This is a genomic window from Bradyrhizobium sp. P3_C3 (assembly GCF_056402655.1).
In genome coordinates, this window is record NZ_JBFUGY010000034.1 from 55,479 (window position 1) to 98,468 (window position 42,990).

General features: G+C 64.9%; 43 protein-coding genes, 1 tRNA gene and 1 riboswitch. Of the genes, 25 read left to right on the top strand and 19 right to left on the bottom strand.

The genetic code is table 11. The features are described from left to right. Positions 1-65: 65 nt before the first annotated feature. Positions 66-1,262 (bottom strand): O-succinylhomoserine sulfhydrylase, encoded by a 1,197-nt coding sequence (locus tag AC1DW2_RS31460; RefSeq protein ID WP_477007894.1) that lies wholly within the window; start codon positions 1,260-1,262, stop codon positions 66-68. 71 nt (positions 1,263-1,333) lie between these two features. After that, a riboswitch (SAM riboswitch) is annotated at positions 1,334-1,413 on the bottom strand. A gap of 80 nt (positions 1,414-1,493) precedes the next feature. On the opposite strand from AC1DW2_RS31460, the gene AC1DW2_RS31465 reads away from it, so the two are divergent. The 4 genes from AC1DW2_RS31465 to AC1DW2_RS31480 all read left to right on the top strand — a co-directional run bounded on the left by AC1DW2_RS31465 (position 1,494) and on the right by AC1DW2_RS31480 (position 5,979). Beyond that, positions 1,494-2,630 carry a 2'-deoxycytidine 5'-triphosphate deaminase gene (locus AC1DW2_RS31465; RefSeq protein WP_477007895.1) on the top strand — a complete coding sequence of 379 codons (1,137 nt, stop codon included), beginning with the start codon at positions 1,494-1,496 and terminating at the stop codon, positions 2,628-2,630. A 170-nt stretch (positions 2,631-2,800) separates the two neighbouring features. Beyond that, positions 2,801-3,214, top strand: coding sequence for a PAS domain S-box protein (locus AC1DW2_RS31470; protein ID WP_477007896.1), 414 nt, complete (start codon positions 2,801-2,803; stop codon positions 3,212-3,214). Between the two features lie 104 nt (positions 3,215-3,318). Next, a complete protein-coding gene (locus AC1DW2_RS31475) occupies positions 3,319-4,371 on the top strand; it encodes a hypothetical protein (protein WP_477007897.1) in 1,053 nt (350 codons plus the stop codon). 162 nt (positions 4,372-4,533) lie between these two features. Next, a complete protein-coding gene (locus AC1DW2_RS31480) occupies positions 4,534-5,979 on the top strand; it encodes an MATE family efflux transporter (protein WP_477007898.1) in 1,446 nt (481 codons plus the stop codon). Here AC1DW2_RS31480 and AC1DW2_RS31485 read toward each other — a convergent pair. From AC1DW2_RS31485 to AC1DW2_RS31505, 5 genes are all read right to left on the bottom strand, one after another. Continuing rightward, the gene (locus AC1DW2_RS31485) at positions 5,976-6,467 is read right to left on the bottom strand and encodes a hypothetical protein (RefSeq protein WP_477007899.1); all 492 of its coding nucleotides are present in this window, start codon (positions 6,465-6,467) and stop codon (positions 5,976-5,978) included. The genes AC1DW2_RS31480 and AC1DW2_RS31485 overlap by 4 nt on opposite strands. Positions 6,468-6,567: 100 nt before the next feature. Beyond that, positions 6,568-6,969, bottom strand: coding sequence for an SRPBCC family protein (locus AC1DW2_RS31490; protein WP_028169971.1), 402 nt, complete (start codon positions 6,967-6,969; stop codon positions 6,568-6,570). 247 nt (positions 6,970-7,216) lie between these two features. Beyond that, a complete protein-coding gene (locus AC1DW2_RS31495; RefSeq protein WP_477007900.1) occupies positions 7,217-7,576 on the bottom strand; it encodes a VOC family protein in 360 nt (119 codons plus the stop codon). A 55-nt stretch (positions 7,577-7,631) separates the two neighbouring features. Then, complete coding sequence (locus tag AC1DW2_RS31500) at positions 7,632-8,471, bottom strand: helix-turn-helix transcriptional regulator (protein WP_477007901.1); 840 nt, start codon at positions 8,469-8,471, stop codon at positions 7,632-7,634. A gap of 95 nt (positions 8,472-8,566) precedes the next feature. Beyond that, positions 8,567-9,142 (bottom strand): methylated-DNA--[protein]-cysteine S-methyltransferase, encoded by a 576-nt coding sequence (locus AC1DW2_RS31505; RefSeq protein ID WP_477007902.1) that lies wholly within the window; start codon positions 9,140-9,142, stop codon positions 8,567-8,569. A 173-nt stretch (positions 9,143-9,315) separates the two neighbouring features. Between AC1DW2_RS31505 and AC1DW2_RS31510 the strand changes: the two genes are divergently transcribed. Further along, positions 9,316-9,389, top strand: a tRNA-Gly gene (locus tag AC1DW2_RS31510). A 26-nt stretch (positions 9,390-9,415) separates the two neighbouring features. On the opposite strand, the gene AC1DW2_RS31515 is transcribed toward AC1DW2_RS31510, so the two are convergent. Then, positions 9,416-11,500, bottom strand: a complete 2,085-nt coding sequence (locus AC1DW2_RS31515) for a DEAD/DEAH box helicase (RefSeq protein WP_477007903.1) — start codon at positions 11,498-11,500, stop codon at positions 9,416-9,418. Next, on the bottom strand, positions 11,497-12,348 hold the full coding sequence (locus AC1DW2_RS31520) for a HamA C-terminal domain-containing protein (protein WP_477007904.1): 852 nt from the start codon (positions 12,346-12,348) through the stop codon (positions 11,497-11,499). The genes AC1DW2_RS31515 and AC1DW2_RS31520 overlap by 4 nt, the downstream gene beginning before the upstream one ends. Positions 12,349-12,750: 402 nt before the next feature. Here AC1DW2_RS31520 and AC1DW2_RS31525 point away from each other — a divergent pair, with 402 nt between their 5' ends. From AC1DW2_RS31525 to AC1DW2_RS31575, 11 genes are all read left to right on the top strand, one after another. Then, positions 12,751-13,332 carry a helix-turn-helix domain-containing protein gene (locus AC1DW2_RS31525; RefSeq protein ID WP_028160282.1) on the top strand — a complete coding sequence of 194 codons (582 nt, stop codon included), beginning with the start codon at positions 12,751-12,753 and terminating at the stop codon, positions 13,330-13,332. After that, positions 13,332-13,844, top strand: a complete 513-nt coding sequence (locus tag AC1DW2_RS31530; RefSeq protein ID WP_166348189.1) for a GNAT family N-acetyltransferase — start codon at positions 13,332-13,334, stop codon at positions 13,842-13,844. The genes AC1DW2_RS31525 and AC1DW2_RS31530 overlap by 1 nt, the downstream gene beginning before the upstream one ends. A 2-nt stretch (positions 13,845-13,846) precedes the next feature. Then, positions 13,847-14,311 (top strand): GNAT family N-acetyltransferase, encoded by a 465-nt coding sequence (locus AC1DW2_RS31535; protein WP_477007923.1) that lies wholly within the window; start codon positions 13,847-13,849, stop codon positions 14,309-14,311. Positions 14,312-14,399: 88 nt separating this feature from the next. Further along, positions 14,400-15,443 (top strand): LacI family DNA-binding transcriptional regulator, encoded by a 1,044-nt coding sequence (locus AC1DW2_RS31540; RefSeq protein WP_477007905.1) that lies wholly within the window; start codon positions 14,400-14,402, stop codon positions 15,441-15,443. A gap of 83 nt (positions 15,444-15,526) precedes the next feature. After that, on the top strand, positions 15,527-16,984 hold the full coding sequence (xylB, locus tag AC1DW2_RS31545; protein WP_166348195.1) for a xylulokinase: 1,458 nt from the start codon (positions 15,527-15,529) through the stop codon (positions 16,982-16,984). Beyond that, a complete protein-coding gene (xylA, locus tag AC1DW2_RS31550; RefSeq protein ID WP_477007906.1) occupies positions 16,981-18,303 on the top strand; it encodes a xylose isomerase in 1,323 nt (440 codons plus the stop codon). The genes xylB and xylA overlap by 4 nt, the downstream gene beginning before the upstream one ends. Positions 18,304-18,315: 12 nt before the next feature. Beyond that, the gene (locus tag AC1DW2_RS31555; RefSeq protein WP_477007907.1) at positions 18,316-19,074 is read left to right on the top strand and encodes an ATP-binding cassette domain-containing protein; all 759 of its coding nucleotides are present in this window, start codon (positions 18,316-18,318) and stop codon (positions 19,072-19,074) included. Beyond that, the gene (locus AC1DW2_RS31560; RefSeq protein ID WP_085399632.1) at positions 19,074-20,156 is read left to right on the top strand and encodes an ABC transporter permease; all 1,083 of its coding nucleotides are present in this window, start codon (positions 19,074-19,076) and stop codon (positions 20,154-20,156) included. The genes AC1DW2_RS31555 and AC1DW2_RS31560 overlap by 1 nt, the downstream gene beginning before the upstream one ends. A 94-nt stretch (positions 20,157-20,250) precedes the next feature. After that, positions 20,251-21,183 carry a sugar-binding protein gene (locus tag AC1DW2_RS31565; RefSeq protein WP_063985925.1) on the top strand — a complete coding sequence of 311 codons (933 nt, stop codon included), beginning with the start codon at positions 20,251-20,253 and terminating at the stop codon, positions 21,181-21,183. Between the two features lie 106 nt (positions 21,184-21,289). Continuing rightward, the gene (locus AC1DW2_RS31570) at positions 21,290-22,267 is read left to right on the top strand and encodes an aldo/keto reductase (RefSeq protein ID WP_477007908.1); all 978 of its coding nucleotides are present in this window, start codon (positions 21,290-21,292) and stop codon (positions 22,265-22,267) included. A gap of 4 nt (positions 22,268-22,271) precedes the next feature. After that, the gene (locus AC1DW2_RS31575; RefSeq protein ID WP_477007909.1) at positions 22,272-23,120 is read left to right on the top strand and encodes an amidohydrolase family protein; all 849 of its coding nucleotides are present in this window, start codon (positions 22,272-22,274) and stop codon (positions 23,118-23,120) included. Between the two features lie 191 nt (positions 23,121-23,311). On the opposite strand, the gene AC1DW2_RS31580 is transcribed toward AC1DW2_RS31575, so the two are convergent. The 4 genes from AC1DW2_RS31580 to AC1DW2_RS31595 all read right to left on the bottom strand — a co-directional run bounded on the left by AC1DW2_RS31580 (position 23,312) and on the right by AC1DW2_RS31595 (position 26,879). After that, entirely contained in the window at positions 23,312-23,677 is a 366-nt protein-coding gene (locus AC1DW2_RS31580; protein ID WP_477007910.1) for a nuclear transport factor 2 family protein, read from the bottom strand. 154 nt (positions 23,678-23,831) lie between these two features. After that, positions 23,832-24,182, bottom strand: coding sequence for a RidA family protein (locus AC1DW2_RS31585; RefSeq protein ID WP_014491332.1), 351 nt, complete (start codon positions 24,180-24,182; stop codon positions 23,832-23,834). Between the two features lie 117 nt (positions 24,183-24,299). After that, positions 24,300-25,217 (bottom strand): CE1 family esterase, encoded by a 918-nt coding sequence (locus tag AC1DW2_RS31590; protein WP_094183948.1) that lies wholly within the window; start codon positions 25,215-25,217, stop codon positions 24,300-24,302. Between the two features lie 3 nt (positions 25,218-25,220). Next, positions 25,221-26,879 (bottom strand): FAD-binding dehydrogenase, encoded by a 1,659-nt coding sequence (locus tag AC1DW2_RS31595; RefSeq protein ID WP_477007911.1) that lies wholly within the window; start codon positions 26,877-26,879, stop codon positions 25,221-25,223. 250 nt (positions 26,880-27,129) lie between these two features. Here AC1DW2_RS31595 and AC1DW2_RS31600 point away from each other — a divergent pair, with 250 nt between their 5' ends. From AC1DW2_RS31600 to AC1DW2_RS31620, 5 genes are all read left to right on the top strand, one after another. Continuing rightward, complete coding sequence (locus AC1DW2_RS31600; protein WP_085399635.1) at positions 27,130-27,651, top strand: Clp protease/crotonase-like domain-containing protein; 522 nt, start codon at positions 27,130-27,132, stop codon at positions 27,649-27,651. 120 nt (positions 27,652-27,771) lie between these two features. After that, positions 27,772-27,966: a hypothetical protein gene (locus AC1DW2_RS31605; RefSeq protein WP_477007912.1), complete on the top strand. Its 195-nt coding sequence runs from the start codon at positions 27,772-27,774 to the stop codon at positions 27,964-27,966. 24 nt (positions 27,967-27,990) lie between these two features. Further along, positions 27,991-28,581: an SCO family protein gene (locus tag AC1DW2_RS31610; protein WP_441497232.1), complete on the top strand. Its 591-nt coding sequence runs from the start codon at positions 27,991-27,993 to the stop codon at positions 28,579-28,581. A 161-nt stretch (positions 28,582-28,742) separates the two neighbouring features. After that, complete coding sequence (locus tag AC1DW2_RS31615) at positions 28,743-29,678, top strand: transporter substrate-binding domain-containing protein (protein ID WP_166105357.1); 936 nt, start codon at positions 28,743-28,745, stop codon at positions 29,676-29,678. Positions 29,679-29,837: 159 nt separating this feature from the next. Continuing rightward, complete coding sequence (locus AC1DW2_RS31620) at positions 29,838-31,481, top strand: lysine--tRNA ligase (RefSeq protein ID WP_477007913.1); 1,644 nt, start codon at positions 29,838-29,840, stop codon at positions 31,479-31,481. A 62-nt stretch (positions 31,482-31,543) separates the two neighbouring features. On the opposite strand, the gene AC1DW2_RS31625 is transcribed toward AC1DW2_RS31620, so the two are convergent. Further along, complete coding sequence (locus tag AC1DW2_RS31625) at positions 31,544-32,296, bottom strand: carbonic anhydrase (RefSeq protein ID WP_477007914.1); 753 nt, start codon at positions 32,294-32,296, stop codon at positions 31,544-31,546. 125 nt (positions 32,297-32,421) lie between these two features. Beyond that, the gene (locus AC1DW2_RS31630) at positions 32,422-33,075 is read right to left on the bottom strand and encodes a S24 family peptidase (RefSeq protein ID WP_071909156.1); all 654 of its coding nucleotides are present in this window, start codon (positions 33,073-33,075) and stop codon (positions 32,422-32,424) included. Between the two features lie 293 nt (positions 33,076-33,368). On the opposite strand from AC1DW2_RS31630, the gene AC1DW2_RS31635 reads away from it, so the two are divergent. Then, on the top strand, positions 33,369-33,713 hold the full coding sequence (locus tag AC1DW2_RS31635) for a DUF952 domain-containing protein (protein WP_477007915.1): 345 nt from the start codon (positions 33,369-33,371) through the stop codon (positions 33,711-33,713). Next, positions 33,710-34,807: a quinone-dependent dihydroorotate dehydrogenase gene (locus AC1DW2_RS31640; RefSeq protein WP_063979852.1), complete on the top strand. Its 1,098-nt coding sequence runs from the start codon at positions 33,710-33,712 to the stop codon at positions 34,805-34,807. Before AC1DW2_RS31635 ends, AC1DW2_RS31640 begins: the two co-directional genes overlap by 4 nt. Before the next feature lie 99 nt (positions 34,808-34,906). On the opposite strand, the gene AC1DW2_RS31645 is transcribed toward AC1DW2_RS31640, so the two are convergent. The 5 genes from AC1DW2_RS31645 to AC1DW2_RS31665 form a co-directional block, all read right to left on the bottom strand. Continuing rightward, positions 34,907-36,232 (bottom strand): MATE family efflux transporter, encoded by a 1,326-nt coding sequence (locus AC1DW2_RS31645; protein ID WP_477007916.1) that lies wholly within the window; start codon positions 36,230-36,232, stop codon positions 34,907-34,909. Position 36,233: 1 nt separating this feature from the next. Then, positions 36,234-36,968 (bottom strand): MBL fold metallo-hydrolase, encoded by a 735-nt coding sequence (locus AC1DW2_RS31650; RefSeq protein ID WP_477007917.1) that lies wholly within the window; start codon positions 36,966-36,968, stop codon positions 36,234-36,236. 21 nt (positions 36,969-36,989) lie between these two features. After that, on the bottom strand, positions 36,990-37,295 hold the full coding sequence (locus tag AC1DW2_RS31655; protein ID WP_014491345.1) for a DUF6460 domain-containing protein: 306 nt from the start codon (positions 37,293-37,295) through the stop codon (positions 36,990-36,992). A 73-nt stretch (positions 37,296-37,368) separates the two neighbouring features. Next, positions 37,369-39,273 carry an ATP-dependent DNA ligase gene (locus AC1DW2_RS31660; RefSeq protein WP_477007918.1) on the bottom strand — a complete coding sequence of 635 codons (1,905 nt, stop codon included), beginning with the start codon at positions 39,271-39,273 and terminating at the stop codon, positions 37,369-37,371. Then, positions 39,270-40,307, bottom strand: coding sequence for a ligase-associated DNA damage response exonuclease (locus AC1DW2_RS31665; RefSeq protein ID WP_477007924.1), 1,038 nt, complete (start codon positions 40,305-40,307; stop codon positions 39,270-39,272). The genes AC1DW2_RS31660 and AC1DW2_RS31665 overlap by 4 nt, the downstream gene beginning before the upstream one ends. A 67-nt stretch (positions 40,308-40,374) precedes the next feature. Here AC1DW2_RS31665 and AC1DW2_RS31670 point away from each other — a divergent pair, with 67 nt between their 5' ends. Together AC1DW2_RS31670 and AC1DW2_RS31675 are read left to right on the top strand one after the other, a co-directional pair. Then, positions 40,375-41,301, top strand: coding sequence for a class I SAM-dependent DNA methyltransferase (locus AC1DW2_RS31670; RefSeq protein ID WP_477007919.1), 927 nt, complete (start codon positions 40,375-40,377; stop codon positions 41,299-41,301). 115 nt (positions 41,302-41,416) lie between these two features. Next, positions 41,417-42,646, top strand: coding sequence for an ABC transporter substrate-binding protein (locus tag AC1DW2_RS31675; RefSeq protein WP_477007920.1), 1,230 nt, complete (start codon positions 41,417-41,419; stop codon positions 42,644-42,646). Positions 42,647-42,990: the final 344 nt, after the last annotated feature.

Consider the following 42,990-nt stretch of genomic DNA (forward strand, 5'->3'; position numbering starts at 1 on the left):
GGTTAGCTCGCGGCTGCGCGAAGCGCAGTCCGCTAGCTAATCCACCCTACGAGAGCCCAATCGCCTCACGCCTTCTCCAGCGCCGCGGTCAGATCCTCGATCAGATCATCCACATGCTCGAGCCCCGCCGAGAAGCGGATGAAGCCCTCGCTGATGCCGAGTGCGGCGCGGTCTTCCGGCTTGAGGCGCTGATGCGTCGTGGTCGCCGGATGCGTGACGAGGCTCTTGGCATCGCCGAGATTGTTCGAGATTTTTGCAAGCTTGAGCTCGTTGAGCGCGCGGAACGCACCCTGCTTGCCGCCCTTGACCTCGAAGCCGACGAGGGTCGAGCCGCCGCGCATCTGCTTCTTCACGAGAGCTGCCTGCGGATGATCGGCGCGGCCGGGATAGACCAGCCGCGAAATCTTCGGATGGCTCGCCAGCACGTCGGCGATGCGTCCCGCCGTCTCGGTCTGCGCGCGCACGCGCACACCGAGCGTTTCCAGGCCCTTGAGCAGGACCCACGCGTTGAACGGCGAGATCGACGGGCCGGTCTGGCGCATGAAATTGTGGATGTGCTCGGCGATGAAGGCTTCCGACGACAGGATGATGCCGCCGAGACAACGGCCCTGGCCGTCGATGTGCTTGGTCGCGGAATAGACCACGACGTCGGCCCCTAGCGCGAGCGGGCTCTGCCAGATCGGCGTCGCGAACACGTTGTCGACGACGAGCCGCGCGCCGCCGCTGTGCGCGATCTCGGCAATCGAGGGAATGTCGAGCACGTCGAGCGTCGGGTTGGTCGGGCTCTCCAGGAAGAACGTCTTGGTGTTCGGCCTCAAGGCGCGCTGCCACTGGTCGAGATCGGCTCCGTCGACCAACGTCGTCTCGATGCCGTAGCGCGGCAACAGATCCTGGATGACGTAGAGACAGGAGCCGAACAGGGCGCGCGAGGCCACCACGTGATCGCCGGCCTTCAGCGGCGCCAGGATCGCGGTCGTCACCGCGGCCATGCCGGTAGCGGCCGAACGCGCGGCTTCGGCGCCTTCGAGCTCGATCATGCGGCGCTCGAACATCGAGATGGTCGGGTTGGAATAGCGCGAATAGATGAAGCCGGGGTCCTCGCCCTTGAACCGCGCCTCGCACTCCTCGGCGCTGTTGTAGACGTAGCCCTGGGTCAGGAACAGCGCCTCCGACGTCTCGCCATATTGCGAGCGCAGGGTGCCGGAATGGACCAGGCGGGTTTCGGGACGGTATTGCGTGGTGGACGCCGGGGACTTCGACATAGGACCTCCTCTGCGTGACCATCGAAAATGGTCACAAAAAAACCGGCCTGGATAACTTCCACGGGCCGGGATCACAGAGGTCCCCGGCCTGTTTAGCGACTTATTTAACGTGGCTGCAAGCCGGCCGGCTCAAATCACCACGGGATAAGTGATGCTCATATTCCGCAATGGCCTTTCCGTCAAGGCGTCCATCGGATAGCCGTAAAAGGCTGTTATTTCCCGCATGTCCGGATGCATTTGACCCCTGACGAGGACCCCCGGTTGAGCTTCACAGTCGCCGCCGACGCCAATGGTATCCTGCCCGACCGCATGATCGCGGCGATGGCGGAAGCGGGGCTGATCCTGCCTGCCTACGATTTCGTCGAGAGCCAGATCCAGCCGGCGAGCCTCGATCTTCGTCTCGGCGACATCGCCTATCGCGTTCGCGCCAGCTTTCTTCCGGGGCCCGGCGCGACCGTCGCCGAGCGCATCGACGAGTTGAAGCTGCACGAGTTCAGCCTTGCCGATGGCGCGGTGCTGGAGACCAACTGCGTCTACATCGTGCCGCTCCTGGAAAGCCTGGCGCTGCCGCCGGAGATCGTCGCGGCCGCCAACCCCAAAAGCTCGACTGGCCGGCTCGATGTCTTCACCCGCGTCATCGCCGACGGCACCCGACGCTTCGACATGATCGGCGCCGGCTATCACGGCCCGCTCTACGCCGAGATCAGCCCGAAGACGTTTCCGGTGCTGGTCAGCGAGGGCTCGCGCCTGAGCCAGGTGCGCTTCCGCACCGGAGATGCCATCCTCAACATCGACGAGCTCGAGGCGCTGCATGCGACCGAGCGTCTCGTCGATCTCGACGATGCCGATCTCACCGGCGGCGTCGCCGTCTCCGTCGACCTCTCCGGCGAGAAGGCCAACGGCTTCGTCGGCTATCGCGCCAAGCGCCACACCGGCGTCGTCGACGTCGACCGCCGCTCCGGCTATGCGGTGGAGGATTTCTGGGAGCCGATCTCGGCGCGTCCCGACGGCAGCCTGATCCTCGACCCCGGCGAGTTCTACATCCTCGCCTCCAAGGAAGCCGTGCAGGTGCCGCCCGATTACGCCGCGGAGATGGTGCCGTTCGATCCCCTGGTCGGCGAGTTCCGCGTGCACTATGCCGGCTTCTTCGATCCCGGCTTCGGCTATGCCGGCGCTGGCGGGCAAGGATCGCGCGCCGTGCTCGAAGTGCGCTCGCGCGAGGTGCCGTTCATCCTCGAGCACGGCCAGATCGTCGGCCGCCTCGTTTACGAGAAGATGCTGTCGCGCCCCGACGCGATGTACGGCCAGCGCATCGGCTCGAACTACCAGGCGCAGGGGCTCAAACTATCGAAGCATTTTCGGGTGTAGCTACACACCCTACTGTCATGCCCCGGCTTGACCGGGGCATCCAGTACGCCGCAACCTCTCGATTTAATCACTGCCGCCTCGGAATCCTGGATCGCCCGATCAAGTCGGGCGATGACACCGAATGTGTGGCAGGATGCTAAACAAGTTCCGGCGGCGTGGGAGGCTTCCCGATGACCAATTCATCCGAACTCGACGCAAGAATCCTCGACGACGTCGCGGACGCGCTGATCTATTCGGATCGAGCCGGCACGATCACACGCTGGAATCGCGCATCAACCACGCTGTTCGGCTTCTCGGCGGACGAAGCGCTCGGCCAGAACCTCGATCTGATCATTCCCGAACATCTGCGTGCCGCGCACTGGAAGGGCTTCGAAGCTGCGCTTGCCACCGGGGCGATGAAGCTTTCGGGCAGGCCGACGCTGACCCGCGCGCTGCACCAGAGCGGACGCAAGCTCTACATCGAGATGACCTTCGCGCTGGTGCGCGATGCCGGTGGTGCCGTGGTCGGATCGGTCGCGATGGCGCGCGACGTCACCGAGCGCGTCGAGCGCGAGCGCGCGGCCAGGCTTGCGCAAAATTCGTGATGCGGAATTGACGGGCTGGCGTGCAGGGCGCTCTGCTCGAGCGTCAGGTTGCCTCGTACCGGGCGCAGTGACACACTCGATCAAAACAACGATCGGGAGCGAACATGACCGCCGCAACAGACGCAGCACAAGAAGCGCAATGGAAGCGCTGGCGCGCGGTCGCCGACCTCCATCACGCCTATTTCACCGGACTCATCCTCACCGTCGTCACACGGCGCGGCACGGCGGATGCTGCCGAATTCGTCTTCCGCGTGTTTCGCCGCCAGCAGCAGGAGCGCTTCCTGCCGGGGCTCGAAAAGCTCGGTCTCAATCATCTGCCGCCGGCGGTGGCCGCCGCGCAATATCATTATCTCTCCAACTGGATCGGCGGCGTGCATGTCGAGTACATGTATGAGAGCGACCGCAAAGCCTGGATCCGCTATCCGCCGCCGCGCTGGATCTGGAAGGGTACCGCGATCTGCGGCGTGCCGGGTGAGGTCAGCCGCGCGATGCTGCGCGGCTGGCACGCCAACAATGGCGTCGCGCTCGGCGATCTCAGGCTCGGCTTCGTCTGCACCAAGCAGAGCGTCGATGGGCAGGACGGTCTCGAAGGCTATTATTATCAGTACGACCACCTGCTCGATCTGGATCAACGCCTGATGTTCGCGCGCCATCTGGAAGCGCCGTTGTTCGACGCAAAGGCCGCGCCTGCGTTGCCCGTTGCGAGTTGGCCGAAGCCGCGGCTGGAAAAGGCCTACCGCAACTACGCGATGGAATATGTGCGCACCGCCGCGCCCGTCATGGTGCAATTGTTCGGCCCGGAAGACGCCGGCTATCTCCTGCACCTCACCGGCAAGCTGATCGGGATGCAGTATTTTGACGAGGTCGCGGCGGCGCTGTCTATGAGCCGCGGTGGCGCCAGCGAATTCGCGGCGTTCCTGAATGCGCTGTTTGCCGCGCAGGATGACTCTGCCGAGACGACCGCGTCAGAAGGCACGTTTGAATTTCGTCAGCAGAGCTGGAAGCTGATGGATGACGTCGCCGACCATCATCGCGCCTGCACCAAGGTGCTGGAAGGGTTGTTCGAGGGGCTCGCTGCCGGATGCGGGCGGCACATCGGCGTGCACCTGCGCCCGACAGCGGGCGGTCGGCCGCCGCTGGTGTGGACCATTGAGTAATTCCACCTGTTGAAATGCGCTGCCGCAGGGCACGCCTGCATCCGGCGCAGGAGGAATCGGCAATTGCCGTGCTAAGCCTGTCGCCGCGCCTTCCGCGCGAAGAAATTTATTGGCACACCTACGCATTGCCGCGCCGCGAATGGCCTGCGCCCGGGAGAGGACATGTCCGACATCGCCGAAATCCCGGTCGATGAACAAGAGCGCCCGTTGCCGCCGCCTCCGCGGCCGGTACGAAGCGCGCTGATGGACGGGCCGATTCTGCGCACGCTGCTCGGCCTCGCCTGGCCGAACGTGGTCGCGCTGTCGGCCGGCACCTGTGTGGTGATCGCGGAGACCTCCTATATCGGCCGGCTCGGCGTCGAAGCGCTGGCGGCAATGGCGCTGGTGTTTCCGACAGTGATCCTGACCATGACGATGTCCGGCGGGGCCATGGGCGGCGCCGTGGCGTCGGCCATCGCGCGGGCGCTCGGCGCAGGCGACCGCGAGCGTGCCGGCACGCTCGCCGCACATGCGCTGCTGATCGGCATCACCTTCGGCCTCGTCTTCATGCTGGGCATGCTGATCTTCGGACCCAAGGTGCTGGAGATGCTCGGCGGACGCGGGGATGTGCTGACGCATGCGGTCGCCTACACACAGGTGTTTTTTGGCGGGGCCGTGCTGCCGTGGCTGCTCAACACCATGGCCGGCGTGTTGCGCGGCACTGGCAACATGAAGCTGCCCTCGCTGTTGATGCTGAATTCCGCGGTCATGCAGGTCGTGCTTGGCGGCACGCTGGGCCTCGGGCTCGGGCCCGTGCCGCAGTTCGGCATGCGCGGCGTCGCGGCCGGCTCGCTGATCGCCTATTCCGTGAATATCTGCGTGATGGGCTGGTACCTGTTCTCCGGCCGCGCCCGAATCGTGCCGAAACTGCGCGGGCTTCGCGTCCAGTGGGCGATGTTCTTCGATATCCTGAAGGTCGGCGCCATCGCCTGCTTCTCGCCGCTGCAATCGGTGCTGACGATCTCGATCTTCACCCACATGCTGGCAAAATTTGGCACCGCGATCCTCGCCGGTTACGGCATTGGCGCGCGGCTCGAATTTTTGCTGACCTCGATCGCGTTCTCGTTCGGCATCGCTTCGGTGCCGATGATCGGCATGGCGATCGGCGCGGTGCGCATCGCGCGCGCCCGGCGCATCGCCTGGATCGCCGGTGCGAGCGCGTTCGTCGCCGTCGGCGCGCCGGCGTGCCTCGTCGCGCTGTTCCCAGATCTCTGGGTCAACATCTTCACCGACAGCGCCACCGTGCGCGCGACCAGCCATGAATATCTGTCGACGGTGGCGCCATTCTACGCCTTCATAGGGCTCGCCTCGACGATGTATTTCTCGTCGCAGGGCGCGGCCAAGGTGATCGGGCCGGTGCTGGCGCAGACCGCGCGGCTGATCTACATCGCGGCCTGCGGCTGGTGGCTGTCGACGCATGACGCCACCGCGCAGAGCTTCTTCTGGCTGGCTGCGAGCTCGATGGTCGTGCTCGGCCTGCTCTCGTGCTCCAGCGTGGTGCTGACACGCTGGGGGCCGCGCGAGAGCAAGCCTGCGATCAGGCCTGCGCTTTCGGGCGTTGCAGACTAGCGGTGTCTGTGGCGGCGATGGCCGCCACCGCCGCCGACATTGGCGAGCCGCATCAATTGCGGGATCATCGCCATCATGTCGCCGCCGCCGGAGCCGCCGAGCATGCCCATGATATCGCCGCCGCCCATGCCGCCCATTCCGGTCGGTATGTAGCCGCCACCGCCCATCGGCGTGTAGCCGCCGTAGTTGGGCGCGCCGAAGCCACCGCCGAAATTGCCGCCGCCGCCCCCCATCATGCCGCCGAGCCCGCCGCCGCCGTTCTCCATCATGCGGCTCATCATCGGACCCATGGTCTGCATCAGCATGGCGAAGCGGCGCTTGCCCATCTTCGCCTTCATCATCTCCAGCATCGGCGCCATCTGGGTCATCATGTCCTCGCCGCCGGCGCCTCCACCGCCGAGGAACTGCGCCTTTGCCGGCGCGCTTGAGATCGAAAACAGCAGCAGCACGGCGGCTGCCTGGCAGATCACCTTATCCGCACCTCTCATGGCCTGCTCCTCGCGTGCGTGGCTCCGCCGGGAGAGCGGAGCCAACCGGACGCACGCGGCCATCGTTAGGGCCGGCGAGGGCAGGGCTCTGTGAGAAGGATCACGCAGCCACGGCTGGGAACGCCCGGTGTATCGCGGCGACGGCGTCCCTGGTCTGCCCCTGGACGTAAGCCGCAAGCTCGTTCGGCAGCATGTCGATGATCCAGACAAGGCGGCAGCTCGCCTCGCCCTCGGCGATCACCTGCACCGAGGCGCTGTAATGCCTGAGCCGCTCGTTGTTGATGGCGTAGACCAGCCGCTGCCGCGCATCGTCGCAATCGACCAGCACCTCGCGCGCCACTGATCCATTGGCGAAGGTGACGATGCGTGCATCGCCGTCGAGCGTGCAGGCGGTGACGAAGCCCGGCGCCAGCCGCTGAGGTAGCGCGCCGAAATCGCGTACGGCGTCCCAGACGTCGCGGGCGGGAACGGGGAGGGAAATGTCGTTGTGGATGGAGGCCATGGTTGATTCCTATAATGTGGAGAGACGAGCGATAGGGCCATCATCTCAGGTGTCATCGCCCGACTTGCCGCCTTCGCTAAGGCTTCGGCGGCCGAGTGAGTTCTTGGCCCGGCGAAGCCTTGGCGGAGACGGGATCGGGCGATCCAGTATTCCAGAGGCCACTGTCAATGAATCGAGAAGCCGCGGCGTACTGGATGCCCCGGTCAAGCCGGGGCATGACAGCTTGTGAGGCGATCGCGGCCGACGCTCACACGCAAACCGCCTCGATGTTGTTGCCATCGGGATCAATCAGGAACGCCGCGTAGTAGGTCGGGCTATAGTCCTTGCGCGGGCCGGCGCCGCCATTGTCGCGGCCGCCGCTCTTCAGGCCCTCGCTGTGGAATGCCTTGACCGCATCATGGTCCTTGGCGCGAAACGCGATATGCGCACCGTCGGCCTTGCGTCCCTTGTTCAGGTGCAGCCAGAGCGCCGGCTCGCCCTTCGGCCCGAGGCCCGCATAGCCGTCGCCGCTGGAGCACAGGGCGTAGCCGAGCGGTGCCAGCACCGCGGTGTAGAAGCGCGTGGCGGCGTCGAGGTCGGCAACACGCAGTCCGATGTGGTCGTACATGATCGTCTCCATTTCAAAGCGCGCCGCAACTGGCACGCGCCGGAGACGACCCTATTCAGTTGAGGGTAGCGCGCTCTTGGAGAATCTTGCGCTCGCCCTTCGACGCTTGCCGGAACTTCGTCGGCGACACGCCGGCAGCGCGATGGAAGGTGCGGACGAAATTGGAGAGATCGCCGAAGCCGACGTCATAGGCGATGTCGGTGACCGCGATGTCATCATCTGTCAGCAGCCGCGCCGCATGGCGTAGCCGCGAGCGCACCAGATATTGATGCGGGGTGACGCCGAGCACGGCTGAGAACAGCCGCAGGAAATGGAACGGGCTGAGGCCCGCCTGCCGCGCCGCCTGTTCGAGATCGACCTCGGCATGCGAGTTGGCGTCGATCCACAGCGCGGCTTCGACTGCGCGGCGGCGGTCGCGTGCGGTGGGCGTGGCCGGCTTGCGCGCCTTGCCCGAGACGACATCGATGAAGCGGCCGGCGAGAATTTGACCGACCTCGTCGAGACCGAGGTCGCTGTTGCCATCTGCCGCCGTCTGGGCGAGCTCGCCCAGCACCATCAGCTCGGGCAGCGGCGGTGTCGCGCCGACCTGCCAGATCTCGCGGCAGCCCCCGAGGGCATCGACCAGGTCCTCGCTGAAGAAGAAGCCCAGGCAGACGTCGCCGCTGACATGCTCATGCGTGCAGGTGTATTCCTCGCGGGGAGCGCCGACCAGCATCGAGCCCGCCACCAGCTCGAAGAAGCCGGCGCGGCACTGGCAGCCGAAGCTGCCGGAGTGGACATAGGCAATGGAATGCCCCGTGCGGCATTCCGCGAACGGCTTGTCGTCCGGTCCCGCATCGCAGCGAAACTCGGAGACCGTGATCGATTGCGTGGTCAGCAGCGTGGTCGCATCCATGCCACCTATCTAGGCATGATCCGGACGAGTGTGTAGCGGTTGTCCGACAAGATCATGCCCAAAAAACAAAGCTAAGGTGCGATTGCGATCGCGCCTTAGCTGGGCCTCGGTGGGGCAACGGGCAGCAACACCTCGAACAGCGTCTTGCTCGCGACCGGATGGGCGCCCTCGAGCGCCAGCAGCCGCCGCTTGGAGATCACCCCGCCGTAAGGCGAGAGCCGGTCGGCGTAATTGCCGGCCTCCAGCACCCGGTGGCAGGGCACGATCAGCATGTAGGGATTTTTGGCGATCGCCTGCGCCACCGAATGCGCGGCGCCGGAGGCGCCCAGCGCCTTGGCGATCTCGTGATAGGTGCGCGTCTCCCCGCGCGGAATGGCGCAGGCGGCTTCATAAACGCGCCGGTGGAAGCCGGGGACGCCGCCTGCGTCCAGGCTGACCTCGGAAAAATCAGGGTCGCCGCCCTGCAGCAAGCCTGCGATGCCCTCGATCGCGAGCTCGGCATTCAGCGGAGGCTGCTGCTCGCGCGCCTCGGGATGGACCGCAAAAATCCGGCGGCGGGTGTCGATCTCCCGCGCCTCCGGCAATTGCACGGCGACCACGCCGGTGCTGCTCCAGATGATGCCGCAGCGCCCTATGGCCGTGTTGAATATCGCGTAGCTACGCCCCACCATGCACACGCCCCACTCAGTGCACGTCTCTCCCCAGACGCGCGATCATAACACCGCCACAATCCGGCGCACCCAAAATCTTGCCAGGACGTTAACAACCGTCCGTCCGGCCGCGCCAAAGCGCTTGGCGGCGGGCGCCGTCTCGGCTAATCAGGGTTGGCGTGAGACGCGCATTCGCGGGCGTAGTTCAATGGTAGAACGGCAGCTTCCCAAGCTGCATACGAGGGTTCGATTCCCTTCGCCCGCTCCAAGCCCTGTTTCACCATGGCGCCCGTGCTAGTTCGCCAAGGCATCCAAAATCCACCGCTTCTCAAACGCCGTCAGCGCCGGTCGTGAACTCTGCGCCTCCAGTATCAGGCGTTTCCGTAGGGTATCGATTGTGTCGCTATTCCGCAGAAAGCGCTCCGAGATTTGAACGGGAACGCCTTGCTCATCTAGGTTCTTGAGCACTTCGGCCCTGAACCATCGTGGCATTTCGGCGATGAACAGGCTGTAGTTGGTTTCCGGTCGGATGCGCTTCGCGAACAGTTCGACAACAGAGAAGAGCTGCGGCAGTCCGTATTCGCAAGCGCGAAGGAATTTGAAAACGTTGTCCTGCCGCTGCGGATCACCCTTATACGACCCGCTGTGCCAGCGGAAGAAGCCTTTCAGTGTGCCGTTGTTGCGCAGGCTGCTCAGGTACATGGCGAGCTGCGCAGCGCTGAAAACGCCAAACTCGCTTGCCTGACGTACCTCACATATCACCCGGCAGACCGCGAGCACATCATTGTACTTGGGTGAACCGCTCCAGTGTATCAACGCGCCCCGCCGAGACGCCGTCTGAGTATATTGCCTCAACGCGGCGGCATCCTCTAGGCCGACTGAGGATGCCAAGCGAAGCTCTTCAGGGCTGAGCTCCATGGTAGCCGCAAGCTCAGCTACGCGGTCGCTGATCGTCGGAGAACTATCTTCATCGGAGATATGCACGACTAGTTCATCAGGCGCTTCATCCAGGTCTCCGAACAAAGGGGGTTCGACTTCGACGGTCTCTTGGTCAGGAGGCGAATGGAACAGGTATACGGCACCGACGTGGTGCTGGCCCAGCCTACCGGCACGACCTCGAATGTTCGAGAACGTGAAGAAGTCGTAGTCACGACGGGCAATTTTCTTGTCGTAGATCAGAACTGACTTGGCAGCCGTATTCACTCCCTCGATGAGGGTTGACGTGCAAATCAGGATCGGAATCTCGCCGCTATTGAACATGCGCACGAACTGCGATGCCAACGAGCGCGGAATACGGCCATGATGTACCGCTACGCCTGAGGCGACCGAGTCGCTTAGTTCCCAGCCCTCTCCAAAGTTTTCATCGATCCAATCGGACATCTCGCCGACCTCAGAAAACGTGACGTCTTCAGTCAGCTTAGTGGCAAGCGTATTGGCGCGATCAGGCGAGGAGATGAAAACGAGCGCAGGCCAGTTACCTTTGCTCTTCAGCTCCTGCGTAAGCCGCTCCTCTTTGTTCTTGATGCGCGTCAGGTCAAACGTGTCGACCGCGACGGTCGAAAAGCGAGTATGCAGGAACTCGAATTTCCAGCGATTGTCCGCGGAGTAGCGAACCGCTTCAATGTTCGGCCCCAGAAAGAAGAACTGATTTGACCGGCGGAGAAGCTGATAGACGGCTGCGTTCAGCGTCGAACTTCGGTCGTCTTGGCGCGTGGGGTCGAGTTTGTAGAACTCATCGACCACGGCCAAATCCATCAGCCCCAGGTCTTTGCGGTTGATCAGGCGCTCCTGTGTGCCGAGGAAGATCACGTTGCCTTCCGTCGGCGCCACCTGCGAGTGGTACATGATCAGCGCAAACCGATCACCGAAGCGACGCTCGATCCGCCGGCGAAATTCATCAAGGAGAGCAATGGTAGGCAGCACGATCGCTACGCGATGGTACTTGCCGGTCGCAAGTAGGGCGTCGATAAGCAGGCTTTTCCCGAAACTCGTCGGCGCACTCAGCACAAGGTTTTTGCCGGCGAGCAGCGTGTTCAGCGCGGCTATTTGCTCTCGATGAAAAGTAATGCCGTTCAGCTCAGCCGAGGTAACCGCATCAGCAACAGCGGCGTCACGGTAATCAGCCGTGTCCTTTTCGATGTAGTTCCACAGCCCCACCGCACGCGCTAAGCTGCTGAACACCTCGCGATATGACTCCAGCTCAGGCCGCGTCTCCAAAAGGCCAGCGAGGCGCGGCACGACGTTGAGCACGCCGGGGTCATCGACGGGTAGCTTCTGTATGTCGCGCGCAGTGTCCTGCAAGATCGAGAAGACGCGATTCTTCAACGCGGGTCCCTGCAGACCTTCGATTTCGTGCCATTGCTGTTGGGTCACTGTCATTGCAGCCCCTTCAATTTTGTATCGAACGCGGTGACAAAGCCTTCTTTGTCCGCGAGCGGCACGTAGATCAGCACCACGCGGATGTCCTTCGTCAGGCCAGAGTTCGCGAGCTTCTTGCTGATTTCGGCGAACTCCTTCTCCAACGCGGCTTTGTAGGCCGCGTCGATCGTCGCCGTCTTTCCGCACGCAGCACTGGTGGACAGGATGCCGATGACGAAGACGCCGGACGAAATGAACTTGTCGAGGCTCGTCTGAGGCTCGAACAGTTGCATCAACTCAGCGTATCGAGGCGTCGTCTTCGGGATCTGCGGTCCAAGAATGAGTTTCTGTTCTTTCAGGAAGCCCTGTTGCAGGTGTTCCGTGACGGATTTGAGTGCCTCGGCAATGGCCTCCTTCGTGTCCATGTAGAGTTTGGACTCGCCAAGCCAAAGTTCAACCCCACCCTTTTCCGGAAAACGAGCGTGGACCATGTCGAACGCCTTGACCACATCGTTCGAGGCACTTTTGTAGAAGACGCGGTTAGAAATTGGCAGTGTGCCGAAGTAATCACGACAAATTGCGTGCAGCGCGATCTCGCCGGCCTCGCCGCGCTTCTTGTACTTCTCGCTCGTGTAGACGCGGATCGCCGCCTGCTTGAGCTTCACGTACATGTTGCCGTGATTGACCGCGAGCTCGTCCTCCGGCAGCGCGTATTCCGGCAACCACTCGATCAGGTGCTCTGCGAATGGGACGCATCGCCACGCCTTGAGCTCGAAGCCGGCACAGCAAATCCCGTCGACAGGATTGCCCACGTCCTGAAAGTAAAGCCTCTCAAGAAACCGCTTTGGTTTGTTGCTGTATGCGGTCAACCCGACTCATTCCCCCGGTCCAGTTTCCTAGCATTGCTTATGGTTGTGCCGAAGGCAATCAAACGTAAGGAGTGCGACACGAGGGGGGCGGGGCCGAAGCTGCTGAAAGCGGAGTAAATGCAGTAAAATTCCCGTAATGCATTGATTAAATTAGCAATATTATCGTTGCGGGGCGGTCCACCCATCCGCAATCGCTGCTGCGCGAAGGTCTGATACGCTTCCCGGCTCCAGGCTCCCCCGATTGCATTTCCATTTGATCTTGCAGCGCAAGCGCGGTGATCGTGCGTCGCGTAGAGATTCTAATATATGAGCCCATCGTTCCCGGCGTTCGCCTCCGTCCGCGCTAAGCTCCTCTCACCTGGCGGGTGCGGTCTGTGGCCGGGCAATGTTTGGATGAAGACCATGGACCAGCAAAAACTCGACCGTGCGATCGGTCGTCGCTTGAAGACGTTGAGGACGCAGGCGGGCATGACGTTGAACGAACTCGCGACGCGCTCCGGTGTCAGCCGGGCCATGATCGGGAGGGTGGAGCGGGCGCAGAGCAGCGCCACCGCTGCGCTGCTCAACAAGCTCTGCGCGGCGCTCGATGTCACCCTCAGCGACGTCGTCGCGCTCGCGGAAAAGCCGCCGGAGCGGCTGATGCGGCTTGCCGACCAGCCGCTTTGGCGCGATCCCGACAGCGGTTACCGTCGGCGGCACGCCTCGCCGCCGGATGCGGCAAGTGGCATCGAGATCATCGTCGTCGACCTGCCGGCCGGTGCGCGCGTCTCCTACAGCCCCTGGGGCCGCAACGCGTTCACCCAGCAGCTGCTGATGCTGGAGGGCGCGGTCTGCGTGCATATCGACGCCAAGACCGTGCGGCTGCGCGACGGCGATTGTCTCGATTTCGACGTGATGCGGGCGGTGACCTTCGAGAACGAAACCAAACAGGATGCGCGCTACGTCATCATCACGCGGCGCGGCACATCGTACGGGAAAATGTGATGTCGCTGATCGTGCGGGACGCCACGCTTGAGGATGCCGAAGATATTTTGGCCATCTACAATTACGCCGCGATCAACACCACGGCGGTGTGGACCGACGGACCGGCTGATCTGGCCTCGCGGCGCGAGTGGATGCGCGCACGGCAAGCGGCCGGCTATCCCGTGCTGGTCGCGATGAAGGGCAGGGACGTCGTCGGCTTCGCATCATTCGGCGATTTCCGCCCCTGGCCCGGCTATCGCCACACCGTGGAGAATTCGGTCTATGTCGGCGTGCAACATCATCGGCTCGGCGTCGGCCGCAGCCTGATGGCCGCGCTGATCGAGCGCGCGACTGCGCTCAACAAGCACACGATGGTCGCCGCGATCGAGGCCTCGAATTCCGCCTCGACCGGGCTGCACGCGTCGTTCGGCTTTGCCGAGGTTGGCCGCATGCCGGAGGTCGGCTGCAAGTTCGGCCGCTGGCTCGATATGGTCCTCATGCAGAAGCGGCTTTCAAGTGAGGTGAGGCCGTGACGATGCAGGTCCGCACCGGCGATACCTTTGATCCGCGCGTCGTTGCGCTGCTCGACCATCACGCAGCGGCTGCGCGGGCGCAGACCGCGCCGGGCAGCGCCCATGCGCTCGATCTCGCTGGGCTGCGCGCGAGCGACGTCGCGTTCTGGACCGGCTGGGACGGCGAGACGCTGGTCGCCACCGGCGCGCTGAAGATGCTCTCGGCCGACCATGGCGAGGTGAAGTCGATGCACACGCTGCAAACGACGCGGAGGCGCGGCTTCGGCGGCCAGATGCTCCGCCACATCATCGCTGAGGCCCGCGCGCGTGGCTCGCAGCGGCTCAGCCTCGAGACCGGCTCCTGGGATTATTTCAAGCCCGCGCATGCGCTCTACCAGGCGCACGGTTTTGTGCTCTGCGGCCCGTTCGAGGGCTATGTCGAGGATCCCAACAGCCTGTTCCTGACGCTCGACCTGACCGGCGGCTGAGGCCGCGCGGTGTAACCCGGGCCCGAAAACATCGCCCTGCGCCTCAAAATGAGTTGCGTACCTCAAAACACCTCGATAACCTTCAGCCATGGCCGATACTCTCACCGCGACCGCGCTGACGCTGAAGGACATCGCCCGCGAGGCGGGCGTCAGCCTTGCGACGGTCGACCGCGTCCTGCACAACCGCCCGGGCGTGCGGCCCGATACGGTCCGGCGCGTCAAGGCGGCGATCGAGCGCAACGCCTTCCAGCCGCACGTCGCCGCCGCCGAGCTCGCCCGCAGCCGTGCCCGCCGCTTTGCCTTCGTGATGCCGGCGGGGCCGAACCCCTTCATGCAGCAGATCGAGGCCTATCTCGGCGAGATGTCGGCCTGGCTCTCGGCCCGCCGTCTCGGCGTCGAGGTGGTCGCCACTGATGTGTTCGACCCGTCCGCGCTCGCGGCCTCGTTGGAGACGCTGTCCGGCGATTACGACGGCGTCGCCGTGGTGGCGCTGGACCATCCCGGGGTCCGCGCCGCGATCAACGATCTCGTCGACGCCGGGACCAGGGTCGTGACGCTGGTCTCGGACGTGCCGTCCTCGCGTCGCCACCATTATGTCGGCATCGACAACATTGCGGCGGGGCGCACCGCCGGCGCGCTGGTCGGTCGGCTGGTCGGCCAACGGTCCGGCAAGGTCGCGATCGTCGCGGGCTCGCAGGGCCTGCGCGACCATTCCGAACGCATCTTCGGCTTCAGCCAGGTGATGGCGTCGGAATTCCCCGATCTCAGCGTGCTGCCGGTGCTGGAAGGGCGCGACGAAGACGGCCGTTCGGAACAGGTTCTGGCGCAGCTGCTCGGCAGGCATGCTGACATTGTCGGCCTTTATAACGTCGGCGCAGGCACGCAAGGCGTCGCCAAAGCGTTGAGCGATGCCGGCCGCGGCAAGCAGGTGGTGTTCGTCGGACACGACGTCACCGCACTGACGCGCCGGCTGCTGTTGCAGGGCGTGATGGATGCCGCGATCTCGCAGAACCCCGGGCATGAAGCGCGCGCCGCCGTGCGCGTGCTGCTCGCGCTTGCGCGCGGCGAGCCGATCTTGCGCGAACAGGAGAAGATCAGGATCGACATCGTGATGCGGGACAATTTGCCCTAGGGGCGGGTGGATTTTCAGAACGGTCCGTTGCGGAAAGGGCGACTCTGAGATCGCGCACCGCAACAGGCGAAAGGGAGGACGGCGTGTATCTCGGTATCGACATCGGCACATCCGGTGTGAAAGCGGTGCTCGTGAGCGAAACCGGCGCGATTGTCGCGACGGCCGCGCGCGAGCTTGCGCTGTCGCATCCCGCGCCGCTGTGGTCCGAGCAGGATCCCGACGCCTGGGTCGATGCGACGGTTGGCGCCGTCGACGATCTCGCCGCCCGCCATCCGCGCGAGGTCGCGCAGGTGCGCGGCATCGGGCTGTCCGGCCAGATGCATGGCGCGACGCTGCTGGACGAGGATGGACGGCCGCTGCGCCCCGCTATTCTGTGGAACGACGGCCGTTCGCACGCCGAATGCGTCGCGCTCGAGCGGCGCTGCCCGTCGCTGCACACGATCGCCGGCAATCTGGCAATGCCCGGCTTCACCGCGCCCAAGCTGCTCTGGGTCGCGCGGCACGAGCCGCAGATCTTCGAGCGCGTGGCGAAGGTGCTGCTGCCGAAGGCCTATGTGCGTTATCGCCTCACCGGCGAGATGGTCGAGGACATGTCCGACGCCGCGGGCACGCTGTGGCTCGACGTCGGTCTGCGCCGCTGGTCGGCGCTGCTGCTGCATGCCGTCGGGCTCGATCTCCACCACATGCCGCGCCTCGTCGAGGGCAGCGAGGTCAGTGCAGTGCTCGCGCCGGAATTCGCGCGGCGCTGGGGCATGGCGAATGATGTCGTGATCGCCGGCGGTGCCGGCGACAATGCCGCGAGCGCCATCGGGCTCGGCGCGATCGCGCCGGGCGATGCGTTCCTGTCGCTCGGCACATCAGGCGTGGTGTTCCGCGTCACCGATCGGTTTGCACCGGCGCCGGCTTCGGCCGTGCATGCGTTCTGCCATGCGCTGCCCGGCCTCTGGCACCAGATGGGCGTGATGCTGTCGGCCGCGGCTTCGCTGGCCTGGCTCGCCGGCGTGATGGAGACGCCGGCCGCCGCGCTCCTGGCGCCGCTCGGCGAGCGTGTCGACGGACCGAGCTCCATAAAATTCCTGCCCTATCTCGATGGCGAGCGCACGCCGCACAACGATGCCGCCGCCAGCGGCGCCTTCGTCGGCCTGCGCGGTGCGACCGGGCGCAGCCAGATCGTGCAGGCCGTGCTGGAAGGCGTCGCCTTCGCCGCGCGCGACAACCTCGCGGCGCTGAGCGCGGCCAGCGGGCCAATCGCGGAGGTCGATCTCGTCGGCGGCGGCTCGCGCTCGCCGCTGTGGGCGCAGATCTGCGCCGACGTGCTCGGCATTCCCGTCCACCGCGTCGAGGAGGGCGAGGTCGGGGCGGCGCTCGGCGCCGCACGGCTCGGCCGGCTTGCCGCCACCGGCGAAGATCCCGCGGAAGTGTGCAAGCGCCCGCGGCGGCTCGCGAGCTTTGCGCCCCGCGCATCCGTCACTGCGGCCTATGACGACGCCTATCGGCAGTGGCGCGAGATTTATCCTGCGTTGAAGGAGAGCCTTAAGTGAACGCACCAGCCAAATTCTTCGATGCAAGCGCCCCTGTCGCCTTCGGCGGCAAGGATGCGGGAACCACGCCCGCCTTCCGCTGGTACGACAAGGACCGCCTCGTCCATGGCCGCAGGCTCGAGGATCATCTGCGCTTTGCGGTCTGCTACTGGCATTCGTTCTGCTGGCCGGGCGGCGATCCCTTCGGCGGCGAGACCTTTCTGCGCCCCTGGCATCAAGGTGTTGATGCGATGGCGCAGGCACGCGCCAAGGCCGATGTCGCCTTCGAGCTGTTCCGCCTGCTGGACGTGCCCTTCTTCACCTTCCACGACGTCGATGCGGCGCCGGAAGGCAGTTCGCTCAGCGAGTCCGTCGCCAATCTCAACGCGATCGCCGATCTGTTCGAAGCGAAGATGGCCTCCGCAAAAGTCCGCTTGCTCTGGGGCACGGCCAATTTGTTCACGCATCGCCGCTACATGGCGGGTGCCGCGACCAATCCGGACCCCGAAATCTTCACCTATGCCGCCGGCCAGGTCCGCGCCGCGCTGGAGGTGACGCACCGGCTCGGCGGCCAGAATTATGTGCTGTGGGGCGGGCGCGAGGGCTACGAGACGCTGCTCAACACCGATCTCAAGCGCGAGCTCGACCAGCTCGGCCGCTTCATCTCGCTGGTCGTCGAGCACAAGCACAAGATCGGCTTCAAGGGCCCGATCCTGATCGAGCCGAAGCCGAAGGAGCCGACCAAGCATCAATATGATTTCGACGTCGCCACCTGCTACGGCTTCCTGGAGCGCTACGATCTCCTGAACGACGTCAAGCTCAACATCGAGCAGAACCACGCCATTCTCGCCGGCCACTCCTTCCATCACGAGGTCGCGCTCGCCGAGGCGCTCGGCATCTTCGGCTCGCTCGACGTCAATCGTGGCGACGATCTGCTCGGCTGGGACACCGACCAGTTCGCGATGAACGTGCCGGAGCTGGCTCTGGTGTTCCACGAGATCCTGAATCGCGGCGGCTTCACCTCGGGCGGGCTCAATTTCGACGCCAAGATCAGGCGGCAGTCGATCGACCCCGACGATCTGATCCATGCCCATGTCGGCTCGATGGATGCCTGCGCGCGCGCGTTCCTCGCCGCCGCCGACATGCTCGATGCCGGCGCCCTCACCGCACCGCTCGCGCAGCGCTACGAGGGATGGGCGGGACCCGAGGGCCGGGCCATTCTCGGCGGCCAGCGCTCGCTCGCCGAACTTGCCGACCGTGCGCTCAGCCCCGGCTTCGACCCGCGGCCGCGCTCGGGGCGGCAGGAATATCTGGAATCCCTGGTCAACCGTTACGTTTGAGGAAGGCCGCTGATGACAAAGGCTGAAGCGACACCGGTCCTCGAGCTGACCGGCATCGGCAAGGAGTTCGGCGCAATCCGCGCGCTGCATGGCGTCGACCTGCAGGTCCAGCCCGGCGAGGTCGTCGGCCTGWTGGGCGACAAYGGCGCSGGCAAGTCCACGCTGGTCAAGATCATCGCCGGCAATTTCCGTCCCAGCCATGGTGAGATCCGCTTTGCCGGCAACGCGGTCCATTTCAACCGGCCCGTCGATGCCCGCGGCGTCGGCATCGAGGTCGTCTACCAGGATCTCGCGCTTGCCGACAATCTGACGGCTGCTGCCAACGTTTTCCTCGGCCGCGAGCTGAAGCGCAGGTTCGGCCCGCTCGCATTGCTCGACCACAAGGCGATGGCGGTGCGTGCGCTGGAACTGTTCGGCGAATTGCGCTCGGAGACGCGCCCCGACGATCTCGTCAAGCAGATGTCTGGCGGCCAGCGCCAGGCGGTTGCGATCGCGCGGACGCGCCTCTCCAACGCGCGGCTGGTCATGATGGACGAGCCGACCGCCGCGATTTCGGTACGCCAGGTCGAGCAGGTGCTCGGCCTAATCCACCGGCTGAAGGAGCAGGGCGTCGCCGTCATGCTGATCTCGCACCGCATGCCCGACGTGTTCGCGGTGTGCGACCGCGTGGTCGTCATGCGTCGCGGCGAGAAGCGGGCCGACAAGCCGATCCACCAGACGTCGCCCGAGGAAGTCACCGCCCTGATCACCGGCGCGAAGGAGGCGGCGTGATGGCCATGCCCTTGGAATCTCCGATCAGCTTCACCAATGTCGGCCGGATCAGATGGTGGCAGCGCGGCATCTTCGCCTCCCAGACCGGCTATGTCCTGCTCGCGCTGGCGATGCTGCTGGTGGTGATGCATTTCGCCAGCCCCTATTTCTTCACCGAAGGCAACATGCAGAACGTGGCGAAGAATTTCTCCTTCATCGCCATCGCCACCCTCGGCGTTACCTTCGTGATCATCACCGGCGGCATCGATCTGTCGGTCGGCTCGATGATGTGCTTCTCCGCCATGATCACCTCGATGGTCATGACCGAGCTGTCGGCGCCTGGCTCGCCCGCAGGCTCGCTGTTCGTGCATATGGCCGCTGACGGCAAGACCGTGCTGGCCAACGTGCCGGGTCTGATCCTGCTGATCTCGATCCTCGCGGGGCTCGGCGTCGCGCTGATCGCGGGCCTCGTCAACGGCTTCTGTATCGCCGTGCTCGGCCTGTCGCCCTTCGTCACCACGCTTGGCATGCTCTCGATCGTGCGTGGGCTCGGCTACGTCGTCTCCAACGGCCGCGGCAGCTTTCCGGGCGGGCCGGACGCTGATTACTTCTACGCGCTCACCTCGGGCGACGTGCTCGGCGTGCCGGTGCCCTTCATCTACCTCGTGGTCCTCGCGCTGGCGATGGCCGTGGTCCTGCACCACAGCTCGTTCGGCCGCCACGTGTTCGCGCTCGGGGGCAATGAGAAGGCCGCCGAGCTCACGGGCATACCGGTCGTGCGGGTGAAGATCGAGGTCTATGTGATCTGCGCGCTTGCCGCAGGGCTGCAAGGCATCATCATCTCCGGCTGGCTCGGATCGGCGCCCGCCAACATGGCGACGTCCTACGAGCTCAACGTGATCGCAGCGGCCGTCATCGGCGGTGCCAACCTCGCCGGCGGCATCGGCGGTCCGTTAGGGGCCATCGTCGGCTGCGTGCTGCTGGAAGTGATCCGCAACGGCCTCGTGCTGGCACAGGTCAGCTCCTACTGGCAGCAGACGCTGGTTGGCGTGATCATCATCCTGGCGGTGCTGGTCGATCGCATCCGCTCGCGGATGATCTGAACTGACGTCGTTCCGGGAGGGCAACGAAAATGTCGCCTGTCCGCTCCCCGGACGATCTTGAGAGGATGGGCGCCAGAGAAGGGTGGAGGAAACAATGAGGAAACTTCTTCTTGCCGGCATCGCGGTCGCGATGATGGCGACGCCGGCGTTTGCCGCGAACTACCGTTTCGTGATCGTGCCCAAGGCGATGAACAATCCGTTCTTCGACTTCGCGCGCGACGGCTGCCTGAAGCGTGCCAAGGAGCTCGGTAACATCGAGTGCATCTACAAGGGGCCGGTGGAGCATGAGCCGGCGACGCAGGCGCAGATCATCCAGGACTTCGTCACCCAGAAGGTCGACGGCCTCGCCATCTCGGTCGCCGACGTTGCGGCCATGACTAAGTCGATCGAGGCGGCGACCGCGGCCGGCATCCCCGTCATCACCTTCGATGCCGATGCGCCTGGCTCCAAGCGGATCGCCTATATCGGCACCAACAACAAGGAGTTCGGCGTCGCGCTCGGCAAGGAGCTCTTGAAGCTGCGGCCCGATGGCGGCAAATACGCGATGGTCTCAGGCGGTCCGGGCGCCAAGAATCTCGCCGAGCGCGTCGACGGCGTCCGCGAGGCGCTGAAGGGCTCGAAATGGACCGAGGTCGCGGGCTCGCCGACCTTCTGCAACGACGATCCGGCGCTGGCGGTCCAGCAGATGACGGACATGCGCACCGCCACGCCCGACCTCGCCTCGATCGTTCCCATCGGTGGCTGGCCGATGTTCGCCCCCGAAGGCTTCAAGGCCTTCGCCTCCAGGAACAAGAAGGACATCGACTCCGGCAAGTTCACGCTGGTCGTCGCCGATACGCTGAAGATGCAGCTTGAACTGCTGCGCGACGGTTACGCCAATGCGCTGGTCGGCCAGCGTCCGTTCGAGATGGGCGAGAAGGCGATGGATACGCTGCTCGCCATCAAGAAGGGCGAGAAGGTACCCGAGATCGTCTATACCGGCCTCGATCTCGTGACCAAGGACAACGTTGCGCAGATGTTGAAGTAGCAGCGTCGCCAGCCCCGTGCTCCTGCGAGCCTCTCCCGCTTGCGGTTTCCGCAAGCGGGAGAGATGATTGGACGGTTGGAAGGAAGACTTTTGGAAGGCAATGGGAATGAAACGGTCGCGGCTCGGCTCCCTTGACGTCACCTCAATCGGTCTCGGTTCGGCCCCGCTCGGCGGATTGTTCACCGCCGTCAGCGATACCGATGCGCTCGCCACGATCGAGCGCGCCTGGTCGGCCGGCATCCGCTTCTACGACACCGCGCCGCTCTACGGTTTTGGCCTCGCCGAACGGCGGCTCGGCGCTTTCCTGCGGCAGCAGCCGCGCGACTCCTACGTCATCTCGACCAAGGTCGGTCGTCTGCTGCGCGCGCCTGATGGCGCGGCCGCCGAGGACGCGCACTACAAGGGCACGTCGCGCGAGCGGCCGGTGTTCGACTTCTCCTATGATGGCGTGATGCGTTCGGTGGAGGAGAGCCTGACGCGCCTTGGGCTCGACCGGATCGATGTCCTGCTCGTGCATGATCCCGACGATCACTATGACGACGCCGTGGCCGGCGCCTTTCGCGCGCTCCAGCGCCTGCGCGCCGACGGCACGGTCAAGGCGATCGGTGCCGGCATGAACCAGTCGGAAATGTTGGTCCGTTTTGCCCAGGCCGTTCCGGTCGACTGCTTCCTGCTCGCCGGCCGCTACACGCTGCTCGACCAGGGCGCGCTGGATGCGCTGCTTCCGGTCTGCCGCGAGAAGAACATCGGCATCCTGCTCGGCGGTATCTACAACAGCGGCATTCTGGCCAATCCGCATCCTGGCGCGAAGTTCAACTATCAGGACGCCGACGCCGCGCTGATCGCGCGTGCGCTCGAGCTCGACGAGCTCTGCCGCAAGCACGGGACCGAGCTGAAGGCCGCCGCGCTCCAGTTCTGCATGGCCCATCCGGCGGTCACAATTGCCGTGCTGGGCGCGCGCAACGCCGCGGAGGTTTCCGACAACATCGCGATGTCGGAGAAGGCGGTGCCACAAGCCTTCTGGCAGGAGCTGCGTGCGCGCAAACTCGTCGACGCACGCGCGCCGTTGCCGGGCGGAGCGTGAGGGCATGATCATCGACGGCCATCAGCATTTTTGGGATCCTTCGCGCGCCGACTATCCCTGGATGGATGCGCCGGAATTGGCATCGATCCGCCGCGCCTTCGGCCCCGCCGATCTCGCGCCGCTGTTGAAAGCAAACGGCATCGACGCGAGCATATTGGTGCAGTGCCGCTCCGCGCTGGAGGAGACCGAGGAATTCTTGCGGATCGCGCATACGACGCCCTCGGTGATTGGCGTCGTCGGCTGGGCCGACCTGACGGACGGTGCGCTTGGCGACACGCTTGACCGCCTGCGGGCTTCGCCCGGCGGCGACAGGCTGGTCGGCATTCGTCACCAGGTGCATGACGAGGCTGATCCGGACTGGCTGCTGCGCGAGGACGTTCAACGTGGCCTCACCGCAACGTTCGCCCGCGATCTCGCCTACGATTTTCTCGTCCGCACCCGCGAATTGCCTGCCGCGATCGCAACTGCGCAGGCCTTTCCGCAAGCGCGTTTCGTGCTTGACCACGCCGCAAAACCGCTGATCGCCGATGGCGGAAGCGCCGAATGGGCCGATCGCATCGCGGCTCTCGCGGCCTGCGGCAATGTCTGGTGCAAGATTTCGGGCCTTGCGACAGAAGCGGTGTGGAGTGACTGGGATGCCGAGCGGCTGTTTCCGTTCGTCGAACATGCCGCAACATGTTTTGGCGAGGATCGCCTGATCTTCGGCTCGGACTGGCCGGTGTGTCTGCTTGCCGGGAGTTATGGCGAGATCAAGGGGGCGCTGGAAGCGTGCCTGGCGAAGCTGGGTTCTCAAGTGCGCGAGAAGGCGTTCGGGGCGAATGCGAAGGCTGCGTATCGGTTGTCGATTGCGTAAGCCGCGAACTCGTTGCCCCTTCTCCCCTTGTGGGAGAAGGTGGCGCGAAGCGCCGGATGAGGGGTTATTTCAGCAAACTCGAATTTGAGAGATTCACTCGCGGAGAGATACCCCTCACCCAGTGAGCCTCTGTCTACGAGCGGAGTTGCCCTCTCCCGCAAGGGGAGAGGGCACAGCAACGGGCAACGCCCTCACGCGCCCGCGGGCACCTGGTCCAGAAATCCCGTGATGCTCCTGATGCGGCCGTCCTTCAGCACGGCGAAGTCGGTGCCCTTGATCGGGCTGTCGACACCGTCGGGACCGAGGCCCCATGAGAAGCGGACGTGTTCGCCGTAGCCGTTGGGCTCGCCGATCAGCGTGAACTTGAAGTCGGGAAAGCGCTGCTGCACGCCCGCGATCAGCGCGTCGATGCCGTCCCGGCCGTCGCTCTTCATCAAGGGATCGACATAGCTCGCATCCGCCGTCCAGTTCTCGCTGAGCAGTTCGCGACGGCGGCCTGCGGCGCGCTCGTTCCAGAGCTCGATGTAGCGGCGGGCGACGGTGACGGGGTCGGTCATGGTGCTCTCCTTCGATGGCGCCGTGTTCGGCTGTCTCGACTATCGAAGGTTCGCACGCGCAGATCGATTACCTCGGAGGTCATGCGTACGCAGAAAAGAAGCGCGATGATGCTCTCATCGCGCTTCGGACGTTCGCAACAATTTCAGCGTGAACTTACTTCGCCGCGGTGACCATGATCTCGACGGTGTACTGAGCAGCCGCGAGCTTGGCCTCGACGGTGGCGCGAGCCGGGGTGTTGCCGGGCGAGACCCAGGCGTCCCACACCGCGTTCATCTCGGCAAAGGTCTTCATGTCGGTGATGTAGATCGTGGCCGAGAGCAGCTTCGACTTGTCGGTGCCGGCCTTGGCGAGATGGCTGTCGATGGTCGCCAGGATGTCCTGGGTCTGCTTCGTGACGCTTTCACCGGCGGCCTTGTTGGCGACGACGCCGGCGAGATAGACGGTGTTGCCGTGCACGACGACCTGGCTCATGCGCGGGCCGGTTTCGAAACGCTGAATGCTCATTGGGGGATCTCCTGGTGGGAATGGCGGCCCTGTCTAACCCAGCGCCCCCAGCTCTGCCACCCCAGGCACGCATGCGTTGCCGGGCACGCATGCGTGGCCCGCTGATGCATGCGCCGTTCACGGAAACTGACTGAAGAACGACCAGATCGTCTCGGCACCGTCGATGTCGCGGTTCTGTGGCCCGAGCAGGCTGGTTGCAACCTTCGGGAAGCGGGCATCCGGAGCGAAGCCGGGCATGCGGTGGCCGCCATGGTTGATGCGATAGAGCACGACGTCGTGCCCTTTGGGACAGCGTGAGGAGATCCGTGTGACCGTGGACTGGTCCGCGGGCGCCTTCTCGGGCAAATCGGTCACCTCGGCATCGTCGGTCTCGCAGCCATTGAGCTTGCGCCAGAAAGCCAGCGTCTCTTCGGTGGACCAGAACCCGTCTGCGGCATAATAGCTCGATCCCCGTCCTCCCTCGTAGGGGACCAACGGGTCGGCGGTGCCGTTGATGAGCAGCATCGGCAGCGGCCGCGATGGATGGCAGGTGACTGCGGCCTCATCCGTGAGATTCATGATCACGCTCGCGCCCGCAGCAAACAGATCGGCGCGCGCGCAAACCAGCGTCATCGCCATGGCGCCGCCATTGGAGATGCCGGCGACATAGACACGCTTCGGGTCCGCCGTGCCGTTCGTCACCAGCGTCTCGACCAGCTTTGCGATGAAGGCGACGTCGTCGGTGCCCTCGGGCGGGCCACGCAGCGCTGGTCCAGCCTTGGTCCGCGCATCGGCCCAGGCATGGTTGAGGCCATCAGGAAAGACCACGGCAAAACCTTCACGCTTCGCGACCTGTGGCCACGCCGTTCGCGCGACCATGTCGGCGCCACGCTGGGTCTTGCCGTGCAGCACGACCACGAGCGGCACCAGCCGCTTCGCCGGCAGTTGCGCGGTGTAGGATCGCTTCACGCCGTTGACGTCGATCGTATCGGCGGATGCGGCCGAGGCCGCGGCCAATGCCGCAAGAAGCGCCCCGATCTGCATCCACCTCCGCATGATCTAGCCCACGGCCTTCGCCGCGGCGCGGCCGGCATTGCGGCCCGAGAACAGGCAGCCGCCGAGGAAGGTGCCTTCCAGCGAGCGATAGCCGTGCACGCCGCCGCCGCCGAAGCCTGCGGCTTCGCCGACCGCATAGAGGCCGGGAATGACGCTGCCCTCGCTGCCGAACACGCGCGAGTCGAGATCGGTCTCGAAGCCGCCGAGCGTCTTGCGGGTGAGGATGTTGAGCTTGACCGCGATCAGCGGTCCCTGCGCGGGATCGAGGATGCGGTGCGGAGAGGCGGTGCGGATCAGCTTGTCGCCGATATAGCGCCGCGCATTGTGGATGTTCATCACCTGCGCATCCTTGACGTAGGGATTGGCGATCTCGCGGTCGCGCGCCTCGATTTGCATCCTGACGTGCTCGAGCTTGAGGAGGTCGCTGCCGGCGAGCTTGTTCATGGCCGCGACGAGATCCTCGATCTTGTCGCGTACGATGAAGTCGACACCATGGCTTTTGAATGCCTCCACCGGCGCTGGCGCGCCCTTGTTGGTGGCGCGGCGCAGGGTCATCCGCCAGCTCTTGCCGGTCAGATCAGGATTCTGCTCCGAGCCCGACAGCGCAAATTCCTTCTTGATGATGCTCTGGGTCAGGATGAACCAGGAATAATCATAGCCGGTGGACATGATGTACTGGAGCTGGCCGAGCGTGTCGGAGCCGGGAAACAACGGCGCCGGCAGCCGCGTGCCTGTTGCGTCGAACCACATCGAGGACGGGCCGGGCAGGATGCGGATGCCGTGGCGCGGCCAGATCGGATTCCAGTTCTGGATGCCTTCGACATAATGCCACATGCGGTCGCGGTTGATCAGCCGCGCGCCCGATTTCTCGGTGATGCCGATCATGCGGCCGTCGACATGCTCCGGCACGCCGGAGATCATGAACTTCGGCGGCTCGCCAAGCCGCTTCGGCCAGTTCTGCCGCACCAGCTCGTGATTGCCGCCGATGCCGCCGGACGCCACGATCACGGCCTGCGCCTTCAGCGCGAACTCGCCGACCACGTTGCGCGACGAGCTCTTGCCACGCTCGACATTGTCAGGGGCGAGCACGGCGCCGCTGATGCCGTCCACCGTGCCGTTGGTGATGGAGAGCGCATCGACGCGATGGCGGAACCTGAAGGTCAGCCGGCCGCTCTTCATGGCCTCGCGCGCGCGGCGCTCGAACGGCTCGACGATGCCGGGGCCGGTTCCCCAGGTGACGTGGAAACGCGGCACCGAATTGCCGTGGCCCATCGCGTCATAGCCGCCGCGCTCGGCCCAGCCGACCACCGGGAAGATGCGGTGCCCCATCGCGCGCAGCCAGTCGCGTTTCTCGCCCGCCGCAAACGCCACATAGGCCTCGGCCCACTGGCGCGGCCAGAAATCCTCGTCGCGGTCGAAGCCGGCGGTGCCGATCCAGTCCTGCATGGCGAGGTCGAAGGAGTCCTTGATGCCGAGCCGGCGCTGCTCCGGCGAATTGACCAGGAACAAGCCGCCGAACGACCAGAATGCCTGGCCGCCGAGCGACTGCTCGCCCTCCTGGTCGACCACGATCACGCGCTTGCCGGCGTCGGCAATTTCGGTCGCGGCTACCAGTCCCGATAGTCCTGCGCCGACGACGATGACGTCTGTCTCTTCAGCCATAGGTTCCCCCCTGTAGTTACCCGGGATTGAAGCCAGCGGTTGCAGCTGAGATCAAGGGTGTGGCGCATAAGGCATCGTTAACTTGTTCCGCTTTGGGCTTAGGGCCGTCCGACTGCAGCGCGGGCGCAACACTGGATTTGAATTTGTTTTGAGCCAGCCGGCGTGCCTAGACAAAACCACGGTTACGACGGACGCTAGCAACGCATCACCACCTGACACGCAGATTCGAATTCGACTGGGGCGGGGGACAATGAAGTTTCTGACGGGGTTGCTCGCGGCGGTTCTCCTGATCGCGGGCATGGGGGCTTCTCACGCAGTGGTTCGGATTGCGGATGACCGCGGTGGCCGGATCGGAACCTACGTCGATAGGTACCAGGATCTGCGGCAGTCAGGCGACACCGTCATCATCGACGGTCTCTGTGCCTCGGCCTGCACCATCGTCCTCGGCGCCATTCCGCGCGACCGCATCTGTGTGACCTCGCACGCGACCCTCGGCTTCCACGCCGCCTGGGATTTTGGCGCCAACGGCCGTGCGGTGACCAACTCCGAAGCGACCCAGATGCTCTATGCGATGTATCCCTCGCAGGTGAAGCGCTGGATCAACCAGCGCGGCGGCCTCACCCCGCACATGCTCTTCCTGAGGGGCAAGCAGCTCCAGGCCATGTACAAGCCCTGCTACCTCGACGCGCAGGCCTCGACCAACCGACCCCTGCGCCGGGCTCTCCCGCAAGCGGAAGAGCTGGAGTCCGCTCGGGGCCAGCTGCTTCGCTGACGTCATCGGCGCGATCTGATTCCGGGAAGTATTCCTTGGAGCACCCGCGGCGCTTGCCCGGGCCCGGGCCAACGCCTATTTGAATGGCAAGGAACCGGGGCCTTCGCCCCGATCGTTGTCATGACTCAACCACTGCACCCGGCCCAACCGCTACAGGACAATTCGCCCACTGCCGGCCGGCTGCCGTTCGTGCTGCTGTTGGCTGGCGCGGGGATCGGCGGTCTGGTCGTGCTCGGCGCGCTGGCGCTCTGGTTCCACTACGGCAGCCAGGTGTTCTTCGAAATGATCAGGACCGGCTTTGCCGCCTGCTTCTGACCTGCGACAGGAAGTTTTCCGCTCATGAGCTCCACCGCCCGTCCGCTGGTGATCGCGACCGCCTTCGCTGCAAGCCTCGTCGTCGGACTGCTGATCGTGTTCTGGGCGATGGGCGGGGTCAGCAAAGTGGCGCAGCCGGCCGCGATCGGCGGCCCGTTCCAGCTCACCGACCAGCACGGCAACGCCGTCACCGACAAGAACCTGAAGGGCAAGCCGACCCTGATCTTCTTCGGCTACACCCATTGCCCCGACGTCTGCCCGACCTCGTTGTTCGAGATCTCGGAAGTGCTGCGCGCGATGGGCAAGGATGCCGACAAGGTCAATGCCGTCTTCATCTCGGTCGATCCCGAGCGCGATACGCCGGCGACGATGAAGGACTATCTGTCGAGCTTCGACCCGCACCTCGAAGGGCTCAGCGGCGACCCCGCCGAGACCGCCAAGGTGATCACCTCCTACCGGGTCTATGCCAAGAAGGTCCCGACCAAGGACGGCGACTACACCATGGACCACACCGCGCTGATCTACCTGATGGACCGCGACGGGCGGTTCGTATCGCCGTTCAACATGAAGCGAACGCCGGAAGAGGCCGCGGCCGATTTGAAGCGGTATCTCTGAGGGCCCTTTCGGGCGCAGTCCTCTCCACATCGTCATGGCCGGGACAAGCCCGGGCATGACGGCTGAGAGACCTTTACCCATCCCGCAATCGGCGCTCGCGTTCCCGGCGGGATGGTCTATAACGCCTTCCGATCCCAATGAAATTCGCTCATTTCCGGCCGATGGCTCCATCGCAACAGGCGAAATCGTCCAAATCTGCCCGTGGCTTGCTGACAGGGTTGGCCGTCGCGGCATGCCTGCTAGCAGGCATGCCCTCCGCAAAGGCGCAGGCGCCCGCCAAGCAGCCCCCGGCAGCACCCCAGGCCACGCCGCAGGTCGCCCCTCAAGCCGCTCCCCAGGCTGTGCCCGGCTTCTGGGACCCGCGGCGGCGGCCGGAGCGGCCCGACCTGTCGCGCCTGACCGTGATCCGCTTCCTGACCGAGACCGACTATCCGCCGTTCAACTACACCGGCGCCGACGGCAATCCGGCCGGCTTCAACGTCGATCTCGCCCGCGCGCTGTGCGAGGAGATCAAGGTCACCTGCACGGTGCAGATGCGCCGCTTCGAGACCCTGGTCGACGCGCTCTCCTCCAACCGGGGCGATGCCATCATCGCCTCGATGGCGGTGAGTCCGCAGCTCCGCGTCCGCGTCGATTTCACCGATCCCTATTACCGCGTGCCGGCGCGCTTCGCCTCGCGCAAGGATGCGGTGATGCCGGAGATCCGGCCCGAATACCTCGAGGGCAAGAAAGTCGGCGTCATCGCCGGCTCCGCGCACGAAGCCTATCTCAAGGCGATGTTCACCGACGCCGAGCTGCACCCCTATCCCAACGACGACGCGATGCGCGCCGCCTTGCGCAAGGGCGAGGTCGACTTCATCTTCGGCGACGCCATCTCGCTGGCGTTCTGGATCAACGGCACGGATTCCGGCGATTGCTGCGCCTTCTCCGGCGGTCCCTTCGTCGAGAGCCGCTTCTTCGGCGAGGGCATCGGCATCGCCGTCCGCAAGGGCAACGACGTGCTGCGCCAGGCCCTGAACTGGGCCCTGTTCCGCGTCTGGGAGAAAGGCCGCTACACCGATCTGTGGCTGCGGTATTTTTCGGTGAGCCCGTTTTAGTGCCGTAGGGTGGGCAATGGCGCGCTAGCGCCGTGCCCACCGTCTTTGGCAGTGGTGGGCACGCTTCGCTTTGCCCACCCTACGATTCCACGATAAAGGCGCTGCTACTTTTGCATTCTGCCCGGAAATCGCTATTTTCCGCGGCCCGGAGGCCCCTGAATGTCTGTCATCGATCTTGCCGCGAACCCGAGCGACCTGCGTGCGCTCGCCGAACAATCCAACGCCTGGCCGTTCGAGCAGGCGAAGGCCATTGTCGCGCGGCTGAAGAAAAGCCCGAAGGACGAGGTGCTGTTCGAGACCGGTTACGGCCCGTCCGGCCTGCCGCATATCGGCACGTTCGGCGAGGTCGCGCGCACCTCGATGGTGCGCCATGCCTTCCGCGTGCTGACCGAAGACAAGATCAAGACGCGCCTGCTCGCCTTCTCCGACGACATGGACGGGTTTCGGAAAGTGCCCGACAACGTCCCCAACAAGGAGATGCTGGCCGCGCATCTCGGCAAGCCGCTGACGCGTGTGCCCGATCCGTTCTCCAACGAGTATCCGTCGTTCGGACACCATAACAACGCGCGTCTGCGCGCCTTTCTCGATCATTTCGGCTTCGACTACGAGTTCGCGAGCTCGACCGACTATTACACGTCCGGCCGCTTCGACGCGACGTTGCTGAAGATGCTCGCCGCCTACGACAAGGTGATGGCGATCATCCTGCCAACGCTCGGCCCCGATCGCCGCGCCACCTATTCGCCGTTCCTGCCGATCAGCAAGACGACGGGGGTCGTGCTTCAGGTCCCGATGATCCGCCGCGACGTTGCGGCGGGCACGGTGACCTATGTCGATCCAGACACGAACCAGGAAGTCGAGACGCCGGTGACGGGCGGCAACGTCAAGTGCCAGTGGAAGGCCGACTGGGCAATGCGCTGGGTCGCGCTCGGCGTCGACTACGAGATGGCCGGCAAGGACCTGATCGACTCCGTGAAGCTGTCAGGCGCGATCGCCAGGGCGCTCGGCCCCACGCCGCCCGAAGGCTTCAACTACGAGCTTTTCCTCGACGACAAGGGCCAGAAGATCTCGAAGTCGAAGGGCAATGGTCTCACCATCGACGAATGGCTGCGCTACGCCTCGCCGGAATCGCTGTCGCTGTTCATGTATCGCGAGCCGAAGGCGGCCAAGCGGCTGTATTTCGATGTCATCCCGCGCAATGTCGACGACTACCAGCAGTTCATCGACGGCTTTGCGAAGCAGGATGGCAAGCAGCAGCTCGGCAATCCGGTCTGGCACATCCACAACGGCCATCCGCCGAAGGGCGACATGCCCGTCACGTTCCAGCTCCTCTTGACGCTGGTGTCGTCGTCGAATGCGGAGAATGCCGAGACGCTGTGGGGCTTCATCGGTCGCTATCGTCCCGGCGTCAGCCCGCAGACGCATCCGAAGCTCGATGCGATGGTCGGCTATGCCATCAACTATTATCGTGACTTCGTGGCGCCGACGAAGCAGTTCCGCGAGCCGACCGAGGTTGAGCGCGCCGCGTTGCAGGATCTGCGCGATGCGCTGTCGCAGCTTCCGCAGGAATCCTCGGCCGAGGACATCCAGAACGTCGTCTACGAGATCGGCCGCCGCGAGCCGTTCCTCGACCAGGTCAAGAAGGGCAAGGACGGCCGTCCGGGCGTGACGCTCGACTGGTTCAACATGCTCTACCAGGTGCTGCTCGGCCAGGAGAAGGGCCCGCGCTTCGGCTCCTTCGTTGCGGTCTACGGCGTGCAGAACGCGGTCAACATGATCGACGGCGCGCTGGCGCGGAGCGCGTAGTAGATGCCGTCTGTAGCCCGGATGTCGCTACGCTCATCCAGGCTACAGATTTGAAGCGCGCCTCAGATCGAGCGCAGCACGAAGCGCCGGTTGTCCTTCTGCACCGGGCGCGCGTTCATCGGATAGAGCTTTGCGAACGCGGCGACGTCGGTGGCCGAGACCTGGATCGGGTCGGTCAGCAGCAACCATTCGACCACCTCCGAACAGGGCGGGGTCGTCAGCGAGCCGGAGTAGCGGAAGTAGCTCAGCCTGTGCGGCAGCATGGCGTGGGGATCGATCGCCGCGTCGGCCTTCACCGCGGGCCCTTCCGCCGCCGGCATGGTCTTGACGATCTTGCCGAAGGCCGTGTTCGGCTTGCCTTCCGCCATCAGCACGCCGACTACGGCGAGCCCGCCGGCATCGTTGCGATGCACGAAGTGCGCTTCCATCGGAAAGTTCTTGCCGCCGATCATGTGCTCGCTCGGCCGGTGGAAGTGCACCTGGAGCAGCTTGTATTTGACGTCGCCGAGCGTGAGCGTGCTGCCTTCGGCGAAGTTGAGCTGGATCGTGTGCCCGTTGTTGACGATGGTGTCGGCGCTCTTGCCCCAGTTCAGCTTCAGAACAGGCAATTGCGACTTGATCGTCCCCTCGATGTCGATCGGCGATTGCTGCAGGCCGACCGCGCAGGCCTTGTTGGCTGTGTCGAGATCGCCCCATTTGGCCGGGCCGCCGTCGCCCTCGTAGCTCCAATGCGTGCCTTCGGCGGCAAAGGCCGGCTTGCACAGCGGACAAAGCGCGAGACCCGCCAGGGCCTTCAATGCGTGACGGCGATTCATAATATCCCCCTGCGATGAATTTGATCGGCAAAATCGGCCGCAACCTATGCGAGAGGGGCGGTGAGTCGCAAGGTCGCCGGGACGAGAAGCGGCGCGGCCGGCGTCATGGTCCGGTTACGACGCAATCACTGGCTCGCCCACACGATTCGCGCGATCCAGCCGACGTCGCTCGGCGCCATCGTATGCTCCGCCTGCGATGCATCGAGCGGCTGCAATTCCAGTGCCTTTGCCGTGCGGCGCTTCAGCGTCGCGACCGTCACCTCGCCCGCCTTGGTCTTCACCACCACGCGATCGCCTCTGCGGATCGGCGCGCGGGGCGAGATCAGGATGACGTCGCCGTCGCGATAGGCCGGGGCAAGCGCATCGCCGGAAATCTCCAGCGCAAAGGCGCGACTGTCCTCGGCGGTGGGAAGCGCAAGTTCGGTCCAGCCCTTGCCGGATGGAAAGCCGGACTCGTCGAAAGCGCCGCTCGCGCCGGCTAGCGCGAGGCCGAGCAGCGGCACCGAGCGGCCGTCGCTGGCGTCGTCACCGGTCAACCCGGCAAAGGTGTCCATCGAGGAGCCGGCCGCCGCCAGCGCTTTCGCGATCGATTCGGTGGATGGCCAGCGCTCGCGCCCGTCGGGGGTGACGCGCTTTGACTTGTTGAAGGTGGTGGGATCGAGCCCGGCCCGCTTGGCGAGGCCGGACGGCGACAGGCCGGCACGCTCCGCCAGCCGATCCAGCGCTCCCCAGATCTGGTCGTGAGTCAGTATCCTCTGCGCTTTGGCCTGTCTGACCATGGAAGGTCCAGCCCGTCGCAACTCAGGAAAACTGTCCTCAAATCAACCGGTTTTCCGTTTTTCGCGCAAGGGGTGGCGGGAGAAGCATTTTCAAGCGAAGCGGATACCGGTTCGCGTCAAGAAAACGCGTCAAAACATGAATTTGAAGCCCCGTTCCGATTTCATCGGAGCGGGAATGGCTCTAAGCCTTGAGTTCGGAGGGGGCGGCCATTACGGTCGCGCCCGGGTTTTGAGGACCCGCACGAGACGAAAAAACCCAAAAGACTCAAAGAGCAAACAGGGCTGCGTGAGCGGTGGTCAAGATCTACAAAATCTGTCCGGCCTCGGCCTGGCGCGAGGCGGAACGGCAGGGTGTCTACCGGGGCAGCGCGGACGATTCGCGCGACGGTTTCATCCATTTCTCGACCGCGCCCCAGGTTCCCGAGACCTTGCGCAAGCACTATTTCGGGCAGCGCGCGCTGTTCCTGGTCGAGGTCGACGGCGACGCGCTCGGCGGCGAATTGCGCTGGGAGCGCTCGCGCAATGAGGAGCTGTTTCCGCACCTCTATGGCGAGCTCGATTTCGGCGCGGTGCTGTCGGTGATGAACCTCAACATGCGTTCCGATGGCGGCCACGACGTTCCGGAGCTTATCCCGTGATCCGCGCCTTCGACGCCTTTTCGCTGCCGGTGCTGCGCTGGCTCGATCCGGAGGATGCGCATCGCCTCGCGATCCAGGGCCTGCGCTTCCTGCCGCCGGTCAAGCCGCGGCCTGACGATCCCAAGCTCGCCGTGCGTGCCTTCGGGCTCAACTTCCCCAATCCGATCGGCATGGCCGCGGGCTTCGACAAGAGCGCCGAGGTGCCGGATGCGTTGCTGCGGCTCGGCTTCGGCTTCGTCGAGATCGGTTCGGTGACGCCGAAGCCGCAAAGCGGCAATCCGCGGCCGCGGCTGTTTCGCCTGGAGCGCGACGAGGCCGTGATCAACCGCATGGGCTTCAACAATGACGGCGCGGAAGTCGCGCTGCGCAGGCTCGCGGCGCGCGCGCAGCACGGCGGCATCGTCGGGGTCAATGTCGGTGCCAACAAGGATTCGCCGGATCGCGTTGGCGATTACGTCAAGCTGATCGAGACTTTTGCGCCGGTCGCGAGCTATTTCACCGTCAACGTCTCCTCGCCGAACACGCCGGGTCTGCGCAATTTGCAGGAAGGTGCGCTGCTGGACGATCTCCTCGCCAGGGTGATCGACGCGCGCGAGCGGGTGCGCCAGAAGGCCGGCGACACGCCGGTGCTGCTCAAGATCGCGCCTGATTTGAGCCTCGCCCAGCTCGACGACGTCGTGCAGGTGGCGCGCTCGCGCCGGGTCGACGGCATGATCGTGGCGAACACGACGATCGCGCGGCCGAGCACGCTGCGCGAGGAAATGCGCGCCAAGGAGCAGGGTGGTCTGTCCGGCCGGCCGCTGTTCCGCCTGTCGACGCGCATGGTCGCGGAGACCTATGTGCGCGTCGAGGGCGCGTTCCCCTTGATCGGCGTCGGCGGCGTGGATTCCGGCGGCGCCGCGCTGACGAAGATCCGCGCCGGCGCGAGCCTGATCCAGCTCTATTCGTCGCTGGTCTACAAGGGCCTCGGCCTCGTCGACGAGATCAAGCGCGATCTCACCTCGACGCTGCTGCGGACAGGGCGGGATTCGCTGTCCGAAATCGTCGGCGCCGACGCGGCGACACTCACGGCGGAAGACTGGCCGGGGATGTAGCCACCGTCCAGTAGCCCGGATGGAGCGCAGCGCAATCCGGGAATCTTTCCGCGAGCACGAAGACCCCGGATTTCGCTGCGCTCCATCCGGGCTACGAATCTACGATTTCGGAAACGTCACCCGATACAGCGCCGGATAGCGCGCGCCCTGCAATCCGCCGCGGGCGACGTAGAAGGCGATCAGCGCGCTCCACAGCCCGGCATTGCCGAACGATTGCAGCGCCCACCAGGCGCCGATAAAGATCGTGAACGATAACAGCATCAGATTGCGCATCTCGCGCGCCCAGGTCGCGCCGACATAGATGCCGTCGAAGCCGAAGGCGAACACGCCGGGGATCGGCGCAAGCACGATGAACGGCAGGAATTCGCGCGCGGCGCGGCGGACGTCCTCGCTCGCTGTCATGACATTGATCAGGTTCGGCCCGAACAGCGCGAACAACACCGCGACGACCAGTGCGAAGCCGAGGCCCCACAGCAGCACCAGCCGGGTCGAGTCCGCAAAGCCCCTGGCATCGCGCGCGCCGAACGTGCGGCCGCAGAGCTGCTGGGCTGCGTTCGCAAGACCGTCGAGGAAGAAGGCGCTGACCAGCAGGAAATTGTTCAGCACGGAATTCGCCGCCAGCGTGACGTCACCGGCGCGCGCGCCCTTGGCGGTGAAGAACAGGAACACGGCGATCAGCGCCGCGGTGCGGATCATGATGTCGGAGTTCACCGCCAGCAGCCGCATCAGTTTTGCCCGGTCGAGCAGCGTGGCAAGGGGCACCGCAAAGCCGCCATCCGCATAGCGCCGGCAGACGATCACGCCGAGCACGAAGCCAATCGTCTCCGAGAGCAGTGCTGCGATCGCCGCGCCCGCGATGCCGGTGTCGTAGACCAGCACCAGCAAGATCGTCGCCGCCATGTTGATGAGGTTGATGACGACCTGCAGCAGCAGCGCCGGATTGGCGCGCGCCTGTCCCACCAGCCAACCGAGAATGACGTAGTTGGCGAAGGCGAACGGCGACGACCAGATCCGGATCATGAAATAGGTCTTTGCCGCGCGCGTGACGCCTTCGCTGCCGCCCATCAGGTCGAACAGCCCGGCGGCCAGCGGCAGTTGCAGCACGATCAGCGCGGCGCCGATCAGGCCCGCGACGATGAAGCCGCGCACCAGGATCACGGTCTGCTCGCGCGTTTCGCCCGCGCCCATCGCCTGCGCCGTGAAGGCGAGTGTGCTCATGCGCAGGAAGCCGAACAGCCAGAAAAGGCAGTCGAAGATGACGGAGGCCATCGCGACACCGCCAAGCAGCGCGGCATCGTCGAGCCGCCCGATCGCGGTGGTCGAGACTACGCCGATCAGCGGCGTGGTGAGGTTCGCGACCATCGCGGGACCGGCGATGGTGAAGACCTGGCGAGAGCCGATCCTGGGATGAACGGGCGCGTGCATGTCAGAACACGACCACCATGCCGTCTTCGGCGGCGAGATGCGGTACGTCGTCCAGGCGCGACAACACGTCGTCGCTCATATGGGTGAGGACAAGCCGCTTGGCGCCGATGGCGGGGAGGTGCTGTTCCAAGGTCTTCAGGCTGAGATGGTTCTTGACCACCTTCTCGTACATATAGGCTTCCGCAATGAAAAGGTCCGCGCCATGCGCCAGCGGAATGAGCGCCTCCGTCCATTCGGTATCGGCGCTGTAGGCGAGCGTGCGGCCTTCAACCTCGACGCGGTAGGCCAGATGCGGCCCGCCGGATTCGCCGTGCACGACCGGGTAGGGCGTCACATTCACCCCGCCAAAGGTTTGGCTTCGCCCGGGCGCGAGTTCGATGAGGTTCAGCTCGAAGCGCTGCTTGGTCTTCGAGGAGTGCTCGAACAGCGCCTCCATCACTTGGCCGAGCCGCGTCTCGAGGCCTTGCGGGCCCGCGATGGTCAGCGGCCGGGTCCGCCGCGAGAATTGCGCATCGAGCAGGACGAAGGGGAGCCCGGCAAAATGGTCGCCGTGGAAATGCGTGATCAGGATCAGGTCGATCTCATCACGGTCGATTTCGAGTCGCTTCAGCGCCGGCAGAGCCGACGCGCCGCAATCGATCAGGAAGTTGGCCGCGCGCCCTGAGACGTGGAAGCAGGTATTGAGCCTGCCGCCCGAGCCGAAGGCGTCGCCGCAGCCGACAAAGCGTAACTGCATCGGCTGCGGGCTCCCAAATCCTTACCTGTTGCGCGGCGCGCCGAATACGCGCGACAGCAGCCAGATCGGAATCACGATGACGGCGCCGAGCAGGAAGTAGCGCCACAGCCAGTTCACCGCGTCGAAGCCGAGATCCCAGAGCCGCTGGAACAGCAAGCGGATGCTGTAGATGATGTTCCAGGGATCGAAGCCGATCGCGGCGAGCACGACGCCGACCAGGATCGAGAGCAGGACCAGGCGAAACGCGACCGCCAGCGGCGAGCCGCCGAGAAAGCGGTTCAGCCCATCGCTGCGGCCGGCCGGCAAATCTCTGACGTCTTGGACCATCTCAAAACTCCTCGCGGGGATTCGACCCCATTATAGGTCACGGCGGGGCACATGGGGAACCCGCATTCCCTCGTCAATGGCTGTCGGCGGACGCTGCAACCTTAATTGTTGGTAGGGATTCGTCAGCCTTCAGCATCTTTTCCAGCGTTTCCAGCCGGTCAGCCTCGCGCGGCGGCTTGTCCCAGCGCAGCCGGCTGATGCGGGGAAAGCGCATGGCGACGCCGGATTTGTGCCGCGGGGAACGCTGCAGCCCCTCGAACGCCACCTCCAGCACCAGCCCCTTGTCGCGCTCGTGCACGACGTGGCGCACGGGGCCGAATTTCTCGGTGGTGTTGCGGCGGACGAAACGGTCGATCTGCAAGAGCTCCTCGTCGGTGAAGCCGAAATAGGCTTTTCCGACCGGCACCAGCTCGTCGCCGGCTTCGCCCTCGGCCCAGACGCCGAAGGTGTAGTCGGAGTAGTAGGACGAGCGCTTGCCGTGGCCGCGCTGCGCATACATCAGCACGGCGTCGATGATGTGCGGATCGCGCTTCCACTTCCACCACTGGCCTTTTGGCCGCCCCGGCAGGTAAGGCGCATCGCGCCGCTTCAGCATGACGCCTTCGACGGCATCAGCATCCGCACCCGCGCCGGCACTCGCGGGATCGGCGCGCGCCGCGGTCAGCGCCTGCCAGCTTGCGAAAGGCACGGTGGGCGACAGGTCAATGCGGGGATCGTCGAGCTTGCCGATGAACGTCTCCAGCCGTTCGCGCCGCTCCGCGAAAGGTAGCTCGCGCAGATCGTTCGCGTCGTCGCCGAGCAGATCATAGGCGCGCAAATGGATCGGAAATTCCTTGATCAGCTTCGGCGAAACGACCTTGCGGTTGAGGCGCTGTTGCAGAACGTTGAAGCTCTGCACGCGGCCTTCGCGCAGGATCAGAAGCTCGCCGTCGATTGCGCCTGCGAGCCGCAGCGACGGCACGAGATCCGGAAAGCTCCCCGTGATGTCCTCGCCGGTGCGCGAATAGAGCCGCGCCGTGATCTGCCCGCGCTCATCGCGGCCAGCCACCGCCTGCACGCGGATGCCGTCCCATTTCCATTCGGCGATGTAGTCGGCGGGATCAAGCGCGGCGAAATCCGTGTCCTCGATCGCGTGCGCGAGCATCACCGGCCGGAACGGCGCGGGATCGCGATTGACCGGCTTTTCGCCGCGGCCTTCGAGCCAGGCGAACAGGTCGAGATAGGGAGGGCTGAGCCCCGGCCAGATCAGCTCGACCTCATGCGGGTCCTTGTCGCCGAGCGCTGCGGCTGCAGTCTTGGCGAGGCGCGCGGAAATGCCGATGCGCAGCGCACCGGTGACGAGCTTCAAGAGCGCCCAGCGCCCGGTCTCGTCGAGCTCGTCGAGCCAGCGTTCGAGCTGCTTTGGCAGCTCGGTCTTGCCGAGCGTGCGCAGAGTGGTGACGACGTCCGTGAGGGTTGGGGGCGGCGGGTTGTTGTGGTTGCTTGGATGTGTGGACTCACGAGCATCCCGCCCGCGGTACCCCTCTCCCTGCCCCTCCTCCGCAAGGGGGGAGGGAACGGAGAGAGTGGTACGTCCATCACTCGCTGAATCACTGTCAGTCGTGATGCTCACTGTTGGCCGCACGCTCCGCTGCGCTCCCTCCCCCCTTGCGGGGGAGGGTTGGGGAGAGGGGGGGCCCGGAAAAGATTCCCCATTGCCAGGCACCCGCCGCGGCCACATCAGCGCCACCGTCTCCGAGAGATCGCCGACATAGTCGTAACTCAACCCGAACAGCACCTCATCCGTGCGCGCCGCGATCAGATCGCGGATCAGCGCCGGCTTGGCATGCTTGAAGCTCAGCGCGCCGGTCAGCGCGGCCAGGGCGTAGCCGCGGTCGGGATCGCCGACCTCGCGGAAATAGCCGGTGATCAACCGCAGCTTGTTGTTGCGGCCGGGCTCGTAGGCGAGGCGATCCAGCAGTTCGGCGAAGCGGTTCATGCTTCGGCCTCATCTTGAAGCGGCGTCTCGCTCTCCTCCTCCTCGCCATAGCCGACGAGATCGAGCGGCTGCGCGCGAAGACCTTGCGACTTGCACCAATGCACCAGCGCATCTTCCTGGCCGTGCGTCACCCAGATCTCGCCGGCGCCGGTCGCGGCGATGGTCTTGGTGAGGCCATCCCAATCGGCATGATCGGAGATCACCAGCGGCAGCTCGATGCCGCGCTGCCGTGCGCGGGCACGCACCCGCATCCACCCCGAGGCAAAGGCGGTGACGGGGTCGGGAAAGCGCCGCGTCCAGAGGTCCGAGGCGGCCGACGGCGGCGCCAGCGTGATGGTGCCGGCGAGCGCCGCCTTCTTGACGCCCAGCACCGGCTTGAGCTCGCCGAGATTGATCCCTCGGCTCTGATAGTACTCGGTGATCTTCTCCATCGCGCCATGCAGGTAGATCGGTGCGTCATAGCCGGCCTGTCGCAACAGCGCGATCACGCGCTGCGCCTTGCCGAGCGAATAGGCGCCGACGAGATGCGCGCGCTCGGGAAACAACGCAACGGAGGCCAGCAGCTTCTTCACCTCGTCGGCGGCGTCGCCATGGCGAAACACCGGCAGGCCAAAGGTGGCTTCAGTGATGAAGACGTCGCAGGGCACGAATTCGAACCGCGTGCAGGTCGGGTCTGGCGCATCCTTGTAGTCGCCGGAGGCGACGATGCAGGTGTCCTTGCAGGTGACGGCGATCTGCGCCGAGCCCAGCACATGACCGGCCGGGTGAAACGTCACACGGACGTCGCCGAGCCGGATCTCCTCGCCATAGCGGATCGCTTGCGTCGAGCCGGCAAAGTTCTCGCCATAGCGCAGCCGCATCATGTCCAGCGTTTCCTGCGTCGCCAGCACGGCGCCATGGCCGGCGCGGGCATGGTCGGAATGGCCGTGGGTGATCACGGCCCGCTCGACAGGGCGGACAGGGTCGATGTGGAAGTTGCCCGGCTTGCAGCACAGGCCGTCAGCAGTTGGCAGCAGGATGTCTTGCGGACGCATGCCTGATATATAGGTTGCGACCCCGCATCTTCGAGTCATCCCTCCGTTTCCCGCCCCGGTTCCTCCAATGCCCCTGCGCCTGTTCCACTCCTCCGGCGATCTCATGGCCGACCGCCGTTTCGAATTCGCGCGCGACCTCCAGCTCAAGGGCGATCTGCCCGCTGCCGCCGACCTCATCGAGCAGGCGATCGAGCTCGCGCCTGACTTCACCTCGGCCTGGTTCACGCTCGGCGAGATCCGCCAGCAGCTCGGCGAGCGTGACAAGGCCATCGCAGCATTTCGCAAAGCACGCGAGTCCGATCCCGAGGATCAGCACGGCGCCCATTTGCATCTGATACGGCTCGGCGACGAGCAATTGTCCGAGATGCCCAAGGCCTATGTGCAGGCCCTGTTCGATCAATATGCGCCGCGCTTCGAGCACACGCTGATCAACGATCTCGACTATCGCGCACCGTCGCTGATCTTCAAGGCGGTGGTGGCCGCGCGCGTCGCCGCCAGGAAGCCGGCCCTCTTCAAGCGCACCATCGATCTCGGCTGCGGCACCGGGCTTGCCGCCGCTGCCTTCGCCAAACAGGTCGATCATTTCATCGGCATCGATCTGTCGCCCGGCATGATCAAGGAGGCGCGCGCCACCGAACTCTATGCCGAGCTCGAGGTCGCCGACATGATCGAAGGCCTGCGCACCAAGGGCGATGCGAGCGCGAACCTCGTCGTCGCTGCGGATGCGTTCGTATATCTCTCCGATCTCGCGCCGGTGCTCACGGAAGCGCAGCGCGTGCTCGTATCCGGCGGCGTGCTCGCTTTCACGCTGGAGACGCATGACGGCAGCGGCATCGTGCTCGGCGAAGGCCTGCGCTATGCCCATTCGGCGGAATATGTGCGTGGCGCGATGGCGAAGGCCGGGCTCAAGCTGCTGACATTGGAGCCGGCATCGCCACGCATCGAGAACAACGAGCCGGTGCGCGGCCTCGTCGTCGTCGCCGAGAAAACTTGAGTTTAGGCGCTAAAAACCCCGCGATTTAAGCGTCATTGCGTCGCTGAGCTGCGACTTCCCACTTGCGACCCGCGCTGCGATGCCAGCACAATGCGGGCGCTAGGGAGAAACAAAAATGACCAAAAATCCAACGCGGCGCGATTTCAGCGCCGGCGCGCTCGCCACCGTCGCTGCATCCACCTTGCCTGCGCCGTATGTCTGGGCCGCGGAGAAGAAATACGATGCGGGCGCCAGCGACACCGAGATCAAGATCGGACAGACCGTGCCGCATTCCGGTCCCGGCTCGCTCTATGGGGTGTTGGGGCGCATTGGCGAGGCCTATTTCCAGATGCTGAACGAGAAGGGCGGCATCAACGGACGCAAGGTCAAGTTCCTCACCATGGACGACGCCTACAGCGCGCCGAAATGCGTCGAGGCGACGCGGCGTCTGGTCGAGCAGGAGGAAGTGCTCGCGCTCTACGGCTCGCTCGGCACCGCGCCGCAGACCTCCGTGCACAAATATCTCAATTCCRAGGGCGTGCCGCAACTGCTGCTCAACACCGGCGCGTCCAAGTGGAACAATCCAAAAGAGTTCAAATGGACGATGGCGGGCCTGCCGCTCTATCCGACCGAAGCGCGCATCCTGGCGCGGCACGTCCTCAGCGTGAAGCCGAATGCCAAGGTCGGCATTCTCTACCAGAACGACGATTTCGGCCGTGACTTCCTCGGTCCGTTCAAGAAGGTGCTGGCGGATGCCGGGGGCACCGCGCAGGTGATCATGGAGCAGACCTACGATCTGACCGATCCGACCGTCGATTCCCAGCTCATCAATCTCTCGAAATCGGGCGCCGACGTCTTCTACAACATTTCCACCGGCAAGGCGTCGTCGCAGTCGATCCGCAAAGTGGCCGAGCTCGGCTGGAAGCCGCTGCAGCTGTTGTCGGCGGGCTCGACCGGCCGCTCGATCCTCAATGCCGCGGGCCTGGAGAATGCCACCGGCATTGTCGCCATCCGATACAACAAGGAAGTCGGCCTGCCCAAATGGGAGAAGGACCCCGACGTGATGGCGTTCGAGGAGCTGCGCAAGAAGTACACGCCGGCGATCGATCAAGACAACACCATCGCCTTTGCCGGCTACGGCCAGGCCGTCACCATGGGCGAGATCCTGCGCCGCTGCGGCGACGATCTCACCCGCGCCAACGTGCTGAAGCAGGCCTCCACGCTAGCAGGCTTCCACTCGCCCTATTTCCTCGACGGCGTCACCTACAGCTACACGCCCGAGGACTACACGCCGATGAAGACGCTCTTCATCTCCACCTTCAGCGGCAAGGACTGGGACATCTCCGACAAGCCGATGTCGGAGTAGGAACGCGCTTTCTTCCTTCTCCCCTTGCGGGAGAAGGTGGCGCGAAGCGCCGGATGAGGGGTCTTTCTCCACGTACGCGAAAGAGAATGACGCGCGGAGAGATACCCCTTGTAAGTCGAAGCGCCGCAGGTCTGCTATTGTAGACGTTGCGGTGACGGACGGGAGCCCGCAAACCCCCAGGTCGTTGCAGGCCGTGGGTGAGAGAGGTGCCCCGTCCGTTAGTCCATTGAACCCGAACAGTCGCCTGGGCCGCAAAGTGCGAAGCCCGATTAGGCAAGGAAGGGTGACCATGGATATCATCGCGGTTGGTATCGACGTATCGAAGGACCGTCTTGACGTTGCAG

What these genes read in the sequence shown, in the direction of transcription:
- AC1DW2_RS31655 (WP_014491345.1), bottom strand. Translation starts at nt 37,295, where the DNA reads ATGGTCCAAGACGTCAGAGATTTGCCGGCCGGCCGCAGCGATGGGCTG.
- AC1DW2_RS31570 (WP_477007908.1), top strand. Translation starts at nt 21,290, where the DNA reads ATGAAACGGTCGCGGCTCGGCTCCCTTGACGTCACCTCAATCGGTCTC.
- AC1DW2_RS31590 (WP_094183948.1), bottom strand. Translation starts at nt 25,217, where the DNA reads ATGCGGAGGTGGATGCAGATCGGGGCGCTTCTTGCGGCATTGGCCGCG.
- AC1DW2_RS31630 (WP_071909156.1), bottom strand. Translation starts at nt 33,075, where the DNA reads ATGGTCAGACAGGCCAAAGCGCAGAGGATACTGACTCACGACCAGATC.
- AC1DW2_RS31610 (WP_441497232.1), top strand. Translation starts at nt 27,991, where the DNA reads ATGAGCTCCACCGCCCGTCCGCTGGTGATCGCGACCGCCTTCGCTGCA.
- AC1DW2_RS31620 (WP_477007913.1), top strand. Translation starts at nt 29,838, where the DNA reads ATGTCTGTCATCGATCTTGCCGCGAACCCGAGCGACCTGCGTGCGCTC.
- AC1DW2_RS31605 (WP_477007912.1), top strand. Translation starts at nt 27,772, where the DNA reads ATGACTCAACCACTGCACCCGGCCCAACCGCTACAGGACAATTCGCCC.
- AC1DW2_RS31470 (WP_477007896.1), top strand. Translation starts at nt 2,801, where the DNA reads ATGACCAATTCATCCGAACTCGACGCAAGAATCCTCGACGACGTCGCG.
- AC1DW2_RS31500 (WP_477007901.1), bottom strand. Translation starts at nt 8,471, where the DNA reads ATGGATGCGACCACGCTGCTGACCACGCAATCGATCACGGTCTCCGAG.
- AC1DW2_RS31595 (WP_477007911.1), bottom strand. Translation starts at nt 26,879, where the DNA reads ATGGCTGAAGAGACAGACGTCATCGTCGTCGGCGCAGGACTATCGGGA.
- AC1DW2_RS31660 (WP_477007918.1), bottom strand. Translation starts at nt 39,273, where the DNA reads ATGAACCGCTTCGCCGAACTGCTGGATCGCCTCGCCTACGAGCCCGGC.
- AC1DW2_RS31505 (WP_477007902.1), bottom strand. Translation starts at nt 9,142, where the DNA reads ATGGTGGGGCGTAGCTACGCGATATTCAACACGGCCATAGGGCGCTGC.
- AC1DW2_RS31530 (WP_166348189.1), top strand. Translation starts at nt 13,332, where the DNA reads ATGTCGCTGATCGTGCGGGACGCCACGCTTGAGGATGCCGAAGATATT.
- AC1DW2_RS31600 (WP_085399635.1), top strand. Translation starts at nt 27,130, where the DNA reads ATGAAGTTTCTGACGGGGTTGCTCGCGGCGGTTCTCCTGATCGCGGGC.
- AC1DW2_RS31670 (WP_477007919.1), top strand. Translation starts at nt 40,375, where the DNA reads ATGCCCCTGCGCCTGTTCCACTCCTCCGGCGATCTCATGGCCGACCGC.
- AC1DW2_RS31535 (WP_477007923.1), top strand. Translation starts at nt 13,847, where the DNA reads ATGCAGGTCCGCACCGGCGATACCTTTGATCCGCGCGTCGTTGCGCTG.
- AC1DW2_RS31580 (WP_477007910.1), bottom strand. Translation starts at nt 23,677, where the DNA reads ATGACCGACCCCGTCACCGTCGCCCGCCGCTACATCGAGCTCTGGAAC.
- AC1DW2_RS31585 (WP_014491332.1), bottom strand. Translation starts at nt 24,182, where the DNA reads ATGAGCATTCAGCGTTTCGAAACCGGCCCGCGCATGAGCCAGGTCGTC.
- AC1DW2_RS31625 (WP_477007914.1), bottom strand. Translation starts at nt 32,296, where the DNA reads ATGAATCGCCGTCACGCATTGAAGGCCCTGGCGGGTCTCGCGCTTTGT.
- AC1DW2_RS31480 (WP_477007898.1), top strand. Translation starts at nt 4,534, where the DNA reads ATGTCCGACATCGCCGAAATCCCGGTCGATGAACAAGAGCGCCCGTTG.
- AC1DW2_RS31525 (WP_028160282.1), top strand. Translation starts at nt 12,751, where the DNA reads ATGGACCAGCAAAAACTCGACCGTGCGATCGGTCGTCGCTTGAAGACG.
- AC1DW2_RS31495 (WP_477007900.1), bottom strand. Translation starts at nt 7,576, where the DNA reads ATGTACGACCACATCGGACTGCGTGTTGCCGACCTCGACGCCGCCACG.
- AC1DW2_RS31460 (WP_477007894.1), bottom strand. Translation starts at nt 1,262, where the DNA reads ATGTCGAAGTCCCCGGCGTCCACCACGCAATACCGTCCCGAAACCCGC.
- AC1DW2_RS31540 (WP_477007905.1), top strand. Translation starts at nt 14,400, where the DNA reads ATGGCCGATACTCTCACCGCGACCGCGCTGACGCTGAAGGACATCGCC.
- AC1DW2_RS31565 (WP_063985925.1), top strand. Translation starts at nt 20,251, where the DNA reads ATGAGGAAACTTCTTCTTGCCGGCATCGCGGTCGCGATGATGGCGACG.
- AC1DW2_RS31490 (WP_028169971.1), bottom strand. Translation starts at nt 6,969, where the DNA reads ATGGCCTCCATCCACAACGACATTTCCCTCCCCGTTCCCGCCCGCGAC.
- AC1DW2_RS31515 (WP_477007903.1), bottom strand. Translation starts at nt 11,500, where the DNA reads ATGACAGTGACCCAACAGCAATGGCACGAAATCGAAGGTCTGCAGGGA.
- AC1DW2_RS31665 (WP_477007924.1), bottom strand. Translation starts at nt 40,307, where the DNA reads ATGCGTCCGCAAGACATCCTGCTGCCAACTGCTGACGGCCTGTGCTGC.
- AC1DW2_RS31645 (WP_477007916.1), bottom strand. Translation starts at nt 36,232, where the DNA reads ATGCACGCGCCCGTTCATCCCAGGATCGGCTCTCGCCAGGTCTTCACC.
- AC1DW2_RS31575 (WP_477007909.1), top strand. Translation starts at nt 22,272, where the DNA reads ATGATCATCGACGGCCATCAGCATTTTTGGGATCCTTCGCGCGCCGAC.
- AC1DW2_RS31560 (WP_085399632.1), top strand. Translation starts at nt 19,074, where the DNA reads ATGGCCATGCCCTTGGAATCTCCGATCAGCTTCACCAATGTCGGCCGG.
- AC1DW2_RS31485 (WP_477007899.1), bottom strand. Translation starts at nt 6,467, where the DNA reads ATGAGAGGTGCGGATAAGGTGATCTGCCAGGCAGCCGCCGTGCTGCTG.
- AC1DW2_RS31615 (WP_166105357.1), top strand. Translation starts at nt 28,743, where the DNA reads ATGGCTCCATCGCAACAGGCGAAATCGTCCAAATCTGCCCGTGGCTTG.
- AC1DW2_RS31475 (WP_477007897.1), top strand. Translation starts at nt 3,319, where the DNA reads ATGACCGCCGCAACAGACGCAGCACAAGAAGCGCAATGGAAGCGCTGG.
- AC1DW2_RS31650 (WP_477007917.1), bottom strand. Translation starts at nt 36,968, where the DNA reads ATGCAGTTACGCTTTGTCGGCTGCGGCGACGCCTTCGGCTCGGGCGGC.
- AC1DW2_RS31465 (WP_477007895.1), top strand. Translation starts at nt 1,494, where the DNA reads ATGCATTTGACCCCTGACGAGGACCCCCGGTTGAGCTTCACAGTCGCC.